Source organism: Pseudacidovorax intermedius, assembly GCF_001476815.1.
GTDB lineage: Bacteria > Pseudomonadota > Gammaproteobacteria > Burkholderiales > Burkholderiaceae_C > Xenophilus > Xenophilus intermedius_A.
In genome coordinates, this window is the sequence record NZ_LDSL01000073.1 from 1 (window position 1) to 57,296 (window position 57,296).

44 protein-coding genes, 1 tRNA gene, 1 pseudogene and 1 riboswitch are annotated in these 57,296 nt (G+C 71.2%); of the genes and pseudogenes, 20 read left to right on the forward strand and 26 right to left on the reverse strand.

Annotated elements, in window-relative coordinates:
* The coding region (locus NS331_RS27140) for a thioredoxin domain-containing protein (protein WP_242873732.1) at nucleotides 1-162 on the forward strand (162 nt) is incomplete at its 5' end.
* Between the two features lie 131 nt (nucleotides 163-293).
* Here NS331_RS27140 and NS331_RS12705 read toward each other — a convergent pair.
* Nucleotides 294-644, reverse strand: a complete 351-nt coding sequence (locus tag NS331_RS12705; protein WP_058642358.1) for a DUF1304 domain-containing protein — start codon at nucleotides 642-644, stop codon at nucleotides 294-296.
* A gap of 83 nt (nucleotides 645-727) precedes the next feature.
* On the opposite strand from NS331_RS12705, the gene NS331_RS12710 reads away from it, so the two are divergent.
* Entirely contained in the window at nucleotides 728-1,309 is a 582-nt protein-coding gene (locus tag NS331_RS12710) for an IMPACT family protein (RefSeq protein WP_058642359.1), read from the forward strand.
* A gap of 57 nt (nucleotides 1,310-1,366) precedes the next feature.
* Here the strand turns inward: NS331_RS12710 and NS331_RS12715 are convergent, their stop codons facing one another.
* Genes NS331_RS12715 through NS331_RS12750 form a run of 8 tightly spaced genes read right to left on the reverse strand, consistent with a single transcriptional unit; the run spans nucleotide 1,367 to nucleotide 20,752 of the window.
* Nucleotides 1,367-3,139: a GGDEF/EAL domain-containing response regulator gene (locus NS331_RS12715; RefSeq protein ID WP_058642360.1), complete on the reverse strand. Its 1,773-nt coding sequence runs from the start codon at nucleotides 3,137-3,139 to the stop codon at nucleotides 1,367-1,369.
* A gap of 7 nt (nucleotides 3,140-3,146) precedes the next feature.
* Nucleotides 3,147-5,675: a hybrid sensor histidine kinase/response regulator gene (locus tag NS331_RS12720; protein WP_082702435.1), complete on the reverse strand. Its 2,529-nt coding sequence runs from the start codon at nucleotides 5,673-5,675 to the stop codon at nucleotides 3,147-3,149.
* A complete protein-coding gene (locus NS331_RS12725; protein WP_058642362.1) occupies nucleotides 5,672-12,553 on the reverse strand; it encodes a tandem-95 repeat protein in 6,882 nt (2,293 codons plus the stop codon). Before NS331_RS12725 ends, NS331_RS12720 begins: the two co-directional genes overlap by 4 nt.
* A 21-nt stretch (nucleotides 12,554-12,574) precedes the next feature.
* Nucleotides 12,575-13,573: an efflux RND transporter periplasmic adaptor subunit gene (locus tag NS331_RS12730; RefSeq protein WP_058642363.1), complete on the reverse strand. Its 999-nt coding sequence runs from the start codon at nucleotides 13,571-13,573 to the stop codon at nucleotides 12,575-12,577.
* The gene (locus NS331_RS26700) at nucleotides 13,573-15,609 is read right to left on the reverse strand and encodes a preprotein translocase subunit SecA (protein ID WP_058642364.1); all 2,037 of its coding nucleotides are present in this window, start codon (nucleotides 15,607-15,609) and stop codon (nucleotides 13,573-13,575) included. The genes NS331_RS12730 and NS331_RS26700 overlap by 1 nt, the downstream gene beginning before the upstream one ends.
* A gap of 11 nt (nucleotides 15,610-15,620) precedes the next feature.
* On the reverse strand, nucleotides 15,621-17,819 hold the full coding sequence (locus NS331_RS26705) for a PqqD family peptide modification chaperone (RefSeq protein WP_058642365.1): 2,199 nt from the start codon (nucleotides 17,817-17,819) through the stop codon (nucleotides 15,621-15,623).
* Between the two features lie 58 nt (nucleotides 17,820-17,877).
* Nucleotides 17,878-19,272, reverse strand: a complete 1,395-nt coding sequence (locus NS331_RS12745; protein WP_058642366.1) for an efflux RND transporter periplasmic adaptor subunit — start codon at nucleotides 19,270-19,272, stop codon at nucleotides 17,878-17,880.
* Between the two features lie 10 nt (nucleotides 19,273-19,282).
* Nucleotides 19,283-20,752, reverse strand: coding sequence for a TolC family outer membrane protein (locus tag NS331_RS12750; protein ID WP_082702438.1), 1,470 nt, complete (start codon nucleotides 20,750-20,752; stop codon nucleotides 19,283-19,285).
* A gap of 274 nt (nucleotides 20,753-21,026) precedes the next feature.
* Here NS331_RS12750 and poxB point away from each other — a divergent pair, with 274 nt between their 5' ends.
* The 6 genes from poxB (at nucleotide 21,027) to NS331_RS12780 (ending at nucleotide 28,425) form a co-directional block, all read left to right on the forward strand.
* Entirely contained in the window at nucleotides 21,027-22,751 is a 1,725-nt protein-coding gene (gene poxB, locus NS331_RS12755; RefSeq protein ID WP_058642368.1) for a ubiquinone-dependent pyruvate dehydrogenase, read from the forward strand.
* 167 nt (nucleotides 22,752-22,918) lie between these two features.
* Nucleotides 22,919-23,248, forward strand: a complete 330-nt coding sequence (locus NS331_RS12760; RefSeq protein ID WP_058642369.1) for a type II toxin-antitoxin system PrlF family antitoxin — start codon at nucleotides 22,919-22,921, stop codon at nucleotides 23,246-23,248.
* Nucleotides 23,245-23,763: a type II toxin-antitoxin system YhaV family toxin gene (locus NS331_RS12765; RefSeq protein WP_058642370.1), complete on the forward strand. Its 519-nt coding sequence runs from the start codon at nucleotides 23,245-23,247 to the stop codon at nucleotides 23,761-23,763. Before NS331_RS12760 ends, NS331_RS12765 begins: the two co-directional genes overlap by 4 nt.
* 235 nt (nucleotides 23,764-23,998) lie before the next feature.
* On the forward strand, nucleotides 23,999-26,593 hold the full coding sequence (gene mutS, locus NS331_RS12770; protein ID WP_058642371.1) for a DNA mismatch repair protein MutS: 2,595 nt from the start codon (nucleotides 23,999-24,001) through the stop codon (nucleotides 26,591-26,593).
* A 35-nt stretch (nucleotides 26,594-26,628) separates the two neighbouring features.
* Entirely contained in the window at nucleotides 26,629-27,459 is an 831-nt protein-coding gene (locus NS331_RS12775) for a proteasome-type protease (protein WP_058642372.1), read from the forward strand.
* 165 nt (nucleotides 27,460-27,624) lie between these two features.
* A complete protein-coding gene (locus NS331_RS12780; protein ID WP_058642394.1) occupies nucleotides 27,625-28,425 on the forward strand; it encodes an alpha/beta fold hydrolase in 801 nt (266 codons plus the stop codon).
* Between the two features lie 93 nt (nucleotides 28,426-28,518).
* Here NS331_RS12780 and NS331_RS12785 read toward each other — a convergent pair whose 3' ends face one another.
* The 12 genes from NS331_RS12785 to NS331_RS12840 all read right to left on the reverse strand — a co-directional run bounded on the left by NS331_RS12785 (nucleotide 28,519) and on the right by NS331_RS12840 (nucleotide 40,398).
* Nucleotides 28,519-29,343 carry an undecaprenyl-diphosphate phosphatase gene (locus NS331_RS12785; protein WP_058642373.1) on the reverse strand — a complete coding sequence of 275 codons (825 nt, stop codon included), beginning with the start codon at nucleotides 29,341-29,343 and terminating at the stop codon, nucleotides 28,519-28,521.
* A 134-nt stretch (nucleotides 29,344-29,477) separates the two neighbouring features.
* Nucleotides 29,478-29,554, reverse strand: a tRNA-Pro gene (locus NS331_RS12790).
* A gap of 108 nt (nucleotides 29,555-29,662) precedes the next feature.
* Nucleotides 29,663-30,235 (reverse strand): MerR family transcriptional regulator, encoded by a 573-nt coding sequence (locus NS331_RS27475; RefSeq protein WP_440589385.1) that lies wholly within the window; start codon nucleotides 30,233-30,235, stop codon nucleotides 29,663-29,665.
* Nucleotides 30,236-30,394: 159 nt separating this feature from the next.
* Nucleotides 30,395-30,775 (reverse strand): integration host factor subunit alpha, encoded by a 381-nt coding sequence (locus NS331_RS12800; RefSeq protein WP_058642374.1) that lies wholly within the window; start codon nucleotides 30,773-30,775, stop codon nucleotides 30,395-30,397.
* Nucleotides 30,776-30,793: 18 nt separating this feature from the next.
* Nucleotides 30,794-33,223, reverse strand: coding sequence for a phenylalanine--tRNA ligase subunit beta (gene pheT / locus NS331_RS12805; protein WP_058642375.1), 2,430 nt, complete (start codon nucleotides 33,221-33,223; stop codon nucleotides 30,794-30,796).
* 15 nt (nucleotides 33,224-33,238) lie between these two features.
* Nucleotides 33,239-34,282 (reverse strand): phenylalanine--tRNA ligase subunit alpha, encoded by a 1,044-nt coding sequence (pheS, locus tag NS331_RS12810; RefSeq protein ID WP_058642376.1) that lies wholly within the window; start codon nucleotides 34,280-34,282, stop codon nucleotides 33,239-33,241.
* Nucleotides 34,283-34,536: 254 nt separating this feature from the next.
* Nucleotides 34,537-34,896, reverse strand: a complete 360-nt coding sequence (gene rplT / locus NS331_RS12815; protein ID WP_028253492.1) for a 50S ribosomal protein L20 — start codon at nucleotides 34,894-34,896, stop codon at nucleotides 34,537-34,539.
* Between the two features lie 28 nt (nucleotides 34,897-34,924).
* A complete protein-coding gene (rpmI, locus tag NS331_RS12820) occupies nucleotides 34,925-35,128 on the reverse strand; it encodes a 50S ribosomal protein L35 (protein ID WP_058642377.1) in 204 nt (67 codons plus the stop codon).
* 142 nt (nucleotides 35,129-35,270) lie between these two features.
* Nucleotides 35,271-35,867, reverse strand: a complete 597-nt coding sequence (infC, locus tag NS331_RS12825; RefSeq protein WP_081682094.1) for a translation initiation factor IF-3 — start codon at nucleotides 35,865-35,867, stop codon at nucleotides 35,271-35,273.
* Between the two features lie 106 nt (nucleotides 35,868-35,973).
* Nucleotides 35,974-37,881 (reverse strand): threonine--tRNA ligase, encoded by a 1,908-nt coding sequence (thrS, locus tag NS331_RS12830; protein WP_058642378.1) that lies wholly within the window; start codon nucleotides 37,879-37,881, stop codon nucleotides 35,974-35,976.
* Nucleotides 37,882-38,264: 383 nt separating this feature from the next.
* The gene (aceA, locus tag NS331_RS12835; RefSeq protein WP_058642395.1) at nucleotides 38,265-39,596 is read right to left on the reverse strand and encodes an isocitrate lyase; all 1,332 of its coding nucleotides are present in this window, start codon (nucleotides 39,594-39,596) and stop codon (nucleotides 38,265-38,267) included.
* Between the two features lie 349 nt (nucleotides 39,597-39,945).
* Nucleotides 39,946-40,398 carry a gamma-glutamylcyclotransferase family protein gene (locus NS331_RS12840; RefSeq protein ID WP_058642396.1) on the reverse strand — a complete coding sequence of 151 codons (453 nt, stop codon included), beginning with the start codon at nucleotides 40,396-40,398 and terminating at the stop codon, nucleotides 39,946-39,948.
* Between the two features lie 131 nt (nucleotides 40,399-40,529).
* On the opposite strand from NS331_RS12840, the gene NS331_RS12845 reads away from it, so the two are divergent.
* Nucleotides 40,530-41,417 (forward strand): DMT family transporter, encoded by an 888-nt coding sequence (locus tag NS331_RS12845; RefSeq protein ID WP_058642397.1) that lies wholly within the window; start codon nucleotides 40,530-40,532, stop codon nucleotides 41,415-41,417.
* Nucleotides 41,418-41,578: 161 nt separating this feature from the next.
* Nucleotides 41,579-41,965, forward strand: a complete 387-nt coding sequence (locus NS331_RS12850) for an SWIB/MDM2 domain-containing protein (RefSeq protein ID WP_058642379.1) — start codon at nucleotides 41,579-41,581, stop codon at nucleotides 41,963-41,965.
* A gap of 110 nt (nucleotides 41,966-42,075) precedes the next feature.
* Here NS331_RS12850 and NS331_RS12855 read toward each other — a convergent pair whose 3' ends face one another.
* Complete coding sequence (locus NS331_RS12855) at nucleotides 42,076-43,788, reverse strand: thiamine pyrophosphate-binding protein (protein WP_058642380.1); 1,713 nt, start codon at nucleotides 43,786-43,788, stop codon at nucleotides 42,076-42,078.
* A 95-nt stretch (nucleotides 43,789-43,883) separates the two neighbouring features.
* On the opposite strand from NS331_RS12855, the gene NS331_RS12860 reads away from it, so the two are divergent.
* From NS331_RS12860 to NS331_RS12890, 7 genes are all read left to right on the forward strand, one after another.
* Nucleotides 43,884-44,528 carry a TetR/AcrR family transcriptional regulator gene (locus tag NS331_RS12860; RefSeq protein ID WP_058642381.1) on the forward strand — a complete coding sequence of 215 codons (645 nt, stop codon included), beginning with the start codon at nucleotides 43,884-43,886 and terminating at the stop codon, nucleotides 44,526-44,528.
* Nucleotides 44,529-44,705: 177 nt separating this feature from the next.
* Nucleotides 44,706-45,683 (forward strand): tripartite tricarboxylate transporter substrate binding protein, encoded by a 978-nt coding sequence (locus NS331_RS12865; RefSeq protein WP_082702439.1) that lies wholly within the window; start codon nucleotides 44,706-44,708, stop codon nucleotides 45,681-45,683.
* A gap of 53 nt (nucleotides 45,684-45,736) precedes the next feature.
* Complete coding sequence (locus tag NS331_RS12870) at nucleotides 45,737-46,912, forward strand: Gfo/Idh/MocA family protein (RefSeq protein ID WP_058642382.1); 1,176 nt, start codon at nucleotides 45,737-45,739, stop codon at nucleotides 46,910-46,912.
* Nucleotides 46,913-46,937: 25 nt separating this feature from the next.
* A complete protein-coding gene (locus NS331_RS12875; protein WP_058642383.1) occupies nucleotides 46,938-48,125 on the forward strand; it encodes a dihydrodipicolinate synthase family protein in 1,188 nt (395 codons plus the stop codon).
* Nucleotides 48,125-49,003, forward strand: a complete 879-nt coding sequence (locus tag NS331_RS12880) for a sugar phosphate isomerase/epimerase family protein (RefSeq protein WP_058642384.1) — start codon at nucleotides 48,125-48,127, stop codon at nucleotides 49,001-49,003. The genes NS331_RS12875 and NS331_RS12880 overlap by 1 nt, the downstream gene beginning before the upstream one ends.
* A gap of 169 nt (nucleotides 49,004-49,172) precedes the next feature.
* Nucleotides 49,173-50,087, forward strand: coding sequence for a DMT family transporter (locus tag NS331_RS12885; protein ID WP_193758099.1), 915 nt, complete (start codon nucleotides 49,173-49,175; stop codon nucleotides 50,085-50,087).
* A gap of 65 nt (nucleotides 50,088-50,152) precedes the next feature.
* Nucleotides 50,153-50,324: riboswitch (FMN riboswitch) on the forward strand.
* Between the two features lie 126 nt (nucleotides 50,325-50,450).
* A complete protein-coding gene (locus NS331_RS12890) occupies nucleotides 50,451-50,954 on the forward strand; it encodes a 6,7-dimethyl-8-ribityllumazine synthase (RefSeq protein ID WP_058642386.1) in 504 nt (167 codons plus the stop codon).
* Nucleotides 50,955-51,008: 54 nt separating this feature from the next.
* Here NS331_RS12890 and NS331_RS12895 read toward each other — a convergent pair whose 3' ends face one another.
* Both NS331_RS12895 and NS331_RS12900 read right to left on the reverse strand, forming a co-directional pair.
* Entirely contained in the window at nucleotides 51,009-51,476 is a 468-nt protein-coding gene (locus NS331_RS12895) for an EVE domain-containing protein (protein WP_058642387.1), read from the reverse strand.
* A 46-nt stretch (nucleotides 51,477-51,522) separates the two neighbouring features.
* Nucleotides 51,523-52,344 carry a methyltransferase domain-containing protein gene (locus tag NS331_RS12900; RefSeq protein WP_058642388.1) on the reverse strand — a complete coding sequence of 274 codons (822 nt, stop codon included), beginning with the start codon at nucleotides 52,342-52,344 and terminating at the stop codon, nucleotides 51,523-51,525.
* Between the two features lie 29 nt (nucleotides 52,345-52,373).
* Between NS331_RS12900 and arsC the strand changes: the two are divergent.
* Nucleotides 52,374-52,727, forward strand: a pseudogene (gene arsC, locus NS331_RS12905) (arsenate reductase (glutaredoxin)); the annotation flags it as partial.
* Between the two features lie 101 nt (nucleotides 52,728-52,828).
* Here arsC and NS331_RS12910 read toward each other — a convergent pair.
* Nucleotides 52,829-54,082 carry an MFS transporter gene (locus NS331_RS12910; RefSeq protein WP_058642390.1) on the reverse strand — a complete coding sequence of 418 codons (1,254 nt, stop codon included), beginning with the start codon at nucleotides 54,080-54,082 and terminating at the stop codon, nucleotides 52,829-52,831.
* Between the two features lie 155 nt (nucleotides 54,083-54,237).
* On the opposite strand from NS331_RS12910, the gene NS331_RS12915 reads away from it, so the two are divergent.
* On the forward strand, nucleotides 54,238-55,155 hold the full coding sequence (locus NS331_RS12915; protein ID WP_153012839.1) for an AraC family transcriptional regulator: 918 nt from the start codon (nucleotides 54,238-54,240) through the stop codon (nucleotides 55,153-55,155).
* On the opposite strand, the gene NS331_RS12920 is transcribed toward NS331_RS12915, so the two are convergent.
* Nucleotides 55,103-56,047, reverse strand: a complete 945-nt coding sequence (locus NS331_RS12920) for a LysR family transcriptional regulator (protein WP_058642392.1) — start codon at nucleotides 56,045-56,047, stop codon at nucleotides 55,103-55,105. The genes NS331_RS12915 and NS331_RS12920 overlap by 53 nt on opposite strands.
* A 99-nt stretch (nucleotides 56,048-56,146) precedes the next feature.
* Between NS331_RS12920 and NS331_RS12925 the strand changes: the two genes are divergently transcribed.
* Nucleotides 56,147-57,247, forward strand: a complete 1,101-nt coding sequence (locus NS331_RS12925) for a tartrate dehydrogenase (RefSeq protein ID WP_058642393.1) — start codon at nucleotides 56,147-56,149, stop codon at nucleotides 57,245-57,247.
* Nucleotides 57,248-57,296: the final 49 nt, after the last annotated feature.

The following is a 57,296-nucleotide window of genomic DNA, read 5'->3' on the forward strand; positions in this document are numbered from 1 at the left end:
GCCCAGCAGGCGCTGGCCGCCCGCTTCGGCATCCGCAGCATCCCGACGCTCGCGCTCTTCGTGGGTGGCCGCGAGGTGGCGCGCCAGCCGGGTGCGATGGGGGCCGCGGACATCGTGCGCTGGACGCAGCAGGCGCTTCGACAGGCTCAGCGCGAACGGTGAAGGGGCTTCAGCGCGAACGGCGATGTGGCGTTAGAGCGAGCAGTGATGTCGCATCAGCGCGAACAGTGATGTCGCGTCAGCGCGAGCGGCAACGAGCGGCACCGAGCGGTGCGCGCAGCGCCGGCACCGGTTCAGACGATCAGCAGCACCGCCATCGCCAGCGCCGCCGGCACGGTCTGCACGAACAGGATTTTGCGGCTCGAGGTGGCGGCGCCGTAGAGCCCCGCCACGGCCACGCAGGCCAGGAAGAAGAGCTTGACCGCGAGGCCGGCGGCACCCAGCCACAGTCCCCAGAACAGGCCGGCCGCCAGGAAGCCGTTGTAGAGCCCCTGGTTGGCCGCCAGCACGCGCGTGGCGAGGGCGAACTCCGGCGTCAGGCCGAAAGCCTTGTGGCCGCGCGGCGTGTCCCAGAAGAACATCTCCAGCGCCAGGATGTAGACGTGGATGAGCGCCACGAGGGCCGTCAGCAGGTTTCCGATCATGTGGGTCTCTCTTTCCTCGGCCGCCCTTCGGGCCTGGGGCATCATCGCCGACTCGCCCGCCGCCGCGCACGCACCGTTTCGCCATGCCCTTCTCCCTCGCCGCGCCCGCCCACTTCGAACTGGAGGTGCGCAAGAGCCGCTTCCTCGCCTGCGTGCAGCCGGTGCCCGACCGGCAGGCCGCCCAGGCCGTGGTGGCGCAACTGCGGGCCGCGCATCCGGACGCGGCGCATGTGTGCTGGGCCTTGATGGCGGGCGGCCAGTCGGCCGCGGTGGACGACGGCGAGCCCGCCGGCACTGCCGGCCGGCCGATGCTGGAGGTGCTGCGCCACCACGACCTGGAGGGCGTGCTGGCCACCGTGGTGCGCTACTTCGGCGGCATCAAGCTGGGCGCGGGCGGCCTGGTGCGGGCCTACACCGACGCCGTGGCGCAGGCGCTGAAGGCGGCCGAGCCGGTGCCGCTGCAGCGCCGCGTGGCGCTGGCCTGCCAGGTGCCCTACGCGCTGGAGGGCACGCTGCGGCGCCTGCTGGCGCAGGCCGGCGCCGTGCTGCTGGAGGTGGCGCACGACAGCCTGGTCACGCTGCATTTCGAGGTGGTCGACACCGAGGCGGCGGCCCTGCGCACGCGCATCGACGATGCCGCCCAGGGCCGCGCCGGCTGGCCCTGAGACCGTGCGACCGAAGCCGTCATGCCCGGCGGACGCGCCGCCGGCAGCGGCGGCACGTCAGCCCGTCAGTTGCCCAACGACCGTCATCGGCGTCGCCGCCATCGGCAGGTCGCCCGCCAGCAGCCGGCGCAGCGCCGGCTCCGTCACCGGCCGGCTGAACAGGAAGCCCTGCACCAGGTCGCAATCCAGGCGCTGCAGGCAGTCGAGCTGCGCCTGGGTTTCCACGCCTTCGGCCACCACCCGCATGCCCAGGCTGTGGCCCAGGTCGATCACGGTGCGCACCAGCGCGGTGTCGGCATGGGTGCCGGGCAGGTCCATGACGAAGCTGCGGTCCACCTTGAGCTCGTCCAGCGGAAACTGCTTGAGGTAGGACAGCGAGGAATAGCCGGTGCCGAAGTCGTCCAGCGACAGCGAGATGCCGGTGGCCTTGATCTCGTGCAGGGTACTCAGGCAGGCCGGCACCTCGTTCATCAGCATGCTCTCGGTCAGCTCCACCACCAGCTGGGCCGCGGGCAGGCCGCTGTCGGCCAGGGCGCGGCGCAGCACGCCTTCCAGGTCGCCGCCGATGATCTGCGGCTTGGCCACATTGACCGACACCGACACCGCGCCCAGTCCGTCGGCCGCCCAGGCGGCGACGTCGCGGCAGGCATGCTCGATCACCCACTGGCCGACCTCCTGCACCAGGCCCATTTCTTCGGACAGGGGAATGAACTCGGCCGGCGGCACCAGGCCGCGCTCGGGATGCTGCCAGCGCACCAGTGCCTCCACGCCGGCGATGCGGCGGCTGCCGACGTCCACCTTCGGCTGGTAGTGCAGCCGCAGCTCGCCGCGGGCGGCGGCGCCGCGCAGCTGCGCGCCGAGCAGGGTGCGCTGGTAGGACTGGGCGTTGAGCTGCGGCGAGGCGAAGCTCAGCGGCTGGCCGCTGCGCCGGCCCTCGGTCAGGGCCAGGTCGGCGCTCTGGCACAGGGCGCGGGCGCTGGTGCCGTCGTCGGGGGCCATGGCCGCGCCCAGCCAGGGCGTGGGCGCCACGTCCAGGCCGCGCATGCGCACCGGCTCGGCCAGCGCGGCGAGCACGGCCTTGGCCATGGCGGGCAGCGCCTGCGGGCCCGGCAGCGCATCGATCACCAGGGTGAAATGCTGCTCGTCTAGCCGGGCGGCACGCACGCCGCCGTCGCCCTCGCGCCGGGCGCCGAAGCGCTCTGCCAGGCGCTCCAGCCGGCGCGCGACCACGGTGGTCAGCAGCTCGGCGGCGGCCGGGTCCAGGCTTTCGCGCAGTTGCCGGCATTCGGGCACGCCGATGCTGAACAGCGCCGTGCGCTCGTCCCGCGCCGCCGCCTTCGCCAGCAGCGCCTGCAGGCTCTTGCCGAACAGCGTGCCGTTGGGCAGGCCGGTGAGCTGGTCGTAATGGATCAGCCGCTCGTGGTAGTGGCGGAAGACCAGCGTGTTGCGCACCCGCAGCACCAGTTCGCTCGGATCCACCGGCTTGGCCAGGAAGTCGGTGGCGCCCAGCTGCAGGGCCCGCAGCTTGGACGCCGGGTCGCTGGCGGCGGTGAGCACGATCACCGGCAGATGGCGCAGCGCTTCGTCGGCGCGCACCTGCTCCAGGATCTCGAAGCCGGAGATGCCGGGCATGACCAGGTCCAGCAGCAGCAGCTCGGGACGGTGCTGGCGCAGCAGCGCGGCCGCGTCGGCGGGCTCCTGCGTGGCGATGAAGCGGGTGTAGCCCGCCTCCTCCAGGTAGGTCTGCACCAGGTCCGTCATCAGGGGATCGTCGTCCACCATCATCAGGGTGGACGACAGCAGGGGCGAAGGTGGCGGCACGCTGGGCATGGGTGGGTCAGGTGGTCGAGACGGAGGGAGCGCCGGTGCCGGCGCCGAGCGCGATGCGCCGGCCCAGGGCATCCAGGACCTGCAGCAGGGCCTGGGCGCGGACGGCGTCGCCGGCCTGCACGGCCTCTTCCAGCGACTTGGCGGGTTCGAAGAGTTCGGCAAAGCCCATGCTGCCGCCGGCGCCCTTGAGCCAGTGCGCGAGCGCGGCCGCTTCGTCCTGGCGGCCCTGCTGCACGGCCTGGCGCATCTCCTGCAGCTTGGCGGGCAGCTGGTCGACGAAGCGCTGCACGATGCGGCCGATCTTCTCGTGGCTGGCCAGGGTGGAGACCAGCGGCGCATCGGGCACGTCGGCCACCGGCGCCGCCGGAGCCGCCCCGGCCGTCGCGCGGTTCGGCTCGGCGCGGCCGCCCAGGCGGCGGGCCAGCTCGCGCAGCAGCTGGTTGGCGACGATGGGCTTGGTCTGGTGGCCGGAGAAGCCGGCCTCGTCCAGCTCGCGCTCGAAGCCCTTCATGGCATTGGCGGTGAGGGCGATCACCGGCAGCGTGAAGCCGCGCTGGCGCAGCACGCGCGTGGCCTCGGGGCCGCTCATGACGGGCATCTGGATGTCCATGAGCACCAGGTCGTAGTGGCCGGCGGCGACGGCATCGACCGCCTCGCGGCCGTTTTCGGCCTCGTCCACCTGCAGGCCGGCCTCTTCCAGGAGCACGCGCACCAGCTCGCGGTTCTCGGCCCCGTCGTCGGCCACCAGCACGCGGCCGCCGTCGAAGCGCCAGCGCACCGCCGGTACGGCCTCGCCCGCCTGCCGGTCGGCAAGCGCCTCGGCGGGGTCGATCATGGCCGCGGCGCCCAGCGGCTCGGCGGCGAGCCACAGGCTGAAGGTGGTGCCCCGCCCGGGCTCGCTGCGCACCTCGATGTCACCGCCCATGGCACGGGCGAAGCCGCGGCTGATGGTCAGACCCAGCCCGGTGCCGCCGAAGCGCCGCGTGGTGGACGACTCGGCCTGCACGAAGGGCTCGAAGATGTCGTCCAGCTTGTCGGCGGCGATGCCGATGCCGGTGTCCTGCACGTCGATGCAGTAGTGCGTGGCGGTGCCGTGCAGGCGCAGCCGCAGCGCCACGCGCACCTCGCCCTCGGCGGTGAACTTGATGGCGTTGCCCACCAGGTTGGTGAGGATCTGCCGCAGCCGCACCGCATCGCCCGGCACCGTGGCCGGCAGCCGCGCGGGCAGGTCCAGCTGCAGGCCGATGCCCTTGCTGGCGGCACGGTCAGCCAGGGTCTGCACCACTTCGGCCGCCACCTCGTGCGGCGCGATGGGATGGCGCTCCACCTCCAGCTGGCCGGCCTCGACCTTGGACAGGTCCAGGATGTCGTTGATGAGCGTGAGCAGGTGCTGGCCGCTGGAATGGATGATGTCCAGGTACTTGGACGCCTCGCCCGGCCCGCGCTGGCCGCCGCGGCGCAGCACCTCGGTGAAGCCCAGGATGGCGTTCATCGGCGTGCGGATCTCGTGGCTCATGTTGGCCAGGAAGCGGCTCTTGGCCTCGTTGGCGGCATCGGCCTGGTTCTTGGCCTCGCGCAGGGCGATGCCGCGCTGCTCCAGTTCGGTCACGTCCTGGAAACTCACCACCAGCGCCTGCAGCGCGCCGTCCGGCGCGAGGATGGGCGAGCAGTTGGCCCGCAGCGCATAGGCGCGGCCCTGCGCGCCGCACACGTGCAGGTGCACGTCGCGCTCCAGCATGCGGCTGGCCAGCACCCGCCGCCAGGGCAGCGCCGCCGCGGCCAGGGGCTGCTCGTCGGGGTCGGTCCAGGCGAACTCGTCGGGCGAGCGGCCGATGAGTTGCACCTCGTCCACGCCGAACATGGTGCCGGTGGACTTGTTGGCCAGCACGATGGTGCCGTCGGCGTCGAGCACCAGCAGGCCCTCGGTCAGCGTGTCGTAGGCGGCACGCACGCGGGCCGGCACCACGCGCGAGGGGTCCAGCTCGCGCAGCATGCGGTGCAGGTACAGCGTGAACAGGGGCAGGCAGGTCAGCAGCACGAAGGCGAGCAGCAGCAGCCGCGGGTCCTGCAGCTGGCCGAGCAGCCCGGGCGCGCGCAGCGGCTGGAAGCGGAACTCCACATTGCCCCAGGTGCCGCCGTCCTGCAGCACCGGCACGCGCATCTCGCCGTCGGCCAGCTCGCCCACCGGTCCGGCCGACCAGTCCGCCGCATGCCCGCCGACCTGCGCCACCAGCCGGCCGTCGTGGGTGCGCACGCCCACCGAGCGCAGGCCGGGATTGCGCTCGGCCATGAAGGACAGCAGGTCCTGCGCCGCGGCATCGTCGCCCTGCCCCAGCGGGCCGGAGACGGCGATGGCCATGGTTTCGGCGACCGAGGCGCGGTGGGCCCGCTCGACGGCACCGGCATCGGGCACCAGCCCGAGCCAGAGGGCACCGCCGAGCGCCGCCAGCGCGATGCCGACCAGGCCCAGGGCCAGGTGCAGGGCGGTGGGCACGCGCCGGGCCAGGCGCACCAGGGCCTTCCAGGCCCCCCTCATGGGACGGCTCCCGCCGCGGGCGGCAGGCCCTGCGGCATGCCCGGGCCGGACGAGGCCGCCGCCGGGGTCGACGAGGCGGGCGAGGCGGGCGAGGCGGACGCCGGGGTGGCGCCGGAGGACCGGTCGAACAGCCGCTCGACCTCGCGCTCGCCGGGCGCCACCGGCCCGCGCTTCGGACGCTTGCGGTTGCGGCTCGCGGCCATCACCGGCAGCGGATCGATCATCTGCCAGGCCGGCAGGGCCGACAGCATGGCGCTCGCCAGCACGCCGCCGCGCAGCAACCAGAAGACGTAGCCGATCGACAGGCTGCTGGCCGCCAGCGTGCCCGTGCCGGCCACGGACAGGCGCAGCACGCCCGTCGACGCGCCGGCCTGGCGCGCCTCGTCGAGCAGGCGGCGGGCCTCGTCATGGCCTATGGCGCGCGCGTGGGGCGCCGCTTCGCCCGCCGGCAGGTCGGGCAGCACGGTCGCCAGCGCGTCGGGGCGATGGGCCGGGTCGCGCATCAGCCAGTGGGCGGCTTCCATCGGCAGGCGCAGCAGGGGCGGCGCGGCCTCGACGGCGCGCGCCGTCCAGCGCGCCACGCCGCCGAGTTGCTCGGCGTCGGCGATGGGCGAGCGCACGATCAGGGATGGGAAGGCTGCGTCGGGTGCGAGGGACGCCAAGGCCGGCGCGTTCGCCACTTGCGCATCCGCCGGGGCCAGCGGGTTGACGGCTGCCGCGGGCGTCCGCGGACTGGCCAGAGCGGGGACAAAGGGCTGCGGCTCGGCCGGCGAGGTCGCCATGGGCGGTGGCGGCTCGGCCGCGGCAGGCGCCACAGGCGGCGGCTCGGCGGGTGCAGGCGCCACGGCCGGGACGGGCACGGCCGTGACGTCCAGCGACATCATCGTATCGGCGTACAGGCCCTGCGGATCGGTCGCCCGCACGCGCACCAGCAGTTGCCCGGCCTGGGCCACGGGTGCCATGCCGCTGAAGCGGCCGGTGGCGGCATCGAAGCCCAGCCAGTCCGGCAGCGGCGCGCCGCTGGCCAGCGTCGCGCTGTAGCGCAGGCTGTCGCCGTCCGGGTCCACGAAGGCATCCGCCGGCATGGTGTAGCCGAAAGGGCTGCGGGCCGTGGCCTGTTGCGCGGGCAGCGCGGCGCCGGCGCGCGGGCCGTCGTTCACCGGCGCGATGGCGATGCGCACGGTGGCGCGCGTGCTGCCGCCCTGGCCGTCGCTCACGCGCACGTCGAAGCGGTCGTCGCCATAAAAGTCGGCGTCCGGCGTGTAGACGAAGCCGCCGTCGGGGGCCACCACCACCTTGCCGTGCAGCGGATCGCCGGCCTTGGCATAGGTGAGCGTGTCGCCGTCCACGTCGGTGGCGGCCAGGCGACCGGCGAGCGGCGCGTCCTCGTCCGTGCCGGTGGCCATGTCGGCCATCACCGGCGCGTCGTTGACGGGGGTGACGGTGATGTCGAGCGTGCTGCCGGCGCCGGTGTTGGTGGTGTAGGCGATCTGCGGGACGCGGCCGTTCCAGTCGGCGTCGGGCGTGAACTGCCACTGCCCGTCGGCCGCCAGGGTGAAGCGGCCGACGCCGGCCACCGTGGCCGTGCCGCCGGCCGCCACCGTGGCGGACTGGCCCACCACCTGGAAGGAAACCACGCGCAGGGCGTCGTCCACGTCGCCGTCGTTGTCCAGCACATTGCCCGACGCCGGCGTGTCCTCGGGCGTGGTGGCGGTGTCGGGCCGCAGCACGCTGGGGTCGTCCACCGGCGTGACGGTGATGCGCACCGTGGCGACGGCCGTGCCGCCGTTGCCGTCGCTCACCACCACGGTGAAGCTGTCGCTGCCGTTGAAGTCCTGGTTCGGCGTGTACGTCCAGCGGCCGTCGGCGGCGACCACCGCCGTGCCGTTGCGCGGGTCGCTGGCCTTGGCATAGCTCAGCGCATCCCCGTCCACGTCCGACCCCTGCACCGCGCCGGAGACCGGCGTGTCCTCTGCCGTGGTCTGCGCATCGTCGCCCACCACCGGCGCGTCGTTGACGGCGCCCACGTTGATGGTGACCGTGGACACCGCGGCGCCGCCCTGGCCGTCGCTCACGACGACGGTGAAGCGGTCGACGCCGTTGTAGTTCGACGACGGCGTGTAGACGTAGAGCCCGGTCGCGGTGACGACCACGATGCCGTGCAGTGGATCGCTGCCCTTGGCGTAGCTCAGCGTGTCGCCGTCCACGTCGCCGCCGTTGACCTGGCCGGTGATGGCCAGGTTTTCACCCGTGCTGACGTTGTAGTCGGACACCGTCGGCGCATCGTTGACCGGCGTGACCGTGATGCGCACAGTCGAGGTCGCCATGCCGCCCTTGCCGTCGCTGACGATGACCGTAAAGCTGTCGTTGCCGTTGAAGTCGCGGTTCGGCGTGTACGTCCAGCGGCCATCGGCGGCCACCACCGCCGTGCCGCTGCGCGGGTCGCTGCCCTTGGCGTAGCTCAGCGCGTCGCCGTCCACGTCGGCGCCCTGCACCTGGCCGGAGACCGGCGTGTCTTCCGCCGTCGTCGGCGCATAGTCGCCCACGGTCGGCGCGTCGTTCACCGGCGTGACGGTGATGCGCACCGTCGAGGTCGCCGTGCCGCCATTGCCGTCGTTGACGATGACGGTGAAGCTGTCGTTGCCATTGAAGTTGCGGTTCGGCGTGTACGTCCACCGACCATCGGCGGCCACCACCGCCGTGCCGTTGCGCGGGTCGCCGCCCTTGGCGTAGCTCAACGCGTCGCCGTCCACGTCGGCGCCCTGCACCTGGCCGGCGACGGACGTGTCTTCGGCCGTGGCGACGTTGTCGTCGCCCACCGTCGGCGCGTCGTTCACCGGCGTGACGGTGAGGCGCACCGTCGAGGTCGCCGTGCCGCCCTTGCCGTCGCTGACGATGACCGTAAAGCTGTCGTTGCCGTTGAAGTCGCGGTTCGGCGTGTACGTCCACCGGCCATCGGCGGCCACCACTGCCGTGCCGTTGCGCGGATCGCTGCCCTTGCCGTAGCCCAGCGCGTCGCCGTCAACATCGGCGCCCTGAACCTGGCCGGAGACCGGCGTGTCCTCGGCGGTGGTCTGCGCGGTGTCGCCCACTGTCGGCGCGTCGTTCACCGACGTGACCGTGATGCGCACCGTCGAGGTCGCCGTGCCGCCATTGCCGTCGTTGACGATGACCGTGAAGCTGTCGTTGCCGTTGAAGTCGCGGTTCGGCGTGTACGTCCACCGACCATCGGCGGCCACCACCGCCGTGCCGTTGCGCGGGTCGCTGCCCTTGGCATAGCTCAGCGCGTCGCCGTCCACGTCGGCGCCCTGCACCCGGCCGGAGACCGGCGTGTCCTCGGCGGTGGTCTGCGCGGCGTCGGTGATCGTCGGCGCATCGTTCACCGGCGTGACGATGAGGCGCACCGTCGAGATGGCCGTGCCGCCATTGCCGTCGCTGACGATGACGGTGAAGCTGTCGGTGCCATTGAAATCGCGGTTGGGCGTGTACGTCCAGCGGCCATCGGCGGCGACCACGACTGCGCCGTTTCGCGGATCGCTGCCCTTGCCGTAGCCCAGCGCGTCGCCGTCCACGTCGGCGCCTTGCACCTGGCCAGAGACCGGCGTGTCCTCGGCGGTGGTCTGCGCGGTGTCGCCCACCGTCGGCGCGTCGTTCACCGGCGTGACCGTGAGGCGCACCGTCGAGGTCGCCGTGCCGCCCTTGCCGTCGTTGACGATGACGGTGAAGCTGTCGTTGCCATTGAAGTTGCGGTTCGGCGTGTACGTCCACCGACCATCGGCGGCCACCACCGCCGTGCCGTTGCGCGGGTCGCTGCCCTTGGCATAGCTCAGCGCGTCGCCGTCCACGTCGGCGCCCTGCACCTGGCCGGCGACGGACGTGTCTTCGGCCGTGGCGACGTTGTCGTCGCCCACCGTCGGCGCGTCGTTCACCGGCGTGACCGTGAGGCGCACCGTCGAGGTCGCCGTGCCGCCCTTGCCGTCGTTGACGATGACCGTGAAGCTGTCGTTGCCGTTGAAGTCGCGGTTCGGCGTGTACGTCCACCGGCCATCGGCAGCCACCACCGCCGTGCCGCTTCGGGGATCGCTTCCCTTGGCGTAGCTCAGCGCATCGCCGTCCACGTCGGCGCCCTGCACCTGGCCCGACGCTGGCGTGTCCTCGGCGGTGGTCTGCGCGGTGTCGCCCACCGTCGGCGCATCGTTCACCGGCGTGACGGTGAGGCGCACCGTCGAGGTCGCCGTGCCGCCCTTGCCGTCGCTGACGATGACTGTGAAGCTGTCGTCGCCGTTGAAGTCGCGGTTCGGCGTGTACGTCCAGCGGCCATCGGCGGCCACCACCGCCGTGCCGTTGCGCGGATCGCTGCCCTTGGCGTAAGTCAGGGGGTCCCCATCCGCATCGCTGCCGGTCACTCGGCCCGACACCGGTGTGTCCTCCGCGGTGGCTTGCGCGGCGTCCGTCACCGCCGGCGCACGGTTCGATGCGCCGACCTGGACGGTGATGGTCGCGTTGACGACGCCGCCATTGCCATCGCTCACGGCCACCACGAAGCGATCGGTACCGACGAAGTTGAGCAGCGGCATGTAGACGTACGCCCCGGACACCGCCACCACCAGCGTGCCGTGCAGCGGATCGACGCCTTTGGCGTAGCTCAGCGCGTCGCCGTCGACATCGCTGCCGGTCACCTGGCCGGTCAGCACCGTGCCCTGCAGGATGTTGACCGTTTTGTCGTTCACCGTCGGCGCATCGTTGACCGGGTCGACGGTCAGCGTGAAGCGGGTGCTGGCGGCGTTGCCCTCGGGATCGCGCACAGTCACCGTGACGGCGCTGCGGCCATTGGCATTGGCGGCCGGTGTCAAGGTGAGGGTGCGCGCGCCGCCGTTGCCGCCCAGCACGACGCCAGAAGCCGGCAGCAGTTTGCCGTCGTCCGCCCGCACCTCGACCACCAGGTCGTCGACATTGGTGTCCGGGTCGCCGACGGTGAAATTGATCGCGCCAGTACTGCCGTCCTCGTCGATGCGCTGGTCGCCGATGGTGCTGATGGTGGGCGGCTGCAACGCGAGTTCGTAGGCGCCGATGTCGGCGCGGCCGGACCGCGCCACGCCGCGCTGGTCGGTGGTCACGCCATCGTTGGGGTTGGCCGCATTGACGGCCGGATTGCCCGACGCTGTGGCCCGCGTGCGGCCGAAGCCGCCGTTGTCGGCCAGGCCCTGCAGGGCCACGCCCGTGTTGTTGCGGTCGCCCGGGCCCGACAGGCCCAGCGTGCCGTCGGTGCTGAGGTTGTAGCCGTTCGACGCCGCCACGCTGTGGCTGTTGCCGCCGCCATTGTTGGCAAACAGCGAATTGCCGGCCGTGAAGCCGTTGGCCGCATACACGCCGCCGGCGTCGGGTGCCGAGTTGTCGGCGACGGTGGCGTGGTCGAGCACGAAAGAACCGCTGGTCCAGGCCGCGCCACCGTACTGGCTGGCCGAGTTGCCGCTGAAGGTGATGTTGGTGCCGCTGAATGCGCCGAAGTTGTCGACGCCGCCGCCGAAGGTCGCGCTGTTGTCGGCGAGCGTGGCGCGCTGCAGGATGGCACTGGCGCCTGCATGCACGTAGATGCCGCCACCGTCGGTGTTGCCCGCCCTGTTCTGCGACAGCTCGGCATCGTTGGCGTTCAAGCTGCCATGCGTGTCCACGTAGATGCCGGCACCGTTGACGCGGGCGCTGCCGTCGCCGTTCTGCTGCACGCGCGTGCGGTTAAGCGCGAGGCGGCCGTCGGTGTAGATGCCGCCCCCCTTGCCTTGTCTGTTGTAGCCGTTGTTGTTCTGCACCACCGCGTCGTTCAGCGTCAACGCCGCGTTCTGCACGACGCGCACGCCGCCGCCCTGCGCGCTGGCACCGTTCTGGATGGTCATGCCCGACAACGTCACGCTGCCGCCGCGCACATCGAACACCCGGTCCTGGCCGCCGCCGTCGATGATCGTCCGACCAGCGCCGTTGCCCACGATCTCGACACTGTCGGTGATGTCGAGATCGCCGCTCGCATTGCCATCCTCGCTCTGCGAGGCAAGGAGAGGGAGGCCGGCGAGCGAGAAAGTACCGTCGACGGCGAAGACGATGGTGTCGGTGCCGGCCTGCGCGTTGGCCTGGTCGATGGCCCAGCGCAGCGTGCCGGGCACCACGCCCTGGTCGAGCACCGAGGTCACGGTGTAGGTGGCCATCAGCCCTTGCCAGCTCGCCTGCTCGGCGGCGCTGACGGCCGAGGCGGCGTGGATCGGGCCGCCCGTGGTGTATTCCAGCGTCCAGTCGCCGCCACGTTCCGCGGCGCCGGTGAGGTCGGTGCTGGCGGCGACGTCGGCGCCGGTGAGGTCGGCGATGTCCTGCACCAGCGACTGGCCGACCGTCGTCCCGGCCAGGTCGCAGCCGTAGAGCAGCAAGTCGGCGCCCGGCGCCAGTGCGGCGGACCAGCCGGCCACCTCGGGCGCGCGCTGCAGCAGCGCGGCGGCGTCGAGCACGCTGGTGCCCAGCTGCAGGCGGCCGTCGCTGCCGTGGGCCAGCACATGCACGGCGTCCAGCCCGCTGCGGCCGGCCAGGGCGCCGGACATCACGGCCAGGCCGTCCTCGTCGGCGCCGATGGTCACCACCTCGATCGGCCGGCCGGCGGCCTGCTGCTGGCGCAGGTCGGCCACCATTCCGGCGGCGTCGGGCAGCGACAGATCGACGAAGGCGATTTCGTTGGCGCTCGCCTGCTGCGGCTGCGCCGCGAAGGCGGGCTGCAGCGCCCCCGTGGACAGCATGCCGGTGCCGACGGCCAGGCCGGCGAGGTCCGCGGAATGCAGGATGCGCTCCTCCATCGCTTCCACGACGGGACGGGCGAAGCCGGGGTCGGCAGGGCGGGCCATGGCAGAGGTGGCGGTCGGGCGTCAGCGCGCGGCGGGTGCACCGGTCGTGACGGCGGTTGTGGCCGGCGCCGGCACGGGAGACGTGGCCGGGTTCCGGCCACCGGCCTGCGGCGGCGCGGAGACGGCGGCGGCGGGCCTCAGGGCGCCCGGCGTGCCGGCGGCCCCGGCCGCGGGCGGCAGCTCGGGCAGCTCGGCCTTGCAGCGCAGGCCAGCGGGCAGCCGGCCGCCCGGATTGGGCAAGGACAGCCGCACGCGGAAGCTGTTGCTGGCGGCGTCGAACACGCGGTCCATCCGGGTCACGGTGCCGGTCACCGGCCCCTGGTCGGGCAGTTCGGGCTGCACCGCCAGCCGGTCGCCCAGGTGCAGGCGTCCGTGCAGGGCCACGGGCACCATCAGTTCCACCCGCAGCGGATCGACCACCGCGATGCGCATGAGCGGTTTTTCCTCCACCCGTTCACCCGGGTTGACGAAGCGGTCCACCACCACGCCGGCGAAGGGACTGCGCACGGTGCGCTGGGCGAGCTGGGCATCGGCCACGCGGCGCTCCTCGCCGAGCACCCGGCGCTGGTCCTGCGCCTGGGCCAGCTTCTGGCTGGCCTGCTCCTGCTCGGCGGCGGCCTGGTCCACGGCCTGCTGCGAGATGAAGTTCTCCTGCAGCAGGCCTTTGGCGCGGCGCAGCTTCTGATTGGCGAAGTCCAGCGCGGCGCGGGCGGCCAGCACGTCGGCCTCGGTGCGGGCGCGGGCACCCGCGGCGCTGGCGCTGGCGCGCTCGACGTCGGCACGCAGCAGCAGCAGCACCTGGCCGGCGTGCACCTCGTCGCCGCGCTCGACGCGCAACTGGTCGACCACGCCCACCACGGGCGTGCCGACGTCGGCCACGCGGTCGGGCTCGATCAGGCAGCCCAGCGGCCGGGCGGCCGGGGCGGCGGCGGCACCGGCGGCGGCCAGCAGCGCGAACGCCGCCGCCAGCGCGGCCCGGTCGGGACGCAGCGCGGCGACGGTGGCGGCGGCAGCGGCCATCAGGCGGATGGGAAATGCCGTTCCCATTGCCGCTCCTGCGCGAGCAGGGCGGCGCGCAAGCGCGCGCGCCGTCCTTCTTCGTGCCATTGCCACGCTCGGCGCTGCAACCATGTCGTCGACTCCCTGATTCCGTTCAAACTTGTTACCAAATTGTTAATTAGCCCATCCAAACTGTCGAGGCCGACCCCGCTGAATTTGGGCTGAACCATGAACAACTGCGCACTTCCGGGCTCTCCGTGGCGCGCGGCGCGGCCGAAAAGCTGCCGGTCCAGCCGCTGCGACGGGTTGTGCTGGCAGCACAGGACGTGCAGCCCGCCCGCGGCGCGTGCGTCCGCGTCCAGCGCGATGTCGGTGCCGCGGCCCGCCATGCGGGTGGCGACGGTGACCTGCCCGGCGCGGCCGGCGCCGGCCACGATCTCGGCCTCCTGTGCGTCCTGCAGGGCATTCAGCACCCGGTGCGCGATGCCCGCCTGCCGCAGCACGGCCGACAGGGCCTGCGAGTCGGCCACGTCGTCGGTGCCGACCAGCACCGGGCGGCCGGCGGCCCGCAGCGCCGCCACCTCGGCCGCGACGGCCTGCCAGCGGGCCTCGGCGCTGGCGAACGCCCGCGGCGGCAGCCGGCGCAGGCGGCTGGGCGCATGCAGCGGCACGCGCACCACCTGCGCGCCGAACACCTGCCGCAACTCGTGCCGCGCCTGCCACAGCGTGCCGCTCAGGCCTGCGAGGCGCCAGTAGCGCAGGAAGAAGCGGGCAAAGCTGCTCTGCGCCACCACGTCGCTGTCGACCGCGGTGCGCAGCCCTTCCTTGAGCGCGACCAGCGTCTGCAGTCCGCGGGCCAGCACCCGTCCCTCGGCCGCGCGGCCGGTGACCTCGTCGAGCAGCACGATGGCGCCGTCGCGCACCAGGTAGTGGGCGTCGCGGCGCAGCAGGTGCTGAGCGACCAGGGCCAGGCAGACCGCCTCGCGCCGGTAGCGCGGCCAGCGCCAGCGGCCGGGCAGGCCGGCGGCCAGCTCGGCCAGGCGGGCTTCGCCGGCGGGCGTGAGTTCGGCCTCGCGCTCGGCCGGTCGCGTGTCGAAGTCGCGCCCCGGCTGCAGCTGGCGCGCCACCGCGAAGGCCTGCCACAGGAAGGCGCGGCGCGTGGCCTGCACCACGGGGCGCGACAGCACCAGCGGCAGGTCGGCCTCGTCCATCAGGATGCTGTCGGCCTCGTCGATGAGGGCCAGGCACAGGCCGCGCTGGCCGGAATGGTGCGGTGCCGGTGCGTGGCGGCCTGGGGATGGCGCGGCCGCGTCTGCCGCAACAGTCGCGCCATGCTCGTAGGCCGGCATGACCGCCGACGCCCCATCCCCGGCCTGCGCAAATCGGTCGCGCAGGAAGTCGAAGGCCAGCTCGCGCGCGGTGGTGTGCACCACGTCGTGGGCGTAGAGGCCCGGCCGGGTGGCGGGCGCATCGGCCGCCCGCAGCGCGCAGGCGCGCAGGCCGAGCGCCGCGTAGAAAGGCGCGAGCCAGGTGGCGTCCCGGCCCGCCAGGTAGTCGTTGGCCGTGACCACGTGCACCGGCATGCCGGCCAGCGCGCCGACGGCGGCCGCCAGGGCCAGGGCCAGGGTCTTGCCCTCGCCGGTGGCCATTTCGGCGAAGCGGCCGTCGAGCAGCGCCGCGGCGGCCATGCGCTGGGTCTGGCGCGGCATCAGGCCCAGCGTCAGCGACGCGCAGCCGCTCGCCACGCCCAGGGCCTCGGCCAGGGCAGCGGGCTGCAGGCCATCACGACGCAGGCGCCGGCGCAGGACGGCGAGGGCCGCGGCACGCTCGCCGTCCGGCAGGGCCAGCCAGCGCTGCGCATGCGCCTGCGCGTCGCGGCCGATCCGGGCGGCGAAGCCGGCGGGCGTCCGGAGCAGACGTGCCACGCTGAGTCGACGCGCGGGCGGCGCCTCGGCCTCGGCACCACCCGGCCGCATCGGCCGCGCGCCCCACACCGGACCGGGCCGCGGCAGCAGGCGGGCGAGGTCGGTGGGCAGGGTCGAGGCGGCGGCGGGCATGGCGTCTCGTCTCAGAACTGCGGGTTCAGGCGCTGCGACCAGCCGCGCCAGATCGCCTGCACCGTCCGCCAGCCCAGCGGCGCGAAGCCCAGGTCCAGCCGCACCCAGGCGCGCTCGCCCAGGCGGGCGGTGCCGGCGGCGGGCGGGCGGTCGAGCTGCACGTCGAGCAGCACGACCGGGCGCAGCGGCACCAGGTCGTCGCCGTCCTTCGGATCGGTGGGCACCGGGCCGCCGTGGCGCTCGCTCAGGGCAGCGCTGGGCAGGCGGGCGACGGCGCCGAGGCTGTCGCGCACCAGGCGGGCGTCGTGGGCGCGGCCGGGCGCGGCGGCCAGGCGCACGCCGGCCTCCGGCTGCGCCTCGGCCAGGGCGTCGGCCTCGGACTCGGGCAGCGCCACGCGCACCGTGGGCGGCGCGCCGCCCAGCACCTGGCCGACCAGCGCACCCTGCGCCAGCCAGCGGCCGGCCAGATCGCCGGCCTGCGGCTGCAGCAGGGCGACGCGGCCGGCGCTGCGGCTGCGCACCGCCAGCGCGGCGATGCGCTCGCGCAGCCGCGCCTGCGCATGGCGGGCGGCGGCCAACTCGGCCTGCAGGTCGCCGCTGCGGCGCTCCGGAGCGCCCGGCACCGGCAGCGCGCCGTCGCCGGGCAGGGACTGGACCAGCTCGGCCTCCAGCGCGGCGATGCGCCAGTCCTGCCGCTCCAGCTGGGTCTGCAGGGCCGGGTTCTCCAGCAGCAGGACCACCGCGCCGGCGGGCACCTCGGTGCCGTCGGCCACGCGCAGCTCGCGCACGAAGCCGGCCTCGTCGGCGCGCAGCTGGGCCTGCTCCGGCGGCCAGACCACGCCCTGCACGAGCGCATGCCGGGGCAGCGGCACGGCCAGCAGCGCCACGAGTGCCGCCACGCTGCCCAGCGCCAGCCGGCGCCAGCGTCGCGCGCTGGACGGCCGCGCCTGCGCCGCCGTGCGCAGCCGGCCCAGCAGCGCGAGCAGCGGCCGCAGCGCCATCTGCCAGCCCAGCAGAACGGCGCTGCCGACGCCCAGCAGCAGCGACACGCTGCCCAGCCAGAGCACCGTCCAGGCCACGATGGCCAGGCCGTAGAGCCAGGACAGCGGCGCGTAGGCGGCCAGCCAGGGCGCCTCGCCGGGCGTGGGGCGCAGGGCCTCGGCCTCTTCCTCGCGCCGCAGCAGGTGCCGGCGCAGTTGCGCCAGCCACCAGCCGCGGCTGCGCGTGGCCAGGTTGGGCAGGGCCAGCAGCTCGGTGGCGATGTGGTAGCCGTCCAGCCGCTGCAGCGGATTGGCGTTGAACACCAGTGTGGACACGCCGGCCACGAAGAGGAGCACGAAGGCCAGGTCGCGCCCCGGCCCGTCGGGCAGCCAGAGCCACAGCGGCAGCGCCACGGCGGCGACGGCCAGCTCGGCCATCATGCCGGCCGCGGCCACCAGGATGCGCTGGCGGCGCCGCACGAACAGCGTGGAGGCAGAGGCGTCCATCCACGGCAGCGGCAGGCCCATGACCAGCGTGACGCCGGCGTCGTGCACGGTGCCGCCCCAGCGCCGCACCGCCAGGCCGTGGGCCAGTTCGTGCACCAGCTTGAGCGGCAGATAGGCCAGCAGCGCCAGCAGCACGTAGCGCGGCGTGGCCAGCCATTCGCGGCCATGCGCCACCAGCTCGGGGCCGTGCTGCGCGGCCAGCACCAGCAGCGCGGCGACCGCGGCGAGCCACAGCACGGCGCCGGCGGGCGAGAAGACGCGCTGCAGCGGCGCCAGCCGGTCGAGCAGCCGCGCCGGATCGGCCAGCCGCAGCCGCCAGGCGAGCAGGCTGCGCGGCGCGCGGGCGGTGGCGCCGTCGGCGCTCTCCTCGCCCGGGGCCGGCGCCTCGCCGGGGTCCAGCCGCAGCCGCGGCGCCTCGCCGTCGAAGCGCAGCAGGCCGGCGGCGTCCAGTCGGGCGAGCAGGTCCACCACCTCCTCCTGCGTGGGCGGCTCGCGGCGGCCTTCCAGCAGTTGCTCCCACACCGCCTGCACGCTGCGCCGGCCGTCGAGCCGGGCGGCGATGTCGTAGGCCGCGGCATTGAGCCGCACGCTGCGCCGCGCGCCGGTGTCGGCCAGCAGGAACCAGGTCTCGCCGCGCACCTGCTGGCGCCGCACGCACAGCTGGCGTGGCAGCCTCGGCCTGAGGGCCGCGACGCGGTGCCAGCGCGGGCTGTCGCCGCTCATGGCGCGGCCCCGGCGCGGGCGCCGCTGCGACGCGGCCTGGCCATGGGCATGCGGGCGCTCATCCCCACCACGCCCACAAGGCGACCCGCAGGCGCAGCAGTGCATGCCGCGTCCAGGCCCACAGCAGCGGCGCGCGGCCGGCATCGATGCTGGCGCGGCCGAGCAGGCCGGGGCGCAGCTCCGGCCGGGCGTCGAGCAGCCGGGCCTCGACCTCGAACACGTTGCGGCCCTCCACCGCGCGGGCCAGCGGCGCGATGCGCTCCACCCGCAGCGGCTCGCGCGCCCACAGCCAGGCCGACAGCGACAGCCAGCCGGCCTGGCCGGGCTGAACGCGGGCGATGTCCACCTCGTCCACGTCCACGATCACGCGCTGGCGGCGGTTGTCGGCCAGGGTCAGCAGCAGGTCGCCCTGGCGCACCGGCGCGCCGATGGACTGGGCCAGGTCGCCCTGAATGACGACGCCGTCGAAGGGCGCGACCAGCCGGCCGCGGGCGATCTGCGCGGCGATCAGCGCCAGCTGGGCCTGCGCCTCGCTGACGCGCGCCAGGCTGGTGGCGGCGGCCACGCGGTCGCGGTTGGCCATGGCGGCGGCATAGGCGTTCTCGTGCTGGGCGAGCTGCTGGCTCCAGCGCTCCTGCTCGAGCCGCTGGTCGGCGTCGAGCAGGTCGACCAGCGGATCGCCGGCGCGCACGCGGTCGCCGGGGCGCACGTGCACCGTCTTGACGAAGCCGTCGGTAGGGGCGGAGATCTGCCGCTGCTCGGCGCCCTCGATGCGGGCGCGGCCACTCACGGTGTCGTCCAGCGGCACGGCGGTGGCGAAGGCCAGCACCAGCGCGCCGGCCAGCAGCAGGCGCCGCCGGCCGCGCTGGCCGGGCGCGCGCAGCCGCTGCCAGGCCTGTGCCAAGGCTTGCCGGGCGCGGCGCCGCCAGGGCAGCTGGGCGGCCTGCATCCAGTGCAGGGCCGGCGTGGCCGGAGCGAGCCAGGCGGCCAGGCGCTGCAGCTCGTCGGCACCGAAGGGCTGGCCGGCCGGGCGCTCGGCGCAGACGGCCGCCACCGGCACGCCGTGCAGGCCCAGCGGCACGCAGGCGACGGCGGCCTGCAGGTGGGCCTGCAGCAGGCGGTGTTCGAGCAGGATGGCGTCGGTGGCACCGCCGGCCTCGGGCGCGGGGCAGGCCAGCGGCACGCCCTGGTCCAGCGCCTCCTGCATGGCGCCGAGCAGCAGCGGGCGCAGGTCGGGCGGCAGGCCCTTGTCGTCGTGGGCGGAGCCGCCGGCGAAGCGCAGGCCGTCGGCCTGGTGCACGGCGATCCAGACGCGCTCGCAGCCGGCGAGGGCCGCCAGCCGCGTCGCCAGGCGCGCGGCGCCCTCGTCCACGCCGAGGGCGCCGAGCAGCTCGGCCGCCAGCTGGCCGGCCTGGGCCGCCGTCGCCGCGTCGCTGCCGGTCGCCTGCGCCATGCCGTGCGGCTCAGCGCGCGGACTGCGTCAGGCGCAGGCGGCGGATCAGTCCCGGATAGGCCGGTGCCGGCGCGGCCGCGGCCAGGGCGACGCCGGACGCCGCCGGGGCGAACAGGCCATCGATGCGGGCCAGGTCCTCCTCGCCCGCGGCGCCGGCGGCGGTCTTGAGGCGGAAGAACTGCGCCCAGGCCTCGTAGCCGGCGCGGGCCTTGTCGCGCCGCGTCTGGTACAGCTGCGACTGGGCCGCCAGCACGTCGGCGCCGATGCGCACGCCCACCTCGTAGCCGCGGCGGTTGGCGGCCAGCGCGGTCTCGGCCGAGCGCTCGGCCGCCTGCAGCCCGCGGAACTGGGCGATGGCGCCCAGCGCCGCATAGAAGGCCTGGCGCACGGCGCCGCCGACCTGGCGGCGGGCGGCTTCCAGGTCGGCGGCGGCCTTGTCCTCCTGCGCCACGGCCTCGCGCACGCGGGCGTCGAGCCCGCCGCCGGCGTACAGCGGCACGTTGAGGTTGAGCCCCGCCTGCACGAAGCGGCCCGACTGCGGCAGCGCACTGACGGTGGTGGCGCCGGCCCGCACCGCCTGCTGGCTGAGGCTGAAGTCCAGCGTGGGCAGGCTGCCCGCCTGCATCTTGCGCACTTCGAGCTGCGCCACCGCCAGCGCAAGGCGTGCCTGGCGCACCACCGGGCTGCCGCTTTCGGCCAGGTCCAGCCAGCGCGTCAGGTCGGCCTCGCCCAGGTCGGGCGCCTCGGCTGGCGGCAGGCCGGCCCCCGGCACCTGCACCCGCTGGCCGACCACCTGCTCCAGCGCGGCCTCCTTGGCCTGGCGCTCCATTTCGGCGGCGGCTTCCTGGGCAGTGACGGCGTCGAACTTCGCCTCGGCATCGCGCACGTCGACGATGGAGACGGTGCCGGCATCGAAGCTGCGCCGCGCCAGGGCCAGCTGCTCGGCCGTGGCCTGGCGCTGGCCGCGCAGCTGCACCAGGTCCGAACGCACGGCCTGCAGTTCGAAGAAGGCGCCGACCATGCGCTGCAGAAGGTCGGCATGCACGGCGTCGCGCTGGGCCTCCAGCGCATCGACGGCGACGCGGGACTGCTGCAGCGCCTGCCACGGCACCGGCCGGTAGAGCGGCTGGTTGAGCGACAGGGCGTACTGGCGGGTGGAGAAGTCGCGGTCGGGCGGCTGGGACAGGCCGGTGAGGTCGTGGTAGTCGGTGCGGCTGGCCGAGGCGCCCAGGCCCACGCTGGGCCGCAGCGCGGCGGCGGCCTGCTCGGCCCGTTCGGCGCCGGCGCGCTGCTGCGCCTCGGCGCCGGCCAGCGCCGGATCGCTGGCGACGGCAGCGTCCTGCCATTGCCGCAGGCCCTGCGCAGCCGCCGGCAGCGCCAGCGCCGCGACCAGCGCGGCACCCAGCACGACGACTGGCGCAGCCCGCCCCCGGCGCGGCACGTTCCGGCCGCGAAGGCTGTGGCAACCCTTGCTTTCCATGGAACTCGACTCCCTGCAGCGGACTGCGCCGGCACTGCCGCCGTCGGCGGCCGGCCTTTCGTCAGTAAATGTTAACCAGTGTATTTAATTACTAAGCATTTGATGCAATGATGGGGGGTTTCGCGGGGCTTTTGATTCGAAAGTTCTCTTTTTTGCACCGCGATCATGAGCTCGGCATCAACAGGGGGTTCTGCTCCTACCTGGCACGCAGCCCAGGCGACATAGGATTTACGGAGTCCATTCGTGTTTACCCTATACCCATCCAGGAGTGCCCGTGCCCTTCACCGTCGCCGACCTGCTTGCCCACACCCTTGCCGACCTCGGCGTCCAGCGCATCTGGGGCGTCACCGGCGACAGCCTCAACGGGCTGAACGACAGCCTGCGGCGGCTGGGCCGCATCGACTGGATGCACGTGCGCCATGAGGAAGCGGCCGCCTTCGCCGCCGGTGCCGAGGCCGCACTGACCGGCGAGCTGGCCGTGTGCGCCGGCAGTTGCGGCCCGGGCAACCTGCACCTGATCAACGGCCTGTTCGACTGCCAGCGCAACCACGTGCCGGTGCTGGCCATCGCCGCGCACATCCCGTCGTCGGAGATCGGCCTGGGCTATTTCCAGGAAACGCATCCGCAGGAGCTGTTCCGCGAGTGCGCGGACTATGTGGAACTGGTGTCCAACCCGGCGCAGATGCCGGCGGTGCTGCATCGGGCCATCCAGACCGCCGTCGGGCGGCGCGGCGTGGCGGTGCTGGTCATTCCCGGCGACGTGGCGCTGGCCGCCGCGCCGGTGGACAAGGCCCCGCGCCTGCCCCTGGCCCCGTCGCCCCGCATCGTGCCGCCCGAGCCGGCGCTGCGCGAACTGGCGGCCCACCTGAACGGGGCCCGCGCCATCACCCTCCTGGCCGGCAGCGGCTGCGCCGGCCACCACGATGCCGTCGTGGCGCTGGCCGAGCGGCTCAAGGCGCCCATCGTCCATGCCCTGCGTGGCAAGGAACACGTGGAATGGGACAACCCCTACGACGTCGGCATGACGGGCCTGATCGGCTTCGCTTCCGGCTACCACGCGATGGAGAAGGCCGACACGCTGCTGATGCTGGGCACCGACTTTCCCTACCGCAACTTCTATCCGACGGACGCGCACATCGTGCAGATCGACCGCGACCCCGCCGCCCTGGGCCGCCGGGCCACGCTGGCGCAGGGCCTGGTCGGCGACGTGGGCGACACCATCGCCGCCCTGCTGCCGCTGCTGGAGGCGCACGAGGACCGCGGCTTCCTCGACGCCGCCCTCGCCCACTACGCCAAGGCGCGAACGGGCCTGGACGAGCTGGCGGTGCCCGCCGGCGCCGGCCGCCCGCTGCACCCCCAGTACGTGGCCGAGCGCATCAGTGCGCTGGCCGCCGACGACGCCGTCTTCACGGCCGACGTGGGCACGCCGACGGTCTGGGCGGCGCGCTACCTGAAGATGAACGGCCGGCGCCGGCTGATCGGCTCCTTCAACCACGGCTCCATGGCCAACGCCATGCTGCAGGCCATGGGCGCCCAGGCGGCGGCGCCGGGGCGGCAGGTCGTCTCCCTGTCGGGCGACGGCGGCTTCACCATGATGATGGGTGACTTCCTCAGCTTGGTGCAGCTGGGCCTGCCGGTGAAGGTGGTGGTGTTCGACAACGGCAGCCTCGGCTTCGTCGCCATGGAGATGAAGGCCGGCGGCTACCTGGACACCGGCACCGACCTGCACAACCCCGACTTCGCCGCCATGGCCGCCACCCTGGGCGTCGCCAGCTGGCGCGTGAACGACTCCGCCGAGCTCGACGGCGCCCTCGCCGCCGCCTTCGCCCACGACGGCCCCGCCCTGGTGGACGTGATCACGGCCAAGCAGGAACTGGTGCTGCCGCCCAGGATCCAGGCCGAGCAGGCCAAGGGCTTCAGCCTGTACCTGCTCAAGGCCATCATCAACGGGCGAGGGGACGAGGTGGTGGAGTTGGCGCGGACGAATCTGTTTCGGTGAAGCGGATGGCGCGGCACCGCATTCGCCGCGCGCCCGCTGGCGCCAGGGCCAGCGCGCCAGTCATCTACGGGTGGCCTGAAGGCCTCCAGCGGCCCGAGCCCTGGCAACGCCATGGCAATGCAATTGCATTACCATTCACGTCCGTTGTTTCGCCGGAAATCATGCTTATGCCCGCCATCCTGCAAGCCCAATCCACGCTGACCGACCGCTACCAGACCACGGTGCCGGAATCCGTGCGCCGCGCGTTGCGGCTGGGCAAGCGCGACCGGATCCACTACACGATCCGTCCCGACGGCGAGGTGGTGCTCACGCGCGCCGCCGCCGACGAAGACGGCGATCCGGCGCTGGCACCCTTCCTGGCGCTTTTGGCCCACGACATCGCCGCGCATCCCGAGCGGCTGCGTGCCGTCGACGAGGGACTGGTGCGGCGCATTCGGGACCTGGTCGGCACCACCGACCTCGACCTCGACGCCCCCTTGTCGGCAGACGACGAATGAGCGACGACGCGCCGCTCGTTGTCCACGGCTGGACGGTCTTCGCGCACCCGGTTTTCCTTGACCAGCTCGAAACCCTGACGGCGCAGGTCGATGCGCTGCGGCGCAAGGACCCGGCCGGCTACACCGGCAAGAACGCCACGAAGCGCCTGGCGGCCATCGCCAGACTGGCCTTCGACGTCATCCCCCAGGACCCTGCACGGCCCGAGTACCGCCAGGGCGCCACGCTGGGCGACGCGCATAAGCACTGGTTCCGCGCCAAGTTCTTCCAGCAGTACCGGCTGTTCTTCCGCTTCCATGCGCAAGCCAGGGTGATCGTGTTCGCGTGGGTCAACGACGAGGACACGAAACGCGCCTACGAGCGCACCGACGACGCCTACCGCGTGTTCCGGCGCATGCTCGACAACGGCCGGCCGCCATCGGACTGGGCCCAGTTGCTGGCCGAGGCCCAGGCCGAGCAGGAGCGTCTGGGACGGCTGGGGCCGCGCGAGGTTCGAGCGGCGCCCGCTCCACCATAATGTGCGACCCCGACGCGGCGCCTCCGCGCACACCGCTTGCTTCTCGCGCAGCGCGGGCGGTGCCCCGTCCTCGGCGACACATCTGGACGGCGCCCGCCCGCCGACCCCGGCCCGCCTCCCCGCGAAGGCCCACCTTTTCCGGCGAGACACCACTGACTTGGACACCACAGACTTGACGCAGACCGCCGCGACATCGCCAGCGCTTGCCGCGCCCGACTTCTCCGCGCACACGCCGATGATGGCGCAGTATTTACGGCTGAAAGCCGACCATCCCGAGACGCTGCTGTTCTACCGGATGGGCGACTTCTACGAGCTCTTCTACGCCGATGCCGAGAAGGCCGCGCGGCTGCTCGACATCACGCTCACCACGCGCGGCCAGTCGGCCGGCGCGCCGGTGGTCATGGCCGGCGTGCCCTTCCATTCGGTCGACACCTACCTGGCCCGCCTGATCAAGCTGGGCGAGTCGGTCGCGATCTGCGAGCAGGTGGGCGAGGTTGGCGCCGCCAAGGGTCCGGTCGAGCGCAAGGTGGTGCGCGTGGTCACGCCCGGCACGCTCACCGATGCCGAACTGCTGGCCGACAAGAGCGATGCCATCCTGATGGCCGTGCATGCCGGCCCGCGCAACGTCTGCGGCCTGGCCTGGCTGAGCGTCACCGGTGCCGAGGTGCACCTGGCCGAATGCGAGGCCGATGCGCTCGACGGCTGGCTGCAGCGCGTGGGGCCGAGCGAACTGCTCTACAGCGCCGAGGTCACGCCGGCCTTCGAGCAGCGCCTCAAGCTGCAGCGCGAGCCGGGCGGCTTCACGCTCTCGGTGCGGCCCGCCTGGCAGTTCGACGCCGGCCTGGGCGAGCGCAAGCTGCGCGAGCAACTGGGCGCCGCCAGCCTGGCGGCCTGGGGCGCCGAATCGCTGGGCCAGGCCCATGCCGCCGCCGCCGCGCTGCTGGGCTATGCCGAGCACACGCAGGGCCGCACGCTGTCGCACCTGCAGCGCCTGGCCGTCGAGCGCGACGGCGAACTGATCGGCCTGCCCGCCACCACGCGCCGCAACCTGGAACTGGTGCAGACGCTGCGCGGCGAAGACGCGCCCACCCTCTTCTCGCTGCTGGACACCTGCATGACCGGCATGGGCAGCCGCATGCTCAAGCGCTGGCTGCTGGCGCCGCGCCGCGACCGGGCCGAGGCCCAGGCCCGGCTGGGCGCCATCGCCGCCCTGCGCGCACCAGCGCCGGGCGAGACCGCCGCGCCCTGGAAGTTGCTGCGCGAGCAGCTCAAGAACACCAGCGACGTGGAACGCATCGCCGCCCGCGTCGCGCTGCGCCAGGTGCGCCCGCGCGAACTGGTCGCGCTGCAGCTGGCGCTGGCCAAGTGCGGGCATGTGGCGCCGCTGCTGCCGACGGCCGCGCCGCTGCTGGGCTACTTCGCCGAAGAACTGGTGCCGCCGCCCGGCTGCGCCGAGTTGCTGGCGCGCGCCATCCAGCCCGAGCCCGCCGCGCTGATCCGCGAAGGCGGCGTGATCGCCACCGGCTTCGACGCCGAGTTGGACGAGCTGCGCGCCATCGGCGAGAACTGCGACGGCTTCCTGCTGGAGCTGGAGACGCGCGAGCGCGCGCTCACGGGCATCGCCAACCTGCGGGTGCAGTTCAACCGCGTGCACGGCTTCTACATCGAGATCACGCAGAGTGCCCTCTCGCGCGTGCCCGAGCATTACCGTCGCCGCCAGACACTGAAGAACGCCGAGCGCTTCATCACGCCCGAACTCAAGGCCTTCGAGGACAAGGCGCTGTCGGCGCAGGACCGCGCCCTGGCGCGCGAGAAGTGGCTCTACGAGCAGCTGCTCGACCAGCTGCAGCCGCACGTGCCGGCGCTCACGCGCGTGGCGGCGGCGCTGGCCTCGCTCGATGCGCTGGCGGCGCTGGCCGAGCGGGCCCACATGCTGAACTGGAACGCGCCCAGCTTCGTGGCCCATCCCTGCATCGAGATCGAGCAGGGCCGCCATCCGGTGGTGGAAGCGCGCCTGGCCGAAAAATCCAGCGGCGCCTTCATCGCCAACGACACGCGCCTGGGGCCCAGCCAGCGCATGCAGGTCATCACCGGGCCCAACATGGGCGGCAAGTCGACCTACATGCGGCAGGTGGCCATCATCGTGCTGCTGGCCTCCATCGGCTCCTGCGTGCCGGCGGCCAGTTGCCGGCTGGGGCCCATCGACGCCATCCACACCCGCATCGGCGCGGCCGACGACCTGGCCAATGCCCAGTCCACCTTCATGCTGGAGATGACCGAGGCCGCGCAGATCCTGCATTGCGCCACGCCGCATTCGCTGGTGCTGATGGACGAGATCGGCCGCGGCACCAGCACCTTCGACGGCCTCGCGCTGGCGGCGGGCATCGCGGCGCACCTGCACGACAAGACCAAGTCCTTCACGCTCTTCGCCACGCACTATTTCGAGCTGACGGAGTTCCCGGCCACGCACCGCGCGGCGCTCAACATGCACGTGAGCGCGACCGAGAGCGGCCGCGACATCGTCTTCCTGCACGAGATGCAACCGGGGCCTGCCAGCCGCAGCTACGGCGTCCAGGTGGCGCGGCTGGCCGGCATGCCGGCGGCGGTGATCCACCATGCCCGCGGCGCGCTGGAGGCGCTGGAGTCGCAGCAGACCCAGGCGCAGGCCCAGGTCGACCTGTTCGCGCCGCCGCCCGCGGCCGAGGCGCCGCAGGAGAGCCCCGTAGAATCCGCCCTGGCCACGCTCGACCCCGATGCGATGAGCCCCCGCGAGGCGCTCGACGCGCTCTATACCCTCAAGAAGCTGCACCAACGCGAGCGGCGGGACTGACGCCTTCGCGGCCGGTCCGCGGCCCGCGCACCACCATGACGTACTGCGTAGGCATCAAACTCAACGCCGGCCTGGTCTTCCTGTCGGACTCCCGCACCAACGCGGGCGTGGACCACATCAGCACCTTCCGAAAGATGATCGTCTACGAGAAGGCCGGCGACCGCACGATGGTGCTGCTGTCGGCCGGCAACCTGTCGATCTCGCAGTCGGTGCGCGAGATCCTGCAGATCGAAGAACTGGAAGAGCGCGGCCGCGACGGCCCGCCCATCACGATCTGGAACGCCAGGAGCATGTTCGACGCCGCCCGCGTGCTGGGCTCGGCCGTGCGCCATGTCTACGACCGCGACGGCGAGGCGCTGAAGGCGGCCGGCGTGGACTTCAACGTCAGCTTCATCCTCGGCGGCCAGGTCAAGGGCGAGGGCATGCGGCTCTTCCTGGTCTATTCGGCCGGCAACTTCATCGAGGCCACGCCCGAGACGCCCTATTTCCAGATCGGCGAGGCCAAGTACGGCAAGCCGGTGCTCGACCGCGTGCTCACGCCCGACACCCCGCTGGACGAGGCCGCCAAGTGCGCGCTGGTGTCGATGGACTCGACCATGAAGTCCAACCTGTCCGTCGGCCTGCCGCTGGACCTGGTGGTCTACGAGGCCAACCGCCTGCAGACCGACAAGGTGATCTGCATCGACGCCGACAACCCCTACTTCCGCATGATCCGCGACGGCTGGGGCCGCAAGCTGCGCGAGGTGTTCGACAGCCTGGAAGACCCGGTCTGGAACGACGACCAGTCCGCGCACCCGCTGAAGATGCCGGCCGGCCGCCACGGCGCGCTGCGCAAGATCTCGACGCGGGACGAGAAGCTCATCTGAGAAGGCCAGTTTGCTCGGCCGCACCGGCGTCATCCGCACCTCGTGAGCCGAGCGCACGGCACTGCGCCAACCCGGTGCCTGCCTTTGCCGCCGCCCGATTCCCGCATCCATAGACTGCTGCCGACCGTGCCCGCCTCCGCGTCCCCGTCATCCGCCGCGGCCCCGCTGCCGCCCATCGTCTTCTCGCACGGCAACAGCTTTCCTGCCAGCACCTACCGGGTGATGCTCGACAGCCTGCGCGCCCGCGGCTTCGCGGTGCATGCCATCGAGAAGTTCGGCCATGACCCGCGCTTTCCGGTCACCGACAACTGGCCGCACCTGGTCGCGCAACTGGCCGAATTCGCCGCGCCCATCGCCGATGCGGCCGGCACCGCGCCCTTCCTCGTCGGCCATTCGCTGGGCGGCATCCTGAGCGTGATGTGCGCCTCGCAGCATCCGCTGCTGGCCCGCGGCGTGGTGATGATCGATTCGCCCATCATCGACGGCTGGCGCGCCGGCACGCTGGGGCTGGTCAAGCGCACGCCGCTGATGCGCCGCGTGTCGCCCGGCATGGTCAGCCGCAGGCGCCGCGACAGCTGGCAGGACCGAGAGGCCGTGTTCGAGCACTTCCGCCACAAGAAGGCTTTCGCGCGCTGGGACCCGCAGGTGCTGCACGACTACATCGACCACGGCACCTTCGTGCACGGCGATGCGCGCGCCCTCGCCTTCGACCGCGACGTCGAGACCGCGATCTACGACAACCTGCCCGACAACATCGGCCGCCTGCTGCGCAGCAGGCCGCTGCAGTGCGCCTGCGCCTTCATCGGCGGCCGCCAGTCGGTGGAGATGAAGCGCGCCGGCATGGCCGCGACGCTGCGGCTGACGCGTGGGCGCATCAGCATGCTGGACGGCACGCACCTGTTTCCGATGGAAAAGCCCATCGCGACCGCCGCCGCCATCGAGGCGACGCTGCGCAACCTGCTCTGAGCCCTTCCGCGGGCCGATCGGCCCCAGACCGTTCGGGCTGAGCCTGTCGAAGCCGGGACGCGATGCCCGGCCCCAGACCGAAGCGTCCGTTCCTCAATCCGCCCAGACGACCAGCCCGCTCCACGCCGTGCCCAGCACGATCAGGCCGAACACGATGCGGTACCAGGCGAAGGGAATGAAGCTGTGGGTGGAGATGTAGCGCAGCAGCCAGCGCACGCACAGCCAGGCACTGATGAAGGAGAACACCAGGCCGACGGCGAACATCGGGATGTCCGCCACCGACAGCAGCGCCCGCTCCTTGTAGAGGCTGTAGACGCCGGCCCCGATCAGCGTCGGGATGGCCAGGAAGAAGGAGAAGTCGGTCGCCGCCTTGCGCGACAGGCCCAGCAGCATGCCGCCGATGATGGTGGAGCCGCTGCGGCTCGTGCCCGGGATCATGGCGAAGCACTGCACCAGGCCGACCTTGAGCGCGTCCAGGGGCGTCATGTCGTCCACGTGCTCCACGCGCACGGCGCCGGGCGGCCGCTTCTCGGCCCACAGGATGATGAAGCCGCCGATGATGAAGGTGCTGGCCACCACCGTCGGAATGAACAGGTGCGCCTTGATCGCCTTGCCGAACAGCAGGCCCAGCACCACGGCCGGCAGGAAGCCGATGAACACGTTGAGCGCGAAGCGCTGCGCCTTGCGCTGGCGCGGCAGCGCCACCACGGTGGACTTGATCTTCTGCCAGTACACCAGGATCACCGCGAAGATCGCGCCCGTCTGGATGGCGATGTCGAAGACCTTGGCCTTGCCGTCATCGAAGCCCAGGAGCGAGCCCGCCAGGATCAGGTGGCCGGTCGACGAGATGGGAAGGAACTCGGTCAGCCCCTCCACGATGCCCATGATGGCGGCTTTGGCCAGCAACACGATGTCCAAGCGGTACTCCTTCTTTTTTCAGTTCGGGCCGCCTGCACACGGATGGGCAGCCCCACGGTCGACGACGGCGACCGGCGACAAACAAAAAAGCCGCTGCGGACATGACTCCGCAGCGGCTTCCAGACTTTTGATAGTGGTCGGTGTGAAAGGATTCGAACCTTCGACCCCTTGCACCCCATGCAAGTGCGCTACCAGGCTGCGCCACACACCGAAGCCATAAAGTATATACCGGGATTGCTTTGCTGGACAGCGCCCCACCGATAAATTGTGCGGTCGTCACGCGGCACACATCCGTGCACCGGCCATGCCTGCCGGGCGATCAGTCGAGCGTCAGCAGCTCGCGGATCTCCACCAGTTCCCGGCGCAGCAGGGCCACCGGGTAGTCGCCGGAGATGAGGGGCAGCGGCGAGCCCATGACCAGTTCGGCCCCCGCCGACACGCGGTGCGCAGAACTGCGCGCGCTGGCCACGAACTCCGCCGCCTGGTCGGCCGCGATGTCTGCGGGCGCATCGCCCGGCAGCAGGTCGCCGAAGCCCTGCTCGTCGTCATCCGGCTGTTCGGCGAAGCCGGGCACGCCGCCGGCGGCCTCGTCCGCCAGAGCCTCGCCACCGCGCCGTCTGCGCTCGCGCTCGGCCTGCGCCAGTTCCTGCAGGCGGTTGCGCGCGCCGCTGATCGTGAAGCCCTGTTCGTAGAGCAGGTCGCGGATGCGCCGGATCATCAGCACCTCGTGGTGCTGGTAGTAGCGGCGGTTGCCCCGACGCTTCATGGGACGCAGCTGCGTGAACTCCTGCTCCCAGTAGCGCAGCACGTGCGGCTTCACCCCGCACAGTTCCGCCACCTCACCGATGGTGAAGTAGCGCTTGACGGGAATCGGAGGGAGGCTGTTCTCCATCGAAATCAACACGGTGCTGGGCAAACGTGCGAGGTTACTCCAGCGTCGGCAACGAAACCAGCCGGAGCCCGATCAAAGTGCAGCATGGTTGTCACGAGCGCTTCGAAGTGTCACCCGAAGGTACTCAGCCAGCACGGGCCGCGCACGCAACGACGTGGTTCAGCCGGCCTGCGGCACCACGGACTCGGGCGCGGCATCGTCCGCCTGCATGGACACCGCACCCTCCACACCTTCATGCAGCTGCTCCTTGAGCTTGGCACTGGCGTGGAAGATCGCGACCCGCCGCGGGCCGATGGGGATAGACTCGCCTGTGCGCGGATTGCGCCCCGGCCGGGCGGCCTTGGTGCGGATCTGGAAGTTGCCGAAGCCGGAGATCTTCACCTCGTCGCCCTCGATCAGCCGCTGGCCGATGACGTCGAAGAAGGCCTCGACCATGTCCTTGGCCTCGCGCTTGTTCAGGCCGATCTGCTCGAACAGCAGCTCCGACAGCTGGGCCTTGGTGAGCGCCGGCGTCTCGATGGCGTCGATCTTGAATTCCATGTCGTCGTCGTCCCGGTTTCAGCCGCGCAGGCGGGCGCCCACCTGCTGCTGGGCCTTGGCCACGATGGCGGCCACGGCGGCATCGACCTGTTCGTCGGTCAGCGTGGCCTCGCCCAGGAAGGCCAGGCGCACGGCCATGCTCTTTTCGCCCGCCGCCAGTGCGCCGGGTGCGGCGGCCGTGGTCTCGGGCGCCGGCCGGTAGATGTCGAACAGCGCCGCATCGCGCAGCAGGCCGCCCGTGTCGGCGGCGCGCACGGCGTCCAGCAGCGCATCGTGGCTCACCGATTCGGCCACCACCACGGCGATGTCTCGCTCCACGGCCTGGTGGCGCGGCACCGGGCGCAGAGCCGGCATGGCCCGCGCCGTCACGGCGTCGAGCGACAGTTCGAACAGCATGGGCGCGAAGGGCAGCTCCCACTGCTGGCGCCAGCGCGGATGCAACTCGCCGATGAAGCCGGCCGGCTGGCCGTCCACGAGCACGCGGGCACAGCGGCCGGGGTGCAGCGCGGGATGCTCGGCCGATTCGAAGCGCACGGCGCGCGGCGCGAGCAGCGCCTCGACATCGCCCTTGGCGTCGTAGAAGTCCACGCGCTGCGGCCTGCCGTCCCAGCGGGCGGCTTCGTCGTCGCCCCAGGCCAGGCCGGCCACGTGCACCGGCTGGCGCACGCCCTTGACGCTGCTGTCGCCAGTCACGACGGTGTCGTCGCGCATGAACACGCGGCCCACCTCGAACACCCGCACACGCGGTGCCTTCCGGTCCAGGTTGAACTTGAGCACGGCCAGCAGCGAGCCCACGAGCGACGAGCGCATCACGCTCATCTGGCTGGCGATGGGATTGAGCAGCTGCACCGGGTCGGCGTTGCCGGCCAGGTCGCGCTCCCACGCGGCTTCGACGAAGCTGAAGTTGATCGTCTCCTGGTAGCCCAGGTCGGCCAGCCGGTGGCGCACGGCGAAGCGGCTGCGCTGCGACTCGGACAGCACGCGGGCGCGGATCGGCGCCAGCGGCGGCGTGGACGGCAGGTTGTTGTAGCCGACCAGGCGCGCGACTTCCTCGATCAGGTCTTCCTCGATGGCGATGTCGAAGCGGTGCGGCGGCGGCGTGACGGTGAGCGTGCCCTCGCCTTGGGTGAAGTCGAGGTGCAGCTTGCGCAGCACGTCGGCGCACTGGGCCTGGGTGATCGGCATGCCGATCACGCGCTCGGCGCGGGCCACGCGCAGCGTGACGGGCGCGGCCTCGGGCGACCGCAGCACCTGGTCGTCGATGGGGCCGGCCTGGCCGCCGCAGATCTCCTGCACCAGTCGGGTGATGCGCTCGATCATGGCCACGGTGCGGCTCGGATCCACGCCGCGCTCGAAGCGGTGGCCGGCGTCGGTCGAGAAGTTGAAGCGGCGCGAGCGGCCCTGGATGGCGGCGGGCCACCAGAAGGCGGCCTCGATGTAGATGCTCGAGGTGTCGTCGGAGACGGCGGTGGCGTCGCCGCCCATGATGCCGGCCAGGGACTCCACCTCGCGCTCATCCGCGATCACACCCACCTGATCGTCGACCGTGACGGTGTTGCCGTTGAGCAGCTTGAGCGGCTCGCCGGGCTTGCCCCAACGCACCGTCAGGCCGCCATGGATCTTGTCCAGGTCGAAGATGTGCGAGGGCGAGCCGTACTCGAACATCACGTAGTTGGAGATGTCCACCAGCGGCGACACGCTGCGCTGGCCGCAGCGCGCCAGGCGGTCGACCATCCAGGCCGGCGTGGCCGCGCGCGTGTTCACGCCGCGCACGATGCGGCCGGAGAAACGGCCGCACAGGTCAGCGGCTTCGACGCGCACCGGCAGCGTGTCGTCCAGCTGCGGCTGCACCGGCTCGATGGCCGGCGTCTGCAGCGGCGCGCCGGTCAGCGCCGACAGCTCGCGCGCGATGCCGTAGACCGACAGGCCGTGCGCGAGGTTGGGCGTGAGCTTGATGGTGAGCAGCACGTCGTCCAGCTGCAGCAGTTCGCGCACGTCGGCACCGACGGGCGCGTCGCCGGCCAGCTCCAGCAGGCCGCCGTGGTCCTCGCTCAGGCCCAGCTCGCGGGCGGAGCACAGCATGCCCTGGCTTTCCACGCCGCGCAGCTTGCCCAGCTTGATCTTGAAGGGCTTGCCGTCCTCGCCGGGCGGCAGCTCGGCACCGACCAATGCGCAGGGCACCTTGATGCCCACGCGGGCATTGGGTGCGCCGCAGACGATGTTCAGCAGGGCGCCCTGGCCGGCGTCCACCTGGCACACGCGCAGGCGGTCGGCATTGGGATGCTGCACGGCCTCCTTGATCTCGCCGACGACGATCTTGGTGAAGGGCGGCGCGGCGGGACGGCGCTCCTCCACCTCGAAGCCGCCCATGGTCAGCGTGTCGGCCAGGGCTTCGGAGGACAGGGGCGGATTGCAGAAGGCACGCAGCCAGGATTCGGGGAATTGCATCGGGTCGCCCTCGTCTTATTGGAATTGGTTCAGGAAGCGCAGGTCGCCGTCGAAGAAGAGGCGCAGGTCGCTCACGCCGTAGCGCAGCATGGCCAGGCGGTCGATGCCCGAACCGAAGGCGAAACCGATGTACTTCTCGGGATCCAGGCCCATGTTGCGCACCACCTGCGGATGCACCTGGCCGGAGCCCGACACCTCCAGCCAGCGGCCGGCCAGCGGACCCTGCTCGAACATGATGTCGATCTCGGCGCTGGGCTCGGTGAAGGGGAAGTAGCTGGGACGGAAGCGCAGCTTGAGCGCGCTGGTCTCGAAGAAGGCCTGGATGAAGTCCAGGTACATCACCTTCAGGTCCTTGAAGCTGACGTTCTGGCCGATCCACAGGCCTTCGACCTGGTGGAACATGGGCGAGTGCGTGGCGTCGCTGTCCACCCGGTAGGTGCGGCCCGGCGCGATCACGCGGATGTCGGGCATGGTCTCCTGGCCGGCGTACTGGCGTGCATGGGCCTGGGCATAGCGCACCTGCATCGGCGAGGTGTGGGGCCGCAGGTTGAACAGCTGGCCGTCGTCGTCCTTCATGTCGACGTAGAAGGTGTCCTGCATCGAGCGGGCCGGATGGTTCGGCGGGTTGTTCAGCGAGGTGAAGCTGAACCAGTCGGTCTCGATCTCCGGGCCGTCGGCCACGTCGAAGCCCATGCTGGCGAAGATGGCCTCGATGCGCTCCTGCGCGCGCGCCACCGGGTGCAGGCCGCCCCCGGCGCGGCGCCGGCCGGGCAGCGTGACGTCGAGCGCCTCGGCCTGCAGTTGGGCATTGAGCTCGGCATCGGCCAGTTCCTGGCGGCGGGCCGTGAGCGCGGCCTCGATGGCCTGCTTGGCCACGTTGATGGCGGCCCCGCGGCTCTTCTTCTCGTCGACCGGCAACTGGGCCAGGCCCTTCATCAGTTCCGTGACGCGGCCGGACTTGCCCAGGAACTGCGCCTTCGCGTTCTCGAGCTCAGCGGGTGCCCGGGCGCCGGCGAAGGCGGCACGGGCTTGGTCGACCAGGGTGTCCAGTTCGTTCATGGAATGCGTGCGATGCGGAGAAATGGAGAGGGCCGGCACGGCGGGCATCGGCGCACCGGTCGGGCGGCGATGCAGCGGCGGCAGGCCCAGGAAAAACTGCCCACGGCTCCCACTGCGGGGGATCGCGCCCCGGGAGGGACGCCCTTCATCGCGGGACGGTCCGGCGATGAAAAAGGGCCGGAGCTTTTTCAAGCGCCAGCCCTGGAACCGTTGACGTGCGCGGCTCCGCCGGAGCGGGCGCGCACTGTGCGGAATCAAGCAGCCAGCTTGGCCTTGACCTGCTCCACGATGCCGGCGAAAGCGGCCTTGTCGTGCACGGCGATGTCGGCGAGGACCTTGCGGTCGATCTCGATGCCGGCCTTGCGGATGCCGTTGGCGAACTGGCTGTAGGTCAGGCCCAGTTCACGGGAGGCGGCGTTGATACGCGCAATCCACAGCTGGCGGAACACGCGCTTCTTGGTGCGGCGATCGCGGTAGGCGTATTGGCCTGCCTTCATCACCGCCTGCTTGGCGATGCGGAAGACATTGCCGCGACGACCGCGGAAGCCCTTGGCCAGGGCGAGAACCTTCTTGTGGCGGGCGCGAGCGGTTACACCACGTTTGACGCGAGGCATATTGAATCCTTCCTAGTTCGTCGGTTGATCAAATGCCTTGGCCGGGCAGCATGGCGGCCATCGAAACCATGTTGGTCTCGTGAACCGACACCGCACCGCGCAGGTGGCGCTTGTTCTTGGTGGTCTTCTTGGTCAGGATGTGACGCTTGAAGGCTTGACCGCGCTTGACGGTGCCACCGGGACGAACGCGAAAACGTTTCTTCGCGCTGCTCTTGGTCTTCATCTTGGGCATGTGAATGCTCCTTTTACTTGTGCTCGCAAGGCGCCGGGAATCCTTCCCGGACTTGTTGGCCTCCGAGGCACTTCTTCATCCCGCCACCCGCGCCTTGCGGCGCCAGCGGCGAAATCCTTTGCAGGCAGGCGAAGCTCGCGCTTCAGGCCTGGCCGGACGTCGCCGGCTCGGCGGCCTTGGGAGCCGCCCCACCCTTCTTGCGGCCCGGCGCGATCATCATGATCATCTGCCGGCCTTCCAGCTTGGGGAACTGCTCGACCACGATGGCGTCGCCCAGTTCGTCCCGGATGCGCTGAAGCAGGGCCAGGCCCAGCTCCTGGTGCGTGATCTCGCGGCCGCGGAAGCGCAGCGTGATCTTGCACTTGTCGCCGTCGTCCAGAAAACGACGGATGTTGCGCATCTTGATGTTGTAGTCGCCATCGTCGGTACCGGGCCGGAACTTGACTTCCTTGACCTCGATGACCTTCTGCTTCGACTTCGCCTCGGCAGCCTTCTTCTGTTCGAGGAACTTGAACTTGCCGTACTCGATCAACCGGCAGACCGGCGGATTGGCGGCCGCGACCACCTCGACCAGGTCCACGTCGTGCTCACCGGCAAGACGCAGGGCCTCGGACAGACTCACGACGCCCAGGGCCTCGTTTTCGGGTCCGAACAGGCGAACTTCCGGGGCCATGATTTCCCGGTTCAGGCGGTGTTGGCGTTCCTCGCGTTGGCGACGGTCGCGAAATGCAGTAGCGATGGCTTCAGTCCTTCATCAGATGCTACAAATTTTGTAGCTAAAACCGCTTTGGCGCGCGTCCAAGCGAAGCGCAGGACCGGACGGTGAAGCCCGGCCCTGACCGTTGTCAACGCTTGTTGGAGATGTCGTCGGCGATCTTTTGGGAGAACGCCTCCACCGACATGACACCGAGGTCGACATTGCCCCGGGCGCGCACCGCGACGGCACCCGCTTCCCGCTCCTTGTCGCCGACGACGAGGATGTAAGGAAGCTTTTGCAGCGAATGCTTTCGTATTTTATACGTGATCTTTTCGTTGTGCAGATCAAGCTGCACCCTAAGCCCTTGATGGCGCAGCGTTTTCGCAACTTCCGCCGCGTAGTCGGCCTGTGCGTCCGTGATGTTGAGCACCGAAACCTGCACCGGCGCGAGCCAGGCGGGCATGGCGCCGGCGTGGTGTTCGATGAGCATGCCGATGAAGCGCTCGAGGCTGCCGACGATGGCGCGGTGCAGCATCACCGGGTGGGCACGGCCGCTCGACTCCGTCACGTATTCGGCGCCCAGGCGCTCGGCCATGTTGAAGTCCACCTGCATCGTGCCGCACTGCCACTGGCGGCCGATGGCGTCGCGCAGCGTGTACTCGATCTTGGGGCCGTAGAAGGCGCCATCGCCCGGCGCGATGACGAAGTCCACGCCCGAGCGGCGCAGCGCTTCCATCAGCGCGCTTTCGGCCTTGTCCCAGAGCTCGTCCGAGCCGATGCGGTGCTCGGGCCGCGTGGCGACCTTGTAGAGGATGTCCGTGAAGCCGAAGTCCGAATACACCTTGAGCAGCTGCGACGTGTACGCCACGCATTCCTCGAGGATGTGGTCTTCCGTGCAGAAGATGTGGCCATCGTCCTGCGTGAAGCCGCGCACACGCATGATGCCGTGCAAGCCGCCGGAGGGTTCGTTGCGGTGGCACTGGCCGAACTCGCCGTAGCGCAGCGGCAGCTCGCGGTAGCTTCGCAGGTCGCTCTTGAAGATGAGCACGTGGCCCGGGCAGTTCATCGGCTTGAGCGCGTAGTCGCGCTTCTCCGATTCCGTGACGAACATGTTCTCGCGGTAGTTCTGCCAGTGGCCCGTCTTCTCCCACAGGCTCTTGTCGAGGATCTGCGGGCCCTTCACTTCCTGGTAGCCCGTGTCCTTGTAGACCTGGCGCATGTACTGCTCCACGGCCTGCCACAGCGCCCAGCCCTTGGGATGCCAGAAGACCACGCCGGGCGCGACGTCGTCGATGTGGAACAGGTCGAGTTCCTTGCCCAGCTTGCGGTGGTCGCGCTTCTCGGCTTCCTCGATGCGCTGGATGTACTGGTCGAGCTGCTTCTTGTCGGCCCAGGCCGTGCCGTAGATGCGCTGCAGCTGCTCGTTCTTGGCATCGCCGCGCCAGTAGGCGCCGGCCAGCTTCGTCAGCCGGAAGACCTTCAGGAAGCGCGTGTTGGGCACGTGCGGGCCGCGGCACATGTCCACGTATTCCTGGTGGTAGTACAGGCCCATGGCCTGCTCGTCGGGCATGTCCTCGACCAGGCGCAGCTTGTAGTCCTCGCCGCGGGACTTGAACACCTCGATCACCTCGGCGCGGGGCGTCATCTTCTTGATGACGTCGTAGTCCTGCGCGATCAGCTCCTTCATGCGCTGCTCAATGGCGGCCATGTCTTCGGGCGTGAAGGGGCGCTCGTACGAGATGTCGTAGTAGAAGCCCTCGTCGATCACCGGACCGATCACCATCTTGGCCGTGGGATAGAGCTGCTTGACCGCATGGCCGACCAGGTGGGCGCAGGAGTGGCGGATGATCTCCAGCCCTTCATCGTCCTTGGGCGTGATGATCTGCAGGCGGGCGTCGTGGTCGATGACGTCGCTGGCGTCCACCAGCTTGCCGTCCACCTTGCCGGCCACCGTGTTCTTGGCGAGGCCGGGGCCGATGGACTGGGCCACCTCGGCCACCGTCACGGGGCCGGGGTATTCGCGGCGGGAGTTGTCGGGAAGCGTGATCTGGATCATGGGAAACCTCGGGGCGGAAAACAAAAAAGCGCGGGGGTGAGCCGCGCTTGGTGCTGGATGAGCGAGCCGGACCTGCCGGCGCTGCGCGGGCCTACCGGCCGCTCCCCTCGGGAAGCGGACCGAACGATGCGGTGCCAGTAGTTCGCGGTGTCATAACCAGGTTGCCTTTCTCGCCCTTGTTGGTGGACAGACGTGAGCCGTGGATTGTAGCGGGCGCCTGCCTAAAGGCCTGCCGCGCCTGCCGACGCACAACGCGCTGTCGATGCAGATGAAGGCGGCGCCTGCGGATCGCAAGGGCCATCTCCGCCGAGTGCGCCGTCGAGCGCGCGAAAAGCAAAAAGGGCCCGGCCATCGGCCGAGCCCTGCTCTACGTTGCTGAGCGATCAGTGGAACTGCTCTTCCTCCGTCGAGCCGGTCAGCGCCTTCACGCTGGACGAGCCGCCCTGGATCACGGTGGTCACGTCGTCGAAATAGCCGGCGCCGACTTCCTGCTGGTGCGACACGAAGGTGTAGCCCTTTTCGCGGGCAGCGAACTCGGGCTCCTGCACCATCTCGGTGTAGTGCTTCATGCCCTCGCCGCGGGCATAGGCATGGGCGAACTGGAAGGTCTGGAACCAGTTGATGTGGATGCCGGCCAGCGTGATGAACTGGAACTTGTAGCCCAGTGCGGACAGATCTTCCTGGAACGAGGCGATCTGCTTTTCGTTCAGGTTCTTCTTCCAGTTGAAGGACGGCGAGCAGTTGTAGCTCAGCAGCTTGCCCGGGCAGGCGGCATGCACCGCCTGCGCGAATTCGCGGGCGAAGCCGATATCCGGCACGCCGGTTTCGCACCACACCAGGTCGGCGTAGGGCGCGTAGGCGACGCCGCGGCTGATGGACTGCTCCAGGCCATTCCTGACGCGGTAGAAGCCTTCCTGCGTGCGCTCGCCCGTGAGGAAGGGCTTGTCGTTGGCGTCGTGGTCGCTGGTGATCAGGTTGGCGGCCTCGGCATCGGTGCGCGCCAGCACGATGGAGGGCACGCCCATGACGTCGGCGGCGAAGCGCGCGGCGATCAGCTTCTCGACGGCTTCCTGCGTGGGCACCAGCACCTTGCCGCCCATGTGGCCGCACTTCTTGACGGCAGCCAGCTGGTCCTCGAAGTGCACGCCTGCGGCACCGGCCGCGATCATGTTCTTCATCAGCTCGAAGGCGTTGAGCACGCCACCGAAGCCGGCTTCCGCATCGGCCACGATGGGCAGGAAGTAGTCGACGAATTCCTGGTCGCCCGGGTTGATGCCGCGGCCCCACTGGATCTCGTCGGCGCGCTTGAAGGTGTTGTTGATGCGGCGGACCATGGTCGGCACCGAGTCGTAGGCGTACAGCGACTGGTCGGGGTACATGGTCTCGGAGGTGTTGCCGTCGGCGGCGACCTGCCAGCCCGACAGGTACACGGCTTCCAGGCCGGCCTTGGCCTGCTGCATGGCCTGGCCGGCGGAGATGGCGCCGAAGGCGTTGACGTAGCCCTTCTTGGCGCCGCCATTGATCTTCTCCCACAGCTTCTCGGCGCCGCGCTGGGCCAGGGTGTACTCGATGGGGAAGGAACCGCGCAGGCGGACCACGTCGGCGGCGCTGTAGCCGCGCTTCACGCCCTTCCAGCGCGGGTTGCTGGCCCAGTCCTTCTCGAGGGCGCTGATCTGCTGGTCGCGGCTGAGTTGTTCGCGGATGGCTTGAGGCATGGTGCTGGACTCCAAGGTTGCAATGAGTTGTCGGAAGACGGGGCAGCAAGCTCGCTGCTTGGCCTCTACTTTATGAGCATCTCTTGTGTCTTATGTCTTATATAAGACTTTTTTTAGTCTTTGATTTTCAATGACTTGGGCGCGTCATTCCGTAATGCGGAAGGCATTTTTTTGTGCCGCAATGCGGGAGTCGCCACTTTTCCCGTGTTTTTTCACACTATGGAAAGGCTTTTCCGTGCATGGAAGCAAGGAGGCACGACGCGACAGGGCCACGCTGCGCTGCCTTCTGCACGGGCCCAACAGCAGGCGCCGGCGCCGCTTCCCGGACGCGCTTCGCGCGACGCTGCGCTCAGACCGCAGGTGGCCGCCGGTCCGCCACATGCGCCAGCCAGTCGCCACCGCCGATCACAGGGCGGCCGGCAATGCGCGACGGATGGATTTCGTACACCAGGCAGTCCAGCGTGCCGCCGGCCTCCGTGCGCACGGCCACGCGGCGGCGCCGGTATTCGCCGTCGTCGTCCTCCCGCACCTCCTCGAGCCGGTCCAGTTGCCGTTCCAGCTCGGCCGTGACCGCATGCACCTCGCCGCGCACCGGGCCGCCGCCGCCCAGCACCAGGCCTGGGTAAGCACCCAGGTCATACAGCACGCCGTCCACCACGCCGTCGGCCACGTGTCGTGCTGGCGGCGGCCCGAAGCGGCGGATGTCGTTGCTGCCGCCCCGGCGCAACGTGCCGTAGACGAAGACCCGCCGCTCGGGCGCGGCGGCGAAGCAAGGTTCGGGAGGCGTGCTGGGCTCAGGCATGATCGACGGCCCGCGCGCCATGGCGGCGGGCCCGGCAAGGTCCGGGAAGAAGGAAGAGTCTAGTGACGCCGACGTCCACCGCATCGCCCACCGCCCCCCGCCTGATCTCCTATGCCTGCCTGGCGTTGAGCATGACGCTGGTGGGCTGCTACGTGGCCCTGTCCAAGCCGCTCGCCGCCACCTTCCCGGTGCTCCTGCTCGCCTGGCTGCGCTTCGGCATCGCGGCGCTCGCCATGCCGCACTGGCTGCGCAAGCCGCCCGACGAGCCGCCGATGACGGCGCGCACGCGCTTCCTGGTGTTCCTGGAATCCTTTCTCGGCAACTTCCTGTTCTCGATCTTCATGCTGTTCGGCGTGCGCATGACCAGCGCCGTGTCGGCGGGCGTGATCATGGCCGCGATACCGGCCGTCGTCGCCATCGGCAGTTGGCTCTTCCTGCGCGAGCGCGTCGGCACGCGCGTGGTGCTGGCCATCGGCTGCGCCGCTGCGGGCATCGGGCTGCTCGCGCTGGCGCCGCACCCCACCCATGCCAGTGGCGCAGGCGCCGCGCCGGCCCTGCCCTGGCTGGGCAACCTGTTGGTGTTCTGCGCCGTGGTGTGCGAAGCCGCCTATGCCGTCATCGGCAAGTCGCTCACCGGCCGGCTCGGGCCGCGGCGCATCTCGGCGCTGATCAACCTGTGGGGCTTCGTCCTGAGCCTGCCCTTCGGCGTGGTGCTGGCCTGGCACTTCGACTTCGCGGCCGTGCCGCTCGCGATGTGGGCGCTGCTGGTGGTGTATGCACTGGCCGCGAGCATCTGGACCGTGTGGCTCTGGATGACGGGCCTCAAAGGCGGCGTGCCCGCATCGCAGGCCGGCGTGTTCACGGTGATGCTGCCGGTGTCGGCCGCGCTCGTGGGCGTGTTCGTGCTGGGCGAGTCGCTGTCGTGGCTGCAGTCGATGGCCTTCGCCGCGGCACTCGCCGGCGTCGTGCTCGCGACATGGCCCGCGCGCGGCACGCCGCAGCCCCGGCGCACAGAGTGACGCGGCCGGGCCACATCCCCTCTGAAAAAGTGCGCAGCGCCCCTCGGAAAAGGCGTGTTCTCCCTTGGAAAGCCGTTTCTTCTCCATTAGCATCAGCGACACCCAGGAAGACACCGTTTTCATTGGGAAGACTGCATCCATCCAACGACAAGGACTCAATCATGGCAACTGCAAAGAAAGCGCCGGCGAAAGCCCCGGCGAAGAAGGCCGCGGCACCCGCCAAGAAGGCGGCACCGGCGAAGAAGGCGGCAGCCCCCGCCAAGAAGGCCGCGCCGGCCAAGAAGGCAGCCGCTGCCAAGCGCACGCCCAACGCCGCCTTCATGAAGGCCCTGACCCCCAGCCCCGCTCTGGCCGCCGTGGTCGGCAGCACGCCGCTGCCGCGCACCGCCGTGGTCAGCAAGCTGTGGGACTACATCAAGAAGAACAACCTGCAGGACAAGGACAACAAGCGCATGATCAACGCCGACGCCAAGCTGAAGGAAATCTTCGGCAAGTCGCAGGTGTCCATGTTCGAACTGGCGTCGCTGATCGGCGCGCACGTCAAGTAAGACGACGCGGCCTGCGGCCAACACACGAAGGGACGTGCGGTGCACGTCCCTTTTTCATTGCGCGGCGCGAACGCTGGGGAGATCCAGACCGGCGATCGCGCCCTTGCGCGTCATCGGCCGGCGTCGGCCGCAGGCCGGGCCATCGCGGCTTCCCGGATCGCGGCCAGCGTCGTGCGGGTGGTGATCACCTCCGGGTCCAGCGGGATCTCGATCAGCGTGCCGGTGGGCGCCGCGAGCGCGCGCAGCAGCGCGGCCTCGAAGTCCTCCGTGCGTTCCACGCGCTCGGCGGCGTAGCCGTAGGCCCGCGCCAGCGCACAGAAGTCCGGGTTGCCGAGCGCGGTGCCGCTGATGCGCGCCGGGTACTCGCGCTCCTGGTGCATGCGGATGGTGCCGAACATGCCGTTGTTGAGCAGCAGCACGATGCTGCGCCCGCCATGCTGCATGGCCGTGGCCAGTTCCTGGCCGTTCATCAGGAAGTCGCCGTCGCCGGCCACGGTGAAGGCCGTGCGGCCCGTCGCGATGCTGGCCGCGATGCCGGCCGGCACGCCGTAGCCCATGGCGCCGCTGGTGGGCGCGAGCTGCGTCTTGAAGCCCTTGGCCAGCCCATGGTGGCGGAAGAAGCGGTGCATCCAGCTGGCGAAGTTGCCGGCGCCGTTGGTCACCACCGCATCGGCCGGCAGATGCTTCTGCACCATACCGACGACGGCCGCCATGTCGACGGGGCCGGGCAGCGGCTGCGGCGCCAGGTTGGCTTCGTAGCCGGCATGCACCTGCTGCGCCCAGCCGGCCCAGGGCACTTCGGGCGGGGCCGTGAGCACTTCCAGCGCGCGGGCCGCGGCGTTCATGGTGGTGTTGAAGGCCAGGTCCGCCTGGTAGACGCGGTTCAGCTCTTCCGCACTGGCATGGAAGTGCACGAGCTTCTGCCGGCTGCGCGGCGCCTGCAGCAGGGTGTAGCCGCCGGTGGTCATCTCGCCCAGGCGCGGGCCAATGGCGATGACCAGGTCGCTCTCGCGCACATGGGCCGCGAGCCGCGGATTGATGGCGATGCCCACGTCGCCCGCGTAGAGCGGATGATGGTTGTCGAAGGTGTCCTGGAAGCGGAAGGCGTTGGCCACCGGCAGTTGCCAGTTCTCGGCGAAGCGTTGCAGCGCCTGCGCGGCCTGCGGCGTCCAGCCGCCGCCGCCCGCGATGACGATGGGCCGCTCGGCCGCCAGCAGCAGGGTGCGCAGGCTGCGCAGGCCGCCGGGGTCGGCCCAGGCCTGCGGCGGCTCGACGCGCGGCAGGGCTTGGGCGTCCGTGGCGGCACGCAGCATGTCTTCCGGCAGCACCAGCACCACCGGGCCTGGGCGGCCGCTCATGGCGGTGGCGAAGGCGCGGGCCAGGTACTCGGGCAGGCGGTCCGCATCGTCCACGCGTTCGACGCGCTTGGCGAAGCCCTTGGTGCTGGGGCCGAAGAAACTGCCGAAGTCCACCTCCTGGAAGGCTTCGCGGTCGCGGAAGTCGCTACCCACGTCGCCCACCAGCAGCACCATCGGCGTCGAGTCCTGGAAGGCGGTGTGCACGCCGATGGAGGCGTTGGTGGCGCCGGGGCCGCGCGTGACGAAGCACACGCCGGGCCGCCCGCTCAGCTTGCCGTGCGCCTCGGCCATGAAGGCCGCGCCGCCCTCCTGCCGGCAGGCCACGAAGCGGATCTGCGACACATGGTCGTGGAAGCCGTCGAGCGCGGCCAGGAAGCTTTCGCCCGGCACGCCGAACACGTGGGTGACGCCTTGGGCGACGAGGCACTCGACCAGCAGGTGGCCGGCAGGACGGGAAGCGGTCATGAGAAACGGGCGCGCACGCCGATAGCCACGGAAAGTTGGGCGATTATCGGGAGCAGCGGCGATGAGCGGCGACAATTAACCAATCAGTGAATTCAATGACCGACGAGACCGCCCTTCCCGAAACGCGCCAGCGCGATGCCGACCGCTCCCAGGCCGCGATCCTGCAGGCCGCGCGGGAGGAATTCGCCTCCCACGGCCTGGCCGGCGCGCGCATGGACCGGATCGCCGAACGGGCCGAGCTGAACAAGCGCCTCATCTACTACTACTTCGGCAGCAAGGACGACCTCTTCCTGGCCGTGCTGGAACGCGCCTACGCCGACATCCGCGAGGCCGAGCAGGCGCTGCACCTGGACGAGATCGAGCCGGTGGAGGCGATCCGCCAACTGGTGTCCTTCACCTGGCACTACTACCTGGCGCACCCGGAATTCATCACGCTGCTCAACAGCGAGAACCTGCACCGCGCGGAGCACCTGAAGCGCTCCGACGGCATCCAGCAGATGAATTCGCCGCTGGTCCAGCTGCTGGACGGCGTGCTGGAACGGGGCCGCCGCGACGGCGTCTTCCGCGCCGGCGTGGACCCGATCCAGCTCTACATCTCGATCGCGTCGCTGTGCTACTTCTACCTGTCGAACAGCCACACGCTGTCCGCCGTCTTCGGCCGTGACCTGCGCGCACCCAAGGCCATGGCGCAGCGGCTGTCGCACATGACCGAACTGGTGCTGGGCTACCTGCTGCACTGAACCGCACCGGCACGCCGGCGCCGCACCTGCCGGCGCCCGCGCCGGACGCCGGCGCGGCAGGCCCTCCTCCGGGATTCCACCGAGGCCGCTTCGCACCGCCTGCGTTGACGCGCGCCGCCCCTGCGCACAGAATCGCCTTCAATTCACCTATTGGTGAATAAAACAGGAGACATCGACATGCGCCTCTTCACCCGTGCGGCCACCGCCGCCGCTTTTGCCCTGTCGGCCATGGCCGCGCCCGCGCTGGCCGACACGGCCTATCCCAGCAAGCCGATCCGCGTGATCGTGCCCTTCGCGGCCGGCAGCACCACGGACATCATTGCCCGCGCCATCACCGACAAGATGAGCCAGAGCATGGGCCAGCAGCTGGTGATCGAGAACCGCGGCGGCGCCAGCGGCACCATCGGCCAGGCGGCCGTGGCCTCGGCCGCGCCGGACGGCTACACGGTGATGATCCATTCGTCCTCGCACACCGTCAGCCCCTCGACCTTCGCCAAGCTGCCCTTCGACACAGTGCGCGACTTTGCGGGCGTGACGCCGATTTCCTCGCTGTCGAACGCGCTGGTGGTGTCGCCGCAGAAGGGCTACCGCACGCTCAAGGACCTGCTGGCGGCGGCGCGGGCACAGCCCGGCAAGCTGAACTTCGCGTCGGCGGGCCAGGGCAGCGCCACGCATCTGAATGCCGAGAAGTTCAAGCTGGCGGCCCGCATCGATGCGACCAACATCCCCTTCAAAGGCTCGGCCGAGGCCGTGACCGAGGTGCTGGCCGGCCGCGTGGACTACTACTTCTCGCCCATCGCGCCGGTGATCGGCCAGATCCGCGAAGGCCAGCTGCTGGCCCTGGCCGTCGGCTCGCCGCAGCGCGCGAGCGCCCTGCCCGACGTGCCGACCACGGCCGAAGCGGGCGTGCCCGGCTCCGAATTCAACTTCTGGATCGGCATGATGGCCCCGGCGAAGACGCCGCGCCCGGTCATCGAGCGGCTGCATGCCGAGGTGCTCAAGGCCCTGGCCACGACCGAGGTGAAGGAGCGTTTCGCCAAGCTGGGCGCCGATGCGTGGACGCTCAAGCCCGAGCAGTTCGACGCCTACATCAAGGACGAGATCGTCAGCAACGCGGCGGTGGTCAAGGCCGCCGGCCTGTCCGCGCAGCAGTGACCCGGCGCGCCTCCCCGCCTTCCTATTTCCCGAACTGAGAGAAGCCTCCCTCCATGGCCACACAACGACTCGGACTGATCATGCACGGCGTCACCGGACGCATGGGCATGAACCAGCACCTGATCCGCTCCATCTGCGCGATCCGCGCCCAAGGCGGCGTGCCGCTCGCCAACGGCGACCGGGTGATGCCCGACCCCATCCTCATCGGCCGCAATGCCGACAAGATCGCGGCCCTGGCGCGCGCCCACGGCATCGAGCGCTGGGGCACCGACCTGGACGCGGCGCTGGCCAATCCAGAAGACACCGTCTTCTTCGACGCCGGCACCACGCAGATGCGCCCGCAGCTGCTGGCCAAGGCCATCCGCGCCGGTAAGCACGTGTACTGCGAGAAGCCCATCGCCACCAACCTCAACGAGGCGGTGGAGATCGCGCGCCTGGCCGACGAGGCCGGGCGCACCCAGGGCATCAAGCACGGTGCCGTGCAGGACAAGCTCTTCCTGCCCGGCCTGCGCAAGCTGGACATGCTGCGCCGCGCCGGCTTCTTCGGCCGCATGCTGTCGGTGCGGCTGGAGTTCGGCTACTGGGTGTTCGAAGGCGACCTGCAGCCCATCCAGCGCCCCAGCTGGAACTACCGCAAGGAAGACGGCGGCGGGATGATCCTGGACATGATGTGCCACTGGCGCTACGTGCTCGACAACCTGTTCGGCGAGGTGAAGTCGGTCAGCTGCCTGGGCACCACGCACATCCCCAAACGCTGGGACGAGGCCGGCAAGCCCTACGAGGCCACGGCCGACGACGCGGCCTACGCCACCTGCGAACTCACCGGCCACAACGGCGAGCCGGTGATCGCGCAGATCAACATGAGCTGGGTGACGCGCGTGCGCCGCGACGACCTGGTGACCTTCCACGTCGACGGCACTGAGGGCTCGGCCGTCGCCGGCCTGCAGAGCTGCCGCGCCCAGTCGCGCGTGGCCACGCCGCGGCCGGTGTGGAACCCCGACATCCAGCAGACGATGAACTTCTTCGACCAGTGGCAGGAGATTCCGGACGTCGAGACCTATGACAACGGCTTCAAGATCCAGTGGGAACACTTCATCCGCCACGTGGTGGAAGACGCACCCTACAAGTGGACGCTGCCCGAGGGCGCCAAGGGCGTGCAGCTGGTGGAGGCCGCGCTGGACTCCTGGAAGGAGCGGCGCTGGATCGACGTGCCGCCGCTCGAGGTCTGATGGCCGCGCCGACAAGGAACACGCCATGGCCCTGACCCTCCGCCTGCCCGACGCCGACGGCCGCCTGGCCCCCTACACGCTCAGCGGCGCCACGCCGATGCAGCCGAAGCCGGGCGCGCGCTTCGACCGCATCGCCTACTCGGCCGCCCACGTGGTGGCCGACCCGCTGGCCGCCATCGACCCCTGGCTGCAATGCGCCGTCGACTGGGATGCCACCCTGGCCTACCGCCGCCACCTGTGGTCCCTGGGCCTGGGCGTGGCCGAGGCCATGGACACCGCCCAGCGCGGCATGGGCCTGGACTGGCCCACCTCGCTGGAACTCATCCGCCGCTCCATCGACGCGTCACGCGACGTGCCGGGCGCCTTCCTCGCCTCGGGCTGCGGCACCGACCACCTGGACCTGGCCGAGGTGCGCAGCGTGGACGACGTGATCCGCGGCTACGAGACGCAGATGGCCGCCATCGAGGCCCTGGGCGGCAAGCTGATCGTGATGGCCAGCCGCGCCCTGGCCCGCGTGGCGACAAGCCCGGCCGACTACGAGCGCGTGTACGACCGGGTGCTGAGCCAGGCGAAGCAACCGGTCGTGCTGCACTGGCTGGGCGACATGTTCGACCCGGCGCTGGCCGGCTACTGGGGCACCACCGACGTGGACGCCGCCATGGACACGGCCCTGGGCATCATCGCCGCGCATCCGCACAAGGTGGACGGCATCAAGATCTCGCTGCTCGACAAGGACAAGGAGATCGCCATGCGCCGCCGCCTGCCTGCGGGCGTGCGCATGTACACCGGCGACGACTTCAACTATGCCGAGCTGATCGCCGGCGACGGCGCGGGCACCGAGCCCACGCATGGCAAGAGCGATGCGCTGCTGGGCATCTTCGACGCCATCGCGCCCGCGGCGAGTGCGGCGCTGGCGGCGCTGGCGCAGGGCGACACGGCGCGCTTCCACGAGATCCTGACGCCGACGGTGCCGCTGTCGCGCCACATCTTCCGGGCGCCCACGCGCTTCTACAAGACGGGCGTGGTCTTCATGGCCTGGCTCAACGGCCACCAGCCGCACTTCACCATGGTGGGCGGCCAGCAGAGCACGCGCTCGCTGCCGCACCTGGCCGAGCTGTTCCGCCTGGCCGACGCCGCGCACCTGCTGACCGATCCGGAACTGGCGGTGCGGCGCATGCGGGCGCTGCTGGCCACGCACGGGGTGGAGGGCTGATGCGCGACCTGTCGCAGGACAGCCGCTGGCTGTCGATCAACACCGCCACCGTCCGCCGCCAGCGCGGCGCGGAGGTGCCGCTGGCGCGCATCATCGACCAGTGCGCCGAGCACGGCATCCGCGCCATCAGCCCCTGGCGCGACCAGGTGGCCGCCGCCGGCCTGGACGCGGTGGCGCGCCAGCTGCGCGCGCTGGACATGCAGCTGTCCGGCTACTGCCGCGGCGGCTTCTACCCCGCCGCCGATGCGGCCGGCCTGCGCGCCGCGCTGGACGACAACCGCCGCGCCATCGACGAGGCCAAGGCGCTGGATGCACCCTGCCTGGTGCTGGTGGTCGGTGCGCTGCCCGGCGCATTGGAGGGCAAGCCGGCCTACAAGAGCATAGCCCGCGCCCGCGGCGAGGTGCGCGACGGCATCGCCGCCTCGCTGGAGTACGCCCGCAGCGTGGGCATGCCACTGGCCATCGAACCGCTGCATCCCATGCAGGCCGCCGACCGCGCCTGCATCAACACGCTGGAACATGCGCTGGACCTGTGCGACGAACTCGACCCGGACCGCACCAGCATGCTGGGCGTGGCCCTCGACGCCTACCACTGCTGGTGGGATCCGAAGCTGGAGGCCCAGACCGCCCGCGCCGGCCGCGACCGGCTGCTGGCCTACCACGTGTGCGACTGGCTCACGCCCACGCGCGACCTGCTCAGCGACCGCGGCATGATGGGCGACGGCGTGATCGAGCTGCGGCAGCTGCGCGGCTGGGTGGAGGCCGCGGGCTATGCGGGCCACTGCGAGGTGGAGATCTTCTCCACGCTGGACTGGTGGCAGCGCGACGGCGACGAAACGCTGCGCATCTGCATCGAGCGGCACCGCAGCGTGGTGTGAGGGGGCGCGCCGTTCCGCCCTTCGACAGGCTCAGGGCGAACGGATTCGGGGTCCGGCGCCTTGCCATGCGCAAGCCACGGCGCCCTGCCACGATCAAGCCAAAGTGATTTGGCCTCCTCAGGCCACGCGCAGGGCGAGCGGATTGGAAGCCGCGTTACCCTCGTCCTCCGTGCCCTCCCTTTCCCTCCCCGATCCGGCCCGCCGCGGCCGCCACGCCATCGGCTGCATGCTCGGCGCCATGGCCTGCTTCGTCGTCAACGACGCCCTCAGCAAGTTCGTCAGCCAGGGCATGCCGGCCGGGCAACTCATCTTCCTGCGCGGGCTCATGGCCTCGCTGCTGGTGCTGGCCGTGGCCGTCGCGCTCGGCGCGCACCGGCGCCTGGGCAGCATGGGCCATCCGCGCGTGCTGCTGCGCGCCGGGGTGGATGCCTGCGCGACCGTGCTGTACCTGCTGTCGCTGTTCCGCCTGCCGCTGGGCAATGCAACGGCCATCAACCTGACGGCGCCGCTCTTCATGACGGTGTTCGCGGCGATCTTCCTGCGCGAGCGGCCCGGCGCCGCGCGCGGCTGGGCCGTGGCCATCGGCTTCGTCGGCGTGCTGCTGGTGGTGCAGCCGCGCGGCGACGGCTTCAATGCCTGGGCGCTGCTGTGCCTGGCGGCCACGCTGTTCCACGCCACGCGCGACCTGCTCACGCGCGGCCTGGACCCGGCCATTCCCTCCATCGTGGTCACGCTCTCCACGGCGCTCGCCGTCACGCTGCTGTCGGGCGCGCTGTCGGTGGTGGAGGGCTGGCAGCCAGCGACGGCCGGGCAACTCGGCCTGCTGGCCCTGTCCTCCGCCTTCCTGGCGACCGCCTATTTCCTGCTCATCCAGTGCATGCGCCAGGGCGAGGTGTCGCTCACGGCGCCCTTCCGCTATTCGGCCCTGCTGTTCGCGGTCGGGCTGGGCTACGCGGTGTGGGGCGACGTGCCCAATGCCTGGGCCTGCGCCGGCATCGCGCTCTTGGTGGGCTCGGGCCTGCAGGTGCTGCGCAGCGAACGCAACCGCCAGCCGCTGCGCACGCTGGAGGCGCAGGCGGAATGAAGGCGACAGCAAGGGTCTTGCGCCGCTCCTAGAATCCCGCCCGCGGCCGCCTCCGGGTGGCCGCCAAGCGTTCTCAGGGCAGGGTGCAATTCCCTACCGGCGGTCATGGTGGAAGGCGACTTCCGCACGAGCCCGCGAGCGCCCGCCGCCGCAGCCTTCGGACCGCGGTGGCGGGGTCAGCAGATTTCGGTGCGATTCCGAAGCCGACGGTCACAGTCCGGATGAAAGAGAGCGCGAGATGCGGCCAGGCTCCTGGCCGCGCGCGGCGTCATGCCGTGCGCGGCCGGCGGGCCGGGCGCGGCTTTTCGTGCGTTTTTTCGAAGCCCTGATTCAGGCCCACCCTTTGTTCAAAAAGGCAACACCATGAGTCAGCTCAACGACCTTCCCCTCCAGATCCTGCCCGCCCTGGGCGACCGGCGCATCGCGCTGGTCGAGGCCCAGTGGCATGCGGACATCGTCCACCAGGCGCGCGACGCCTTCCTCGCCGAGATGGAACGCCTGGGCGTGCCCGCCTCGCAGATCGACATCTTCGACGTGCCCGGCGCCTTCGAGATCCCGCTGCATGCCAAGCGCCTGGCCCGCAGCGGCCGCTATGCCGCCGTGGTGTGCTGCGCGCTGGTGGTCGACGGCGGCATCTACCGCCACGAGTTCGTGGCCAGCACCGTGGTCGAGTCGCTGATGCAGGTGCAGCTGGAGACCGAGGTGCCGATGATCTCGGCCGTGCTCACGCCGCACCACTTCCACGAGCACATCGAGCACCGCAAGTACTTCCATCGCCATTTCGCGGTGAAGGGCGCCGAGGCGGCCGAGGCCTGCGTCAAGACCATCGCGGGACTGTCGCGGCTGGACGCGCTGCTCGCCGCCTGAGCAGGTCGCCGCATCGAGAGCCGGCCTCGGCGATGGGCCGGTCCCGCCGGCGATTCAGCGATCCGCCAGCGCCAGCACGGCGGCCCACTCGGCCGGCGTGACCGGCGTGATCGACAGCCGGTTGCCCTTGCGCAGCAGCAGCATGTCGGTCAGCGCCGGTTCGTTGCGCAGTTCGGGCAGGCCGATGAGCCGCGTCTTGCGCAGGGCCTGCACGTCCAGCAGCAACCAGCGCGGCGCATCCGGTGGCGAGGCCGGATCGTGGTACGGCGAGGCCGCATCGAACTGCGTCGGATCGGGCCGCACGCCCGAGGCCACGCGGGCGATGCCGGCCACACCCGGCTGCGGACAGCTGGAGTGGTAGAAGAGCACGCCATCGCCCACCTGCATCGCGTCGCGCATGAAGTTGCGCGCCTGGTAGTTGCGCACGCCCGTCCAGGGCACGGTCTGCGCGGGCGCGGCCAGGGCATCGTCGATGGCGCACTCGTCGGGCTCCGACTTCATCAACCAGTAGCGGGAACTCATCGGCGCATTGTCCAGGCTGATCGCGAGGCCGGGGCGGGCCTCGGCCTCATGCCGGGCAGCCGGCGGCCGGGCGGCGCGTGAGGCGGATGCCGTCGGGCAGGCCCGGGATGCCGCGCCGCACGAGCAACTGGCCGTCGCTCCAGATCAGCCAGGGCCGCAGCCGCCCCACGGCCGGCGGCGGCAGGTTGGCGCCCTCGATGCGGCCGCGCCATTGCGCCGCGACCGCGTCGCCGCGCCCCAGGGTGGCGCGGTAGTCGCGCATCGATTGCCGGAAGGCCAGTTGCAGGCCGCCCGGCGCGCACCAGGCGCCATCGACCGGCGCCGGCACGCGCCAGAGGTAGAGGCGCTGCGACCGCAGGCGGCCGAGGCTGCGGTCGGGCAGTTCCACCGTCTGCGTCTGCTCCGGCGGCCAGCCGGGCAGGCCGTCGATGTCGGAAATCACCCGCGTGCCCGGCGCCAGGCGCAGCAAGGCCGGGCGCAACTGCTCCTGCGACTCGGCCGGCAGGTGCATGACGACCACGCTGGCGCCGGTGAGCCGGGTGCGCAGGATGTCTTCCTCGCGGAACTCCACCCTGTCGGCCACCCGCGCCTCGGCCGCGCGCCGCCGGGCGCGGTTCAGCAGCTCGGGCTCGGTCTCCACACCCGTGGCCCGGGCGCCGGCCAGCGCCGCCGCCACCGGCACGCGGCCTTCGGCGGTGCCCAGGTCGAGCAGGTGGTCGTCACTGCGCAGGGCGGCCAGCCGCACCATGGCCTGCGCCAGCCGCTCGGCGGCGACCAGGGCCTCCGCTTCGCCGCGCGGCGCCGCCGGCTGCGCCCCGGCCGCGCCGGCCCCGAGCAGCAGCAACGACAAAGGCAGGTGGCGGCGCATCCGGCAAGTATGGTGGGAATAATTCCCGCATGCCAAGCACCGACACCACGATCTACCACAACCCCGCCTGCGGCACCTCCCGCAACACGCTGGCCCTGCTGCGCGAGCGCGGCATCGAGCCCACCGTCATCCAGTACCTGAAGACGCCCCCCGACCGCGCGACGCTGCAGCGCCTGTGCACGGACAGCGGCATCGGCGTGCGCGGCGTGCTGCGCGAGAAGGAGGCACTGGCCACCGAACTCGGCCTGCTCGATCCCGCTTGCAGCGACGCGGAACTGCTCGACGCCATGCTGGCCCATCCGGTGCTCATCAACCGACCGCTGGTGGTCACGCCCAAGGGCACGCGGCTGTGCCGGCCGAATGAGGTGGTGCTGGAGATCCTCTGAGCCCCGCCGGACGGGCCCGCCCGGCGACGGCCGCAGCCGGCGGGCACGGCGCCCGGCGTCGCATCGCGTCGCACGCGGCCATGGGCAGGCCGCGGCGTTCAGGCCGAAGCCGAGGCCGGCGTCAGCAGTTCGCGCCGCGCCCGGCGCACGTTGAAGGCACTGGCGATCAGCACCGCCTGCACCACGGCCAGGCCGAGGATGACGCTGGCGTACTGGCCGGCATCCATCAGGCGGCCGAAGATCAGCGGCGCCACCGCCTGGCCGATGTCCAGGCCCGCATACACCACGCCATAGACCCGCCCGCTGGCATTGGCCGGCGTGGAGCGCTTGACGATCAGGTCGCGCGACGGCCCGGCGATGCCCGAGGCGAAGCCCATGGCGCCGAACAGCACCGGCACCACCGCCGGCGGAAAGCTCGCCAGGCCGAGCACCAGCGCCAGCACGGCGGCGATGCCGAAGCCGGCGCCCACGATGCGTTCGCAGCGCGCCGGGTCCGAGGCCAGGAAGCCGCCCAGCACCATGCCCACCGAACTGGCCACCATGTAGACCGTCACGCAGATCGCGACCAGCGCCACCGGCACCTCGTGCAGCCGGCCGGCGGCCTGCGGCGCGAAGGTCTGCACCACGCTGATGACCATGGCGTAGAAAAAGAAGAAGCCGAAGCACATCCACACCGCCGGGATGCGCAGGAAGGCGAAGGCACCTTCGCTGCCCGGGCCCTGGCCGGTGGCCTTCTGCACCGCCTTCACGTCCAGCGCCAGCGCGGCGCGGCCGAACCACAGCACCACCAGCACCACGAGCGCCAGCGCGCCCGCGCTGGCCAGCGCCACGCGCCAGGAGAAGGCGATGGCCAGCGGCACCACGAAGGCCGGCGCCAGCGCCCAGCCCAGGCTGCCGGTGATGCCGTGCACGCTGTAGGCATGGCCCAGGCGCGTGGGCGCCACCTTGCGGTTGAACAGGGTGTAGTCCACCGGATGGAACACGCCGTTGCCCACGCCCGCCACGACGGCGCTCGCCACCAGGCCCCAGTAGTTGGACGCCATCGCATAGCCGAAGGCCGCCAGCCCCAGGCAGCCCAGGCCCACGAACAGCACCGGCCGCGGCCCCAGCTTGTCGACGATGAAGCCCGAGCCCGCCTGCACCGCGCAGGAGGTGACGAAGAACACGGTCAGCACCGCGCCCAGCTCGGTGTAGCTGACGCCGAAGGCATCCTTCAGCCAGGGAAAGAGCGGCGGCAGGATCAGTTGGCTGAAATGGCTGATGGCATGCGCCAGGCCCACCAGGCCGATGAGCGTGGCGTCGGAACGCAGGGACGAGGAAGCGCCCGGGGGCGAGGAAGAAGCAGTGGTCATGGCAGCGGCGCCACGCGCCCGAAGGCGCGGCAGGCGGGGTGTCTTGTCGTTGGAGGAATCCGCCGCGCCGCCCGACCCGGGCTGCGCAACGCCCCGCCATCGTAGGCGCCGGAAAACGGCAGAATGCCGACAGCCTGCCAACCTCTGTCGAGAACATGCCAGACCTTGCCCCGCCTGCCGACCCGTCCCCGGCTGCCGACCCCGCCACGCCTGGACGGCGTGCGCCCGCCACGCGCCGGCCGCCGCACGCCCCGGTGCCGGCCCTGGCCGCGCTGGCCCACAGCGTGGGGCCGCTCACGCCGCACCTCTATGCGCCCGACGCCGTGCGGCCGCTGCGGGCCAAGGAGCATTTCCTCTCGGCCGACACGCAGGTCGAGCCCCACACCCATCCGTGGCCGCAGCTGACCTTCTCCACCCGCGGCGTGATCCGCCTGTCCACCCGCGACGGCAGCTACATCATTCCGCCCTCGCGCGCGCTCTGGGTGCCGGCGGACGTGCCGCACAGCATCACGCTGGTGGAAGACGCCGAGCTGCGCACCGTCTACCTGCACCGCTGGCTGGGCCCCGACTGGGCGCGCTGCGAGGTGCTGGAGATCAGCCCGCTGCTGCGCGCGCTGATGCTGGCGCTGGACACCACGCCCGACGGCCTGCCGCCCGCCGACCCCGCCTCGCCGCAGCGCGAGCGCTGGATCGCGCCGCTGCTGGTGGACGAACTGGAGCGCGCGCAGCAGATCCGCATCGACGTGCCGCTGCCGCAGGACAAGCGCCTGCGCCAGCTGTGCGAGGCCGTTCTGCGCGCCCCCGACGACCGCGCCACCCTGGCCGAGCGCGCCCGCGGCATCGGCGCCAGCGAGCGCACCGTGGCACGCCTGTTCCGCGACCAGCTGGGCATGAGCTGGCAGGCCTGGCGCCAGCAGGCGGTGCTGGCCCATGCACTGCCGCTGCTGGCCCGTGGCATGGCCGTGAGCCAGGTGGCCACCGCCTGCGGCTACGCCACCGACAGCGCCTTTTGCGCCATGTTCAAGCAGGCCACGGGGAAGTCGCCGACGGCCTTCCAGCATCGGCGGCGCTGACCTCCGCGAAGGCCTCGATCAGGTATTCGACGCAGACCCGCACCTTGGCCGAGCTGGCCAGGCGCTCGGGGTAGACGGCCCACACGTTGGCCTCCTGCCGCCAGTCGGGCAGCACCGGCACCAGCCGGCCGTCGGCCAGCAGCGGTGCCACGTCCCACAGCGAGCGCAGCACCACGCCGTGGCCGTCCACGGCCCACTGCACCGCCACCTCGCCATGGTTGGACGACAGCGGGCCGGTGACCTTCACCGCCTCTTCCTGCGCGCCGGCGCGCAGCCGCCACACGCCGAAGGGATGGTCGCGCTCCTTGATGACCAGGCAGTCGTGGCTGGCCAGGTCCTGCAGCGTGCGCGGCGCCTCGCGGCGCGCCAGGTAGGCGGGCGCGGCGCACAGCACGCGGTGGTTGGCCGCCAGCCGCCGGGCGATGAGGTGCGGCGCGATCTCGTCGCCGACCCGCACGTCCACGTCGTAGCCCTCGGCCGCCACGTCCACCAGCCGGTCCAGCACCTCCAGCCGCACCTGCAGGCCGGGATGGCGGCGCGCCATGGCCGACAGCATGGGCGCCACCACGCGGCGGCCGAAGCCGAAGCTGCTGCTGATGCGCAGCAGCCCGCGCGGCTCGCCGCGGGTGACGGCCACTTCCTGCATGAGCTGCTCCACGTCGTCGAGCACGCGCTGCGCCCAGTGGAAGACGCGCTCGCCCTGGTCGGTCACGCTCACGCGGCGCGTCGTGCGGTGCAGCAGGCGCACGCCCAGCGTCTCCTCCAGCACGCGGATGCGCTTGCTGACGTAGGCGGTGGACACGCCCAGGTGCTCCGCTGCGGCGGCGAAGCTGGACTGGCGGGCCACGATGAGGAAGACGCGCAGGTCGTCGTTGGCGGGGATATTGCTCACGCTTCGTGGCCAATGTCTTCACGGAAGCGGGATTGTATGAACGGCGTGCGCAACGAGAATGCAGCCCATCCTGTTCTTTCGCTTATCCGGAGACCGCCCATGTCCGCAGCCAGCCCCAACCGCCCCTTCCGCATCGCCGTCCTGCCCGGCGATGGCATCGGCAAGGAAGTCATGCCCGAGGGCCTGCGCGCCCTGGACGCCGCGACCAAGCGCTTCGGCATCGCCATCGAATACCGCCACTTCGAGTGGGCCAGCTGCGATTACTACGCCGCCCACGGCAAGATGATGCCGGACGACTGGAAGGCCCAGCTGCAGGGCATGGACGCCCTGTTCTTCGGCGCCGTGGGCTGGCCGGCCACCGTGCCGGACCATGTGTCGCTGTGGGGCTCGCTGCTGAAGTTCCGCCGCGAGTTCGACCAGTACGTCAACCTGCGCCCGGTGCGCCTGTTCGAGGGCGTGCCCTGCCCGCTGGCCGGCCGCAAGCCGGGCGACATCGACTACTTCGTGGTGCGCGAGAACACCGAAGGCGAGTACACCTCGCTGGGCGGCGTGATGTACGAGGGCACGGAGCGCGAGATGGTGATCCAGGAATCGGTGTACTCCCGCGTCGGCGCGCAGCGGCTGCTGAAGTTCGCCTTCGAGCTGGCGCAGTCGCGGCCGCGCAAGCACGTCACGCTGGCCACCAAGAGCAACGGCATCGCCATCAGCATGCCCTGGTGGGACAGGCAGGCCGACGAGGTCAAGAAGGCCTACCCGGACGTGGCGCTGGACAAGCAGCACATCGACATCCTGTCCGCGCGCTTCGTGCTGCAGCCGGGCCGCTTCGACGTGGTGGCAGCCACCAACCTGTTCGGCGACATCCTGTCCGACCTGGGCCCGGCCACCACCGGCACCATCGGCCTGGCGCCCTCGGGCAACCTGAACCCGGACCGCACCTTCCCCTCGCTGTTCGAGCCGGTGCACGGCTCGGCGCCGGACATCTATGGCCAGAACATCGCCAACCCCATCGCCATGATCTGGTCGGGTGCGATGATGCTGGACTTCCTCGGCCGCGGCGAAGGCGCCTGCCGCCAGGCGCACGACGCCATCCTGGCCGCCATCGAGGCGGTGCTGCGCGACGGCCCGCGCACGCCGGACCTGGGTGGCAAGGCGAGCACAACGGAGCTGGGCGAGGCGGTCGCGCGGAACATCGCCAGCTGATGCACGAGCCCCTCTCCCCTCGCGGGAGAGGGGTTGGGGAGAGGGGGGG

Coding starts and splice junctions, on each gene's coding strand:
- NS331_RS12730 (WP_058642363.1), bottom strand. CDS start 13,573: ATGGCCGCTGCCGCCGCCACCGTCGCCGCGCTGCGTCCCGACCGGGCC.
- NS331_RS26700 (WP_058642364.1), bottom strand. CDS start 15,609: ATGCCCGCCGCCGCCTCGACCCTGCCCACCGACCTCGCCCGCCTGCTG.
- NS331_RS12850 (WP_058642379.1), top strand. CDS start 41,579: ATGGCAACTGCAAAGAAAGCGCCGGCGAAAGCCCCGGCGAAGAAGGCC.
- NS331_RS12860 (WP_058642381.1), top strand. CDS start 43,884: ATGACCGACGAGACCGCCCTTCCCGAAACGCGCCAGCGCGATGCCGAC.
- NS331_RS12800 (WP_058642374.1), bottom strand. CDS start 30,775: ATGGAATTCAAGATCGACGCCATCGAGACGCCGGCGCTCACCAAGGCC.
- NS331_RS12900 (WP_058642388.1), bottom strand. CDS start 52,344: ATGCGCCGCCACCTGCCTTTGTCGTTGCTGCTGCTCGGGGCCGGCGCG.
- pheT (WP_058642375.1), bottom strand. CDS start 33,223: ATGCAATTCCCCGAATCCTGGCTGCGTGCCTTCTGCAATCCGCCCCTG.
- rpmI (WP_058642377.1), bottom strand. CDS start 35,128: ATGCCCAAGATGAAGACCAAGAGCAGCGCGAAGAAACGTTTTCGCGTT.
- mutS (WP_058642371.1), top strand. CDS start 23,999: ATGATGGCGCAGTATTTACGGCTGAAAGCCGACCATCCCGAGACGCTG.
- NS331_RS12760 (WP_058642369.1), top strand. CDS start 22,919: ATGCCCGCCATCCTGCAAGCCCAATCCACGCTGACCGACCGCTACCAG.
- NS331_RS27475 (WP_440589385.1), bottom strand. CDS start 30,235: ATGGAGAACAGCCTCCCTCCGATTCCCGTCAAGCGCTACTTCACCATC.
- NS331_RS12715 (WP_058642360.1), bottom strand. CDS start 3,139: ATGCCCAGCGTGCCGCCACCTTCGCCCCTGCTGTCGTCCACCCTGATG.
- NS331_RS12725 (WP_058642362.1), bottom strand. CDS start 12,553: ATGGCCCGCCCTGCCGACCCCGGCTTCGCCCGTCCCGTCGTGGAAGCG.
- NS331_RS12880 (WP_058642384.1), top strand. CDS start 48,125: ATGCGCGACCTGTCGCAGGACAGCCGCTGGCTGTCGATCAACACCGCC.
- NS331_RS12855 (WP_058642380.1), bottom strand. CDS start 43,788: ATGACCGCTTCCCGTCCTGCCGGCCACCTGCTGGTCGAGTGCCTCGTC.
- NS331_RS12745 (WP_058642366.1), bottom strand. CDS start 19,272: ATGGCGCAGGCGACCGGCAGCGACGCGGCGACGGCGGCCCAGGCCGGC.
- NS331_RS12890 (WP_058642386.1), top strand. CDS start 50,451: ATGAGTCAGCTCAACGACCTTCCCCTCCAGATCCTGCCCGCCCTGGGC.
- NS331_RS12720 (WP_082702435.1), bottom strand. CDS start 5,675: ATGAGGGGGGCCTGGAAGGCCCTGGTGCGCCTGGCCCGGCGCGTGCCC.
- NS331_RS12750 (WP_082702438.1), bottom strand. CDS start 20,752: ATGGAAAGCAAGGGTTGCCACAGCCTTCGCGGCCGGAACGTGCCGCGC.
- NS331_RS12895 (WP_058642387.1), bottom strand. CDS start 51,476: ATGAGTTCCCGCTACTGGTTGATGAAGTCGGAGCCCGACGAGTGCGCC.
- NS331_RS12925 (WP_058642393.1), top strand. CDS start 56,147: ATGTCCGCAGCCAGCCCCAACCGCCCCTTCCGCATCGCCGTCCTGCCC.
- NS331_RS12710 (WP_058642359.1), top strand. CDS start 728: ATGCCCTTCTCCCTCGCCGCGCCCGCCCACTTCGAACTGGAGGTGCGC.
- NS331_RS12705 (WP_058642358.1), bottom strand. CDS start 644: ATGATCGGAAACCTGCTGACGGCCCTCGTGGCGCTCATCCACGTCTAC.
- NS331_RS12915 (WP_153012839.1), top strand. CDS start 54,238: ATGCCAGACCTTGCCCCGCCTGCCGACCCGTCCCCGGCTGCCGACCCC.
- rplT (WP_028253492.1), bottom strand. CDS start 34,896: ATGCCTCGCGTCAAACGTGGTGTAACCGCTCGCGCCCGCCACAAGAAG.
- NS331_RS12910 (WP_058642390.1), bottom strand. CDS start 54,082: ATGACCACTGCTTCTTCCTCGCCCCCGGGCGCTTCCTCGTCCCTGCGT.
- aceA (WP_058642395.1), bottom strand. CDS start 39,596: ATGCCTCAAGCCATCCGCGAACAACTCAGCCGCGACCAGCAGATCAGC.
- NS331_RS12870 (WP_058642382.1), top strand. CDS start 45,737: ATGGCCACACAACGACTCGGACTGATCATGCACGGCGTCACCGGACGC.
- NS331_RS12840 (WP_058642396.1), bottom strand. CDS start 40,398: ATGCCTGAGCCCAGCACGCCTCCCGAACCTTGCTTCGCCGCCGCGCCC.
- thrS (WP_058642378.1), bottom strand. CDS start 37,881: ATGATCCAGATCACGCTTCCCGACAACTCCCGCCGCGAATACCCCGGC.
- NS331_RS12845 (WP_058642397.1), top strand. CDS start 40,530: ATGACGCTGGTGGGCTGCTACGTGGCCCTGTCCAAGCCGCTCGCCGCC.
- NS331_RS26705 (WP_058642365.1), bottom strand. CDS start 17,819: ATGAGCGGCGACAGCCCGCGCTGGCACCGCGTCGCGGCCCTCAGGCCG.
- NS331_RS12875 (WP_058642383.1), top strand. CDS start 46,938: ATGGCCCTGACCCTCCGCCTGCCCGACGCCGACGGCCGCCTGGCCCCC.
- NS331_RS12765 (WP_058642370.1), top strand. CDS start 23,245: ATGAGCGACGACGCGCCGCTCGTTGTCCACGGCTGGACGGTCTTCGCG.
- pheS (WP_058642376.1), bottom strand. CDS start 34,282: ATGAACGAACTGGACACCCTGGTCGACCAAGCCCGTGCCGCCTTCGCC.
- NS331_RS12775 (WP_058642372.1), top strand. CDS start 26,629: ATGACGTACTGCGTAGGCATCAAACTCAACGCCGGCCTGGTCTTCCTG.
- NS331_RS12865 (WP_082702439.1), top strand. CDS start 44,706: ATGCGCCTCTTCACCCGTGCGGCCACCGCCGCCGCTTTTGCCCTGTCG.